This window comes from Streptomyces albireticuli, from assembly GCF_002192455.1.
Classification (GTDB): domain Bacteria; phylum Actinomycetota; class Actinomycetes; order Streptomycetales; family Streptomycetaceae; genus Streptomyces; species Streptomyces albireticuli_B.
This window is the reverse complement of record NZ_CP021744.1, coordinates 7,558,377-7,616,047: the sequence shown is the minus strand read 5'-3', so window position 1 is coordinate 7,616,047 and position 57,671 is coordinate 7,558,377. Positions and strand designations below refer to the sequence as shown.

Sequence of the window (57,671 nt, the reverse complement as noted above, 5' to 3'; positions counted from 1 at the left end):
GACGACCTTGGGCGGCCAGGTCCCCACGGTGAGCACGCCCATGGAGTAGGCGCGGGAGACCAGCGCGGCCCGGTTGGGGACCTTCAGCTTCCGCAGCAGGCAGGTCACGTGGTACTCGACGCCCTGCCGGCTGAGGTAGAGGCGCGCGGCCAGCGGGATGGTGGAGACCCCGGCCGCGATGCCTTCGAGGATGCGCGCGTCCATCTCGGAGAGGATCTTCTTCCGGTTGGTGACCACGCGCGCGCCCTCCGTACTCCGGGTGGTAGGCATCATCACCAGGATCGCCGTCGTGTCCGGCAGGCCGCCTCGTACCGCGACCGCGGTGAGGGGGACGCTGAACGCCGACTCCTCCCCCGGGCCGACGGCGATGACAGGAGCGACGAAGCGCTCGTGCCTGCCCTCGAGCAGGTGGGAGAACTGGCGCATGAGCGGCTGCCGGACGCTCGGGTGCACCACGTCGCGGATGCTGCGACCGCATATCTCTTCGGACGAGCCGTTGAACTGGCGGAAGAACTCCTGGTTCGCCTGCTGGATGGTGAGCGCTCTGTCGAGGCTCGCCATGCACAGACCCTGTTGGTCGGACTGCTGGCGCACGGCCACGCCTCCTGCCTGGCCTAACGGGGTGTCATGAGCGACGGTCCGGGCCGAATCCACGGGCGCGGGGGCTGAGTTCAGCAAGAGCTTGGACCCTTTCGTGGCACTTCACGTGGGAGGTGAAACTAATTGGAAGACTAGTTACCAACAAGCCCGGGGGGCAACGAAACCCTGGGCGTTTCGCCTAATTCTGCGGTTCCGGTGTTCGGTTCCACGGGTTCGTGACTACGGTGGTTCGGTACGGGCGTGGCCTCGAAATTGCCCTGGTTTGACGCCATAGATGCAGCAGATTTTCACCCTCTGCTCACACGGCATCACACAACCGGTGACGGCCGACGCGGCGGCAACCGAACAGTCGGAGACTCCGCTATGCCGATCACTACCGCCCCGGAACAGCCCGCGCGCAACACTCAATTCATCGCGGCAATACGCGCGGATGAGAAAATCCCGCCCCCGGTTCCAGGCCCCGATAAGAATTCGCCAAACTCTTGCGGATAGGCGGAATCTCCGGCCTGACCGCCGGTACGCACACCCCCGGAGGGGCGGTAACCGGCCACGGCGGGGCCGGGCGGGGGCAGAGTCTAAGGATTTCCCGGCGCCCGGCGTGAGATCAAAGGTAGGTGCGGCCAGCCGACCCGCACGGGGGCATGCCCGCCGAGCCCCGCCCGCCACCGTGAAAGGGAATACATGGACTCCGCCCGACGGCCGATCCTCTTCGTCAGCCTTCCGGAGAGCGGTCTGCTCAACCCCATGCTCGTACTGGCCGCCGAGCTCTCCCGTCAGGGCGTGGAAGACCTGTGGTTCGCCACCGACGAACCACGGCGCGACGAGGTCAAGAAGATCGCGGAAGGCGGCTCGCCGGTGGAGTTCGCCTCCCTGGGCGATGTCATCCCGGAGCTGTCGGCCGTGACATGGGGCGACGACATCTACCGCAAGGTCACCCAGTCCTCACGGTTCAAGGCCCACCGCGCGGTCATCCAGCACACCTACCGGCCCGACCTCCAGGCGGTGAAGTTCCGCCGGCTCGAGGCAGTGGTCGACGAGGTGCGGCCGGCGCTGATGGTCATCGAATCGATCAGCTCCTTCGCCATCGAGCTGGCCGTCGCACGGAAGATCCCGTACGTGCTGAGCGTGCCGTTCCTGCCGAGCAACGTGCTGACGGCGCACACGCCCTTCGGCAAGGGCTACACACCGTCGTCCTTCCCCGTCCCGCACTCCGGCCTGCCGGCCAGGATGACCCTCGCCCAGCGCGTCGACAACGAGCTGTTCAAGCTGCGGACCCTCGGGATGTTCCTCAACCCCAAGATGGGCAAGGTCTTCGCGGAGGACACCCGACGGCGCAAGGAGCTCGACCTCCCGCCGCTCAGCCAGATGGCGAGGATCGACAACGCCGAGATGGTCCTGTGCAACTCGATCGCCGAGCTGGACTATCCCTTCGACATCCCGGAGAAGCTGCGGCTGGTCGGCGCGATGGTGCCGCCCCTGCCCGAGGCCGCGGACGACGAGGACCTCTCCCGGTGGCTGGACGCCCAGCCGTCGGTCGTCTACGTGGGGTTCGGGACCATCACCCGGTTGACCCGGGGTCAGGTCGCGAACATGGTGGAGGTCACCCGCCGGCTGCACGGCCGGCACCAGGTGCTGTGGAAGCTGCCCAAGGAGCAGCAGCACCTCCTGCCGCCCAAGGAGAAGCTGCCGGCCAACCTGCGCATCGAGAGCTGGGTCCCCTCACAGCTCGACGTCCTGGCCCATCCGAACGTGAAGGTGTTCTTCACGCACGGCGGCGGCAACGGCTTCAACGAGGGCGTGTACTTCGGCAAGCCGCTCGTGGTGCGGCCGCTGTGGGTGGACTGCTTCGACCAGGCCGTCCGCGGCCGGGACTTCGGCATCAGCCTGACCCTCGACCGGCCCCAGGACCTCGCCGTGGGAGACGCCCTCGACAAGCTCGAAAGGGTGCTGAACACCCCCTCCTTCCGCGAGAACGCCGAGCGGCTCGGCGCCCTTCAGCGCGCGGCGGGCGGCCGGACCACCGCCGCCGACCTCATCCTCGGGCTCCCGGCCCTGGCCTAGGAGCACACGAGACACCCACGTACGAGGAGAAAGAAGCGAACGATGTCGTACAAGTACCCCGTGTCCAGGCCCGCCCTGGACGGCAGAGAGCTCGAATACCTCACCGCGACCGTCGAGGACGGCTGGATATCGTCCCAGGGGCCGATGGTCCAGCGCTTCGAGCGCGCCTTCGCGGACTACAACGGGATCGCGCACGGCGTGGCCTGTTCCTCCGGGACCGCCGCCCTCACGCTGGCCCTGCGGGCCCTGGGCGTCGGCCCGGGCGACGAGGTGATCGTCCCCGAGTTCACCATGGTCGCCTCCGCGTGGGCGGTCACCTACACCGGGGCGACCCCCGTCTTCGTCGACTGCGGTGACGACCTCAACATCGACGTCACCCGCATCGAGGAGAAGATCACGCCGCGGACGAAGGTGATCATGCCCGTCCACATCTACGGGCGGCGCTGCGACATGGACGCGATCATGGACCTCGCGTACCAGTACAACCTGCGGGTCGTGGAGGACTCGGCCGAGGCCCACGGTGTCCGCCCGGTGGGCGACATCGCCTGCTACTCGCTCTTCGCCAACAAGATCATCACGTCCGGCGAGGGCGGCATCTGCCTGACCGACGACCCCCGGCTCGCCGGGCAGCTCGCGCACCTGCGCGCGATGGCCTTCACCAAGGAACACAACTTCCTGCACAAGAAGCTGGCCTACAACTACCGGATGACGGCCATGCAGGCCTCCGTCGCCCTGGCCCAGACCGAGCGGCTGGACGAGATCCTCGAAACGCGCCGCGCGATCGAGAAGCGCTACGACGAGGGTCTCGCGGACGTCCCCGGCATCACCCTGATGCCGCCCAGGGACGTGCTGTGGATGTACGACCTGCGGGCCGAACGCCGCGAGGAGCTGCGGGCGTTCCTGGCCGAGGCGTCCATCGAGACCCGGCTGTTCTTCAAACCGATGAGCCGGCAGCCCCTGTACCTCGACCCCGAATGGCCCTCGCTCAAGGCGAACGTCTTCGCCGAGGACGGCCTGTACCTCCCCACGCACACCGGGCTGACCGCCGCCGACCAGGACTTCGTGATCGGCAGGGTCCGCGCGTTCTACGGCGTGGGCTGACCGGCCCGCCCGAACAGGAGATATCCGTACCATGACGCTCTCCGACCCCTTGGTGGTCGACTTCCCGCTGCGCAAGCCCGGCGTGCCCTTCCCGCCGCCGAGCTACACCGGTTACCGCGAACAGGAGGGACTGGTCCTTTCCCACCTGCCCAACGGCGACCGGGTCTGGCTGGTCACCCGGCACGAGGACGTACGCGCCGTCCTGACCGATCCGAGGATCAGCTCCAACCCCGAGCACAAGGGCTTCCCCAACGTCGGAGCGAGCCTGGGGGTGCCCAAGCAGGACCAGATCCCGGGCTGGTTCGTGGGGATGGACTCCCCGGAGCACGACCGGTTCCGCAAGGCCCTCATCCCCGAGTTCACCGTCCGGCGCGTCCGGGCGATGCGGCCGGCCATCGAGCAGACGGTGGACCGCATCATCGACGACCTGCTGGCCTCGGGTGACTCCGGTGACCTCATCGCCGATTTCGCGCTGCCCATCCCCTCCCTGGTGATCTCGTCGCTGCTCGGCGTGCCGCCCGGCGACCGCGAGTTCTTCGAGTCCAGGACGCGCACGCTGATCGCCATCCGCGCCTCGACCGAGGAGCAGCGGACGGCCGCCGCCAAGGACCTGCTGCGCTACATCAACCGCCTGGTGGCCATCAAGGAAAAATGGCGCGGCGACGACCTGATCAGCCGGCTGCTGGCCTCCGGTTCGATCGCCCCCCATGAGCTGCCCGGCGTGCTGATGCTGCTGCTCATCGCCGGTCACGAGACCACGGCGAACAACATCGGGCTCGGCGTGGTCACGCTCCTGACGAACCCTCAGTGGATCGGGGACGACCGGGCCGTGGAGGAGACGCTGCGCTTCCACTCGGTCGCCGACCTGGTGTCCCTGCGGGTGGCGGTCGAGGACGTGGAGATCGCCGGGCAGCTCGTCAAGGCGGGCGAGGGCATCGTGCCCCTGGTCGCCGCGGCCAACCACGACGAGTCCGCCTTCGAGTGCCCGCACATGTTCGACCCCTCCCGGTCCGCCCGCCACCACGTGGCCTTCGGCTACGGCGTGCACCAGTGCCTGGGGCAGAACCTGGTGCGGATCGAGATGGAGATCGCCTACCGGAAGCTCTTCGAGCGCATACCGACGCTCGAACTGGCCGTGCCCTTCGAAGGGCTGGCCGTCAAGACCGACGGCGTGCTGTACGGCCTGCACGAGCTGCCGGTCCGCTGGTAACCGACGCCCCCACCCATCCGCCGGGCGTGCCGTCGGCCGCCCGGCGGGCCCGAACACACCGCAGGAGAGACACCGACATGCGTATCACCGTTGACCCCGACCGCTGCGTGGGGGCGGGCCAGTGCGTGCTGTCCGCGCCGGAGGTCTTCGACCAGGACGACGACGGGCTGGTCACCCTCCTCATGGCCCCGGGCACCGAGGACGAGGCCAAGGCCCGGCTGGCGGGCGGCCTCTGCCCGTCCCGGGCGATCACCGTGCACGAGGACTGACGCACGCCACGGGCGATCCGCCGGCCGCGTCCCCCAACCGACGAAAGCCTTTGAGTTCCTGGAGTGATGGTGTCCGTCCACACAGATGACTACGCGATAGACCCGCCCGCCGACACAGCCGGTGTACTGGGAGGCTTCACGCTCCCCGAGGTGTTCGAAGCCGCCGCGGCGACCGCCCCCGACGCGGTGGCCGTCGTCGACGGGGACCGCTCCTGGACCTGGCGGCAGTGGCGGGTGGAGGTCGACGCGCTGGCGCGCGGTCTCCAGGAGTCGGGCGTCACACCGGGCGACGTGGTGGCGGTACGGCTGCCGAACTGCTGGGAGTTCGAGACCCTGCACCTGGCCGCCGCGGCCGTCGGAGCCGTGCTGCTGCCCGTCCACCAGGGCACCTCGGAGGCCGACACCCGGGGGCTGCTGACCCGCGCGGAGCCGGTCCTCCTCGTCCTGTCGGCCGCCGGGGGCACGGCGCCGGAAGCGGCCCGCGCGCTCCTCCGGGACGTGCCGTCGCTGCGGTCCGTACTGGTCACCGGGGCCTTCGAACCGGAGGCCGGAGAGCCGGGGATCGCCCCGTTCGACGGACTGCCGGCGGCCTGGGCGGGCCACACGCCCCGGCCGGTGGACGTCACCCCCGAAATGCCCCTCCTGCTCGTCCCCTCGTCCGGTACCGGCTCGGCGCGGCCCGGACTCTGCGTGCACAGCCACGACGGCCTGCTGTCGAACACCGCGGCCGTCACCGCCGAGGCCTCCGACGTCTTCCGCCGTCCGGTCCTCACGGCCTGCCCCCTGACCCACCTGTTCGGCCTACAGTCCATGCACACGGCGCTGTTCGCCGCGTGCGGCCAGGTCCTGCTCACCGGATGGGACCCGGACCGGTTCCTGGAGCTGGCCCGGCGGCACGATCCGGGTGTCGTCTTCGCGGTGCCGGCCCAGCTGCACGACCTCGTCACCCGGCTCGCCGGGCCGGACGGGCCCACGGGCTTCCGGCCCCACCAGGTGCGTACGGCGGGCGCCCCCGTCCCGTCCGCGCTCGCCGGGGACGTCGAGGCCGTACTCGGCTGCGGCCTGGCCGTGGTGTGGGGGATGTCCGAGGCCGGCACCGGCACCTGCACCCGGCCCGGCGACCCCGCCGGCAGCGTGGGCCGGCCGGTGAACGGCTCCCGGGTCCGCGTCGTCGACGAGCACGGCGCGGAGTGCCCGGCGGGCGACACCGGCGAGCTCCAGTTCCGCGGTCCCGGCCTGTTCCGCGGCTACTTCCGCGAGCCGGAACGGACGCGCTCCGCGGTCACCGAGGACGGCTGGCTGCGCACCGGCGACCTCGCGGCCGTCGGCCCCGACGGCCTGGTGGTCCTGCACGGCCGGGCGACCGAGCTGATCAACGTGGGCGGCCGGAAGTTCAGCGCCGCCGAGGTGCAGGGCCTGCTCGCGGGCCTCAAGGGCCTGGGCCCGCTGGCCGTGGTCGGCACCCCGGACCCCCGGCTCGGGGAGTGCCCCACCCTGGTCGTGACCGACCACGCGGATCCCGCCATCGGGCTGACCGAGGTGACCGCCTTCCTGCGAGGGCTGGGAGTCGCCGACCACAAGATCCCCCTGGAGCTGGCCGGTGTGCGCGCGCTCCCCCTGACCCCCGCCGGGAAACTCGACCGGCGAGCGCTGGAACGGCTCCTGGCCGGGAACGAGGCCGCGCCCGCCCCGGTCCGCCCCGGCGCGGCCCCGCCCCGCTCGACCGAAGAGGCGCTGGAGCTCGTACGCACCTGCGTCGGCAGGGTCCTCGGGCGCGGTGACTCCCCCGGCCCCTTCTCCCCCGACGCCGGCTTCCGCCGCCTCGGCCTCGACTCCCTCCTCACGGTCCGGCTGCGCAATCTGCTGCGGGAGGAGACCGGGCTGCCCCTCCCGGCCACCCTGGCCTTCGACTTCCCCACCCCGCTGGCCGTCGCCCGGGTGCTGACCGGGCAGGAGGAGACCGCCGAGGAGGCTCCCCCGGCGGCCGGGGCGGACTCCGCCGAACCCGTGGCGATCATCGGTATGGCCTGTCGCCTGCCGGGCGGCGTCGACTCCCCCCGGGCCCTGTGGGACCTGCTCGCGGACGGCACCGACACCATGTCCGGGTTCCCCACCGACCGCGGCTGGGACCTCGACCGGCTCTTCGACGACGACCCCGACCGCCCCGGCACCACCTACGCGCGCGAAGGCGGCTTCCTGCACGACGCGGGCCACTTCGACGCCGGGTTCTTCGGCCTCTCCGACCAGGAGGCGACGGCGACCGACCCGCAGCAGCGGCTGCTCCTCGAAGCGGCCTGGGAGACCTTCGAACGGGCGGGCATCGACCCGACGAGCCTGAAGGGAACCCGCACCGGTGTGTTCACCGGAGCCGCGCACCGCGACTACGCCGCCGGCCTCGCCGTCGCCCAGGGCGAGCTGGAAGGCATGCTCGGCACCGGCACCGCCGGAAGCGCGGTCTCCGGGCGCCTCGCGTACACCTACGGACTGGAGGGCCCGGCCCTGACGGTGGACACCGCCTCCTCGTCCTCCCTCGTCGCCCTGCACCTGGCCTGCCGGTCCCTGCGGTCGGGCGAGTCCACCCTCGCGCTGGCCGGCGGCGTCACCGTCATGGCCTCCCCGGCCCCCTTCACCCACTCCGCCCGGCTGCGCGCGCTGTCCCCCGGCTCCCGCGCCAGGGCCTACGCGGACGGCGCCGACGGCTCCGCCTGGTCCGAGGGCGCGGGACTGCTCCTGCTGGAACGGCTCAGCGACGCCCGCCGCAACGGACACCGCGTCCTGGCGCTCGTACGCGGCTCCGCCGTGAACCAGGACGGCGCCTCCAACGGGCTCACCGCGCCCAGCGGGCCCGCGCAGCAGCGCGTCATCCGCCAGGCCCTGGCCGACGCCCGGCTGACTCCCCAGGACATCGACGCCGTGGAGGGCCACGGCACCGGCACCCCGCTCGGCGACCCCGTCGAGGCCCAGGCCCTGCTGGCCACCTACGGCAGGGAGCGCCCCGAGGGACGGCCCCTGTGGCTGGGCTCGGTGAAGTCGAACATCGGGCACACCCAGGCGGCCGCCGGCGTCGTCGGGGTCATCAAGACGGTGCTGGCCATGCGGCACGGCGTGCTGCCCCGGACCCTGCACGTGGACGCCCCGACGTCCCGGGTGGACTGGTCGGCCGGTTCGGTGCGGCTGCTGGACGAGGCCCGGCCCTGGCCGCGGACGGACGGACGGGCGCGCCGGGCCGGGGTGTCCTCGTTCGGGCTCACCGGCACCAACGCCCACGCGATCCTGGAGGAGGCACCGGCCGAGGACGACACGGAGACCACCGCCGGGACCCCGGAGCCGGCCACCGCCGCGCCCGCGCCCTGGATCCTGTCCGCCCGCAGCCAGGCGGCGCTGCGCGCCCAGGCGCAGCGGCTGGCCGAGCGCGGCCAGGCCCGGCTCGGGCTGACCGCGCAGGACGTCGCCTACTCGCTGGCCACCACGCGCGCCCTGCACCGGCACCGGGCCGTCATCAGCGGCCCCGGGCACGAGGAGCTGCTGTCCGCCGCCGCCGGGTTCGGGGAGGGCAAGAGGGTCTCCGGAGTGACGGTCGAGCACTCCGCGCCGGGCGGTCTCGGCATCGTCTTCCCCGGGCAGGGCTGCCAGCGGCTCGGCATGGGGCGCGAGGCGGCCGAGGCGTTCCCCGTCTTCGCGGCCGCGCTGCGCGAAGTGTGCGACGTCATGGACACCCTGCTGGAGCGGCCGCTCACCTCGGTGATGTGGGCGGACCCGGACTCCGAGGAGGCGGACCTCCTCGACGAGTGCGGGTACGCGCAGCCGGCGCTGTTCGCCGTCCAGGTCGCCCTGTACCGGCTCTTCGAATCCTGGGGCGTGGTCCCGGACCTCGTGGCGGGGCACTCGGCCGGCGAGACCGTCGCCACTTATGTGTCGGGCGGCCTCGACCTCAAGGACGCGTGCGTCGTGACGGAGGCCCGGGGCAGGCTGATGGACGAGCTGCCGCCCGGCGGAGCGATGGTGGCGGTCCGCATCTCGGAGAGCGAAGTGGCGCCGCTGCTCGCCGAGTTGCCGGGCCCCGTGGCGATCGCCTCCGTGAACGCCCCGAACTCCGTCGTGCTCGCGGGCGCCGAGGGGCCGCTGGCCGCGCTCACGGACCGGCTCAACGCCGCCGGCCACAAGACCCGGCGGGTCGCGGTGAACGGTGCCGGCCACTCGCCGCTCGTGGAGCCCATGCTGGAGGAGCTCGGCGCGGTCGCCCGCGGCCTCTCCTACTCCACACCCACCATCCCGCTGGTCTCGACCGTCACCGGCCGGCGCATGAGCCCCGAGGACGCCCACGATCCCGACCACTGGGTGCGGCATCTGCGGGACGCCGTGCGGTTCACGGACGCGGTCGACCGGATCCGGGATGAACGGATCACCAGGTTCCTGGAGCTGGCCCCGCATCCGGTCCTCACACCGCTGATCGACGAGTGCCTGGAGGGCGCCGACCCCGGCCACGGGGCCGCCCTCGTGCCCACCCTGCGCGCCGGCGAAGGCGAGCGGCAGGCCCTGCTCACGGCGGTCGCCCGGCTGCACGCCCATGGCGTGCCCGTGGACTGGCACGCGGTACTGCCCGACGCCCGGCCCGTGCCCCTGCCGACCTATCCCTTCCAGCGCCGGCGGTTCTGGCTGGCGTCCGACCCCACCGGCCGGGCGGTCGCCGGGCCCGTCGGGGACGCCGCGGACGAGGTGGCCACCGCCGACGGGGCACCGGAGCTGGCGGCCCGGCTGGCGGGCCTCGAAGAGCCCGCGCAGGACGCGCTCATCCTCTCCCTGGTCCTCGACGAGATCTCCGCGGTGCTCGGCGACGAGGCGGGGATCGACGAGAGCGGCCAGACGTTCAAACTGATGGGCGTCACCTCGGTGAGCGCGGTCGAACTGCGCAACCGGATCCACACGGCCACGGGCGTGCGGCTGCCGGCCACCCTGGTGTACGACCACCCCACGCCGGAGGCCGTCGTCCGGCTCATCCGCGAGCGGCTCCGGCCGTCGGCCACCGCCCTTCCTCCGCGCGACGTGGCCTCCGTCGTCGCCGAGCTGGAGTCCCTGCTCGCCTCCGGTGCGGAAGTCTCCGGGGAGACGGTGGCGCGGCTCAAGGCGATGGCCGCCGGCCGGGACGCCGAGACGCCCTCGACCGGTGCGCTCGACCTGGCGTCGGCCAGCGACGACGACCTGTTCCGCCTGATGGACGGGGTCGGGTGACCGGTGCGGGTGAGGGGGCCCGCGGGCCCCCTCACCCGCCGGAGCGGCCGGCGTCCGCCGACCCCGCACCACAGCTGGGCGAGCCCCGGGACCCTTCGTGTACGGCCAGTGGCTCGGCACACCCCTCGCGCAGGGCTCGCAGTCGATACCACCGCCGCCGGAACCTTCCCGCGCGGCACTCGGAACACTCATCTGCGGGAGAACAGCCATGAGCGGGCTCGCCCTGCCCACCGCCGCCCGGACCGCCGGGGACATCATGATCGAGGCGGCCGACGTCAGCAAGACGTTCGGTTCGCTACGCGCACTGGACTCGGTGAGCGTCTCCGCGCGCCGGGGAACCGTGCTCGCCCTCCTCGGACACAACGGCGCGGGCAAGACCACCCTCGTCAACGTCCTCACCGCGGCTCTGCCCCCCACCTCGGGGCGGGCCGCGGTCGCCGGTTTCGACGTCGTGCGCGAGCCGCGCGAGGTACGCAAACGGGTGGGCCTGACCGGGCAGTTCGCCTCGGTCGACCCCCAGCTCACGGGACGGGAGAACCTCGTCCTGCTGGCCCGGCTGCTCGGCGCGTCCCCCCGCTCGGCCCGGACCAGGGCCGATGAGCTGCTGGAGCTGTTCGGCCTCCAGAAATTCGCCGCGCGCCGGCCGGGCACCTACTCGGGCGGGCTGCGCAGGCGCCTCGACCTGGCCGCTTCCCTGGTCGGCCACCCCGACGTCATCTTCCTCGACGAGCCGACCACCGGTCTGGACCCGTCGAGCCGGCTGAACCTCTGGGAGATCGTGGAGGGGCTCGTCGCCGAGGGGACCACGGTCCTGCTCACGACGCAGTACCTCGACGAGGCGGACCGCCTCGCGGACTCCATCACCGTCCTCTCCGCCGGCGCGGTCATCGCGAGCGGCACCTCCGGCGAACTCAAGGCCACGGTGGGACGGCCCACGGTGACGGTGACCCCGGATGCCGGGGCCGACCCGGCGGTGGCCTGCGACGCCCTGCGACGAGCGGGCCTGGAGCCGGTGACGGACCACGAGAACGGCACCATCGTCATCGTCATCGAGGCCTCGAAGGACGTCGCGGTCGTGATCAGGGCGCTGGACCAGGTGGGGATCGAGGCCGCGGAGCTGTCGTTCCGGGAGCCGACCCTCGACGACGTCTATCTCACCCTGGCGGACCGGACCGCCCGGTCCTCCTCATGAGCCTCCCCCGCCCCGCGGCCACCCCGCGGGCACACACCATTCCTGTGAATCGCTCACGCATATCGCTCATCGCGCAGATCGTGGAGACCCTATGACCACACAACTCATCGGAACACCCAACTCAGCGCCGCCGGCCCCGGATTCCACCACGGGGTCGGCGGCTGCGTGGGGCGGTGGCAGTTCGATGTTCACCCAGGTCCGGGTGCTCACCGGCCGCTCGCTGCGCGCACTGGTGACCGATCCCGGCGTGATCCTCTTCGGCCTGTTCCAACCAGTGATCATCCTGTTCATGCTGACCCAGGTCTTCAGCGGGATGGGCAAGTCCGCCCACTTCCCCGAGGGGATCAGCTACCTCGACTACGTGATGCCGGCGGTCCTGGTGGACAACGCGGTGCAGTCCGCGATCCAGTCCGGGATCGGCGTGGTGGACGACCTCAAGAACGGCATGGTCGCCCGGCTGCGCTGCCTTCCCGTCCACCCCAGCTCACTGCTGATCGCCCGCAGCCTGGCGAACCTGGTCCGCGCCACGATCCAGATCGTGATCGTCATCGTGCTGGCCGTCACCGTGCTCGGCTACTCCCCCGCGGGAGGCCCGGGGAAGCTCGTCGCCTCGGCCGGGCTGGCGCTCTTCATCACCTGGACCCTGGGATGGGCGTTCATCGCCGCGGCCACCTGGCTGCGGCGCGCGGAGCCCATGCAGAACCTCGCCGTCATCGCGATCCTCCCCTTGATGTTCGCTTCGAGCGCCTACGTCCCGATCGACGACCTGCCGGCATGGCTGGGCGCGGTCGCCCAGGCCAATCCGCTGACGTACGCGATCGACGCGACGCGCTCGCTCGCGCTCGACATGCCCGGCACCGGCTCCGGCCTGATCGCCGTGCTCATCAGCAGCGTCATCGCCGTCGTGGGTGGCGTGCTCGCCGTCGTCGGCTTCCGTCGCCCGCTCTGAGGCGGCTGATCCCCTCTCTTCCCGCCCGGCACGACGAAGCGGCCCGCACCGGATGTTCCCGGTGCGGGCCGCTTCGTCGTGCCTGCCGGATCGGTCAGGACAGTCCGAGCTCGTTGTCGAGGAGGTCGAAGACCTCGTCGTCGGAGGCCGAGTCGAAGTCGAAGTCCTCGTCGTCCGAGGCGGCTTCACGGTCGGCTCCCGCGCCGGCGTCCCGCAGGGCGCCCCACTTCGCCATGAGCACCTCCAGGCGGCCCGCTATCTGCTCGTGGGCCTCCTCAGTGACGTCAAGTCCACCGAACGCCTTCTCCAGCCTGTCGAGCTCGCTCAGGAGCGCTTCCGGGCCGGAGGCCGACTCGGGTGCGATCCGGGTGAGGAGGTGGTCGACGAGCTCCGCCGGCGTCGGGTAGTCGAAGAGGAGCGTCGCCGGCAGCCGGACCTCGGCGAGGGTGCTCAGCCGGTTGCGGAGCTCGATCGCCGTCAGGGAGTCGAACCCGAGGTCCTGGAAGGCCTGGTCCGGGTCGATCTCCGCGGCTCCGTCATGGCCCAGTACGGCCGCGACCTGGCCACGTACGGTCTCCAGCACGACCTCGCGCGCCTCGGCCGAGGACAGCCCGGTCAGACGCTGCACGAGGCCGGACGCCGCGGCCGTACCGGACGCGGTCGTGCGCCGGGTACGGGTCCGGATCAGACCGCGCAGCAGCGGCAGAGGCTCTCCTTGGGCGCGCAAGGCCGCGAGGTCCAGGCGGACGGGGAGCAGCATCGGCTCGGCGCCGGCCACGGCGGTGTCGAAGAGGGCGACGCCCTCCTCCGCCGACAGCTCGGGCATGCCCGAACGGGCGATCCGCTGGAGGTCGGCGTCCGTGAGGGTGCCGGTCATGCCGCCGTCCTGGGCCCAGGGGCCCCACGCCAGGGACACGGCGGGAAGGCCCGCCGCCCGGCGGTGGTGGGCCAGGGCGTCCAGGAAGGCGTTACCGGCCGCGTAGTTGGCCTGGCCGGCGCTGCCGAACGTACCGGCGACGGAGGAGAAGACGACGAACGCGTCGAGGTCCAGGTCCTTCGTCGCTTCGTGGAGGTTCCACGCGGCGTCGACCTTCGGCCGCAGAACGGCGGCGAGCCGGTCCGCGGTCAGCGACGCGATCACACCGTCGTCGAGGACGCCGGCGGTGTGCACGACGGCGGTGACGGAGTGGCGTGCCACCAGGTCCGCCACAGCGGCCCCGTCGGTCACGTCGCACGCCTCGACCTTCACGTCGGCGCCCTGCCCGGCGAGCTCGGCGACGAGCTCCTCGGCTCCTTGGGCGGCGAGGCCGCTGCGGCTGACCAGGAGCAGGCTCCGCACCCCGTGCACCGTCACCAGGTGACGAGCGAGGATCCGGCCCAGGCCACCCGTACCACCGGTGATCAGGACCGTGCCGGAAGCGTCCCACGTGACATCGGCGATGCCCTGTGTCTCCACTCGGGCGAGACGGGCCGCGAGGGCCTGGCCGTCACGGAGCAGCAGTCGCGGCTCGTCGGAAGCGAGGGCCTGGGGAAGCGCCTTCACCTCCACCGCGGCATCGCCGTCGCCGTCCAGGTCCACCAGGCCGAAGCGGCCGGGGTTCTCCGACTGCGCGGAGCGGATCAGCCCTTGGACCGCGGCGCCGGCGAGGTTCTCGCCGGACGTCGCGCCACGGGTCACGAACACCAGCCGCGACTCCGCGAAACGCTCGTCCGCCAGCCACGCCCGCACCAGATCCAGCGCCCGGGCGGTCGCCACGTGCACGGCCTCCACGGTGTCGCCGGCGTCGAGGCGCTGCGCGACGAGTACGGCCTCGGGGACGTCCGCCCCGGTCAAGGCGTCCAGATCCGTGTGGACCGGCAGGGAGAGTCCGTTCAGCAGGCCCTCGGCGTCCTCGCCGAGTACGGCGAGCGATCCGAGGGGCTCACCGGTGAGCTCGACACGGGCCCAGTCGAGGGTGAAGAGGGAGTCCCGGTCACCGGCCCGCAGCTGATCGGCGGAGATCGGACGCACGACGAGCGAGTCCACGGAGGCGACCGGCGCACCCGCCGGGTCGGCCATCGCGATCGACACACCGCCCTCGGCGAGGCTCAGGCGCACCCGGACCTGCGAGGCACCGGAGGCATGGAGCGACACGCCGGTCCACGAGAACGGGACGGCGCCCGCGCCGTCTCCCCCGGCGGCCATCGACGCGTGCAACGCGGCGTCGAAGAGGGCGGGGTGCAGGCCGTAGGCCGCACCGTCCGTACCCTCGGGGAGCCGGACCTCGGCGAACACGTCGTCACCGAGCTTCCAAGCCGCCTGGAGGCCCTGGAACACCGGGCCGTAGGCGAACCCGGCGTCCGCGAACCGCTCGTAGCAGCCCGCCACGTCGACGGACTCGGCACCCTTCGGAGGCCAGACCGAGGTGTCGAACGCCACCGGTTCGGCACCACTGGTCAGGGCACCGCTCGCGTGCAGGGTCCACGGTTCGTCACCCTCACGCGAGTGCACCGCCACCGAGCGGCGACCCGACTCCTCGGGCTCACCGACCCACACCTGCACCTGCACACCGCCACCGGAAACCGGCAGCACCAGCGGCGCCGCGAGCGTCAACTCCTCCAGCACGTCACAGCCGACCTCGTCGGCCGCGCGCAGGGCCAGCTCCACCAGCGCCGTACCCGGCACCAGCACCGAACCCATCACCACATGATCCGCAAGCCACGCATGCGACGACACCGACAGCCGCCCGGTGAACAGCAGCCCGCCGGAACCTGCCAGCTCGACCGCGGCACCCAGCAGCGGGTGCTCCGCCGAACCCAGACCCGCGAACCGCACATCACCCGCACGCGCCACCCCGCCCGAAGGCCAGAACCGCTCGTGCTGGAACGCGTACGTCGGCAGGTCCACCTGCCGGGCACCCGTACCGGCGAACATCGCCGCCCAGTCCACCCTTACGCCCTGGACATACAGCTCGGCCAAGGCACCGAATACGGCTGCCTCCTCGTCCCGGTTCTTGCGCAGGAGGGGAACAGGAGCAGTCGCCTCAGGCAGGGATTCCCGGGCCATGGCCGAGAGGACGCCGTCGGGGCCGAGCTCCAGGAACCGCGTCACGCCTTCCGCGCTCAGGGTCTGAACCCCGTCCGCGAAGCGCACCGCTTCGCGCACGTGACGCACCCAGTAGTCGGCGGAGGCCAACTGCTCAGGCTCGGCGAGCCGGCCCGTCAGGTTGGAAACCACCGGGATCCTCGGCTCGCCGAACGACAGCCCGGCCACGACCTCCCGGAAGCCGTCCAGCATCGGCTCCATCAACGGCGAGTGGAACGCGTGCGAGACCCGCAGCCTGCTCGACTTCCTGCCTTCGTTCTCGAAGTGCGCCACGACGGCAAGGACAGCCTCTTCCGCGCCCGAGACGACCACCGACGACGGACCGTTGACCGCCGCGATCGACACCCCCTCCGTCAGCAGCGGAAGCACCTCGGCTTCCTCCGCCTGGACGGCGACCATGGCACCACCGGTGGGCAGGGCCTGCATCAGCCGGCCACGTGCCGCTACGAGCGCGCAGGCGTCGGTCAGCGAGAAGACGCCGGCGACGTGCGCGGCGGCGATCTCACCGACGGAGTGACCGGCAACGAACTCCGGCCGCACACCCCACGATTCGACCAACCGGAACAGCGCCACCTCAACAGCGAACAGGGCCGTCTGCGCGTACGCGGTCCGGTTCAGCAGCTCCGCGTCCTCACCCCACACCACATCCCGCAGCGGGCGCTCCAGATGCTCGTCCAGGCCCGCGCACACCGCGTCGAAAGCCTCCGCGAAGACAGGGAACCGGGCGTACAGCTCCCCGCCCATCCCCAAACGCTGCGAACCCTGACCCGAGAACAGGAACGCCGACTTCCCGGCGCCCACGGCACCCGCGACCACACCCGTACCCGTCTCACCGACGGCCAGTGCGGACAGGGACCGCAGTACATCCTGTCGGCCGGCGCCCCACACCACCGCGCGGTGCCCGAAGCTCGACCGGGCCGTCACCAGCGAGTAGGCCAGATCCGCGGCCCGCAGCCCGGGGTCGGCGTCGAGACGGGAGAGCAGCCGTGCGGCCTGGGCCCGCAGCGCGGTCGGGGACTTCGCGGACACCACCAACGGCACGAGCCCGTCCGTGTCCGCGCCGGCCTGAGGCTCCTCGGCCCGAGCGGGCTGCTCAAGGATCACATGCGCGTTCGTACCGCTGATCCCGAACGAGGAGACACCGGCGCGCCGCGGTCCGGAGCCCTCCGGCCAGGCGGTCGGCTCGGTGAGGAGCTCCACAGCTCCGGCCGACCAGTCCACGTGCGACGACGGCGCGTCCACGTGCAGGGTGCGCGGGAGCTCACCGTGGCGCATCGCCATCACCATCTTGATCACACCCGCGACGCCCGCCGCGGCCTGCGCGTGACCGATGTTCGACTTCACCGAGCCCAGGAGCAGCGGACGGTCCTCGGGGCGGTCCTGACCGTAGGTGGCCAGCAGGGCCTGGGCCTCGATCGGGTCGCCCAGCGTGGTGCCCGTGCCGTGCGCCTCCACCGCGTCCACGTCCGCCGTCGACAGACCGGCGCTCGCCAGCGCCTGACGGATCACCCGCTGCTGCGACGGGCCGTTGGGCGCCGTGAGGCCGTTGGAGGCACCGTCCTGGTTCACGGCGCTGCCTCGCACCGTCGCCAGGATCCGGTGTCCGTTCCGGCGCGCGTCCGACAGACGCTCCAGGACGAGCATGCCCACGCCCTCGCCCCAGCCGACGCCGTCGGCGCCGTCGGCGAACGCCTTGCACCGGCCGTCCGGGGAGAGACCGCGCTGGCGGGAGAACTCCACGAACGTCGTCGGCGTCGACATCACCGTCACACCGCCCGCCAGGGCCAGTGAGCTCTCGCCCGACCGCAGCGACTGCGCGGCCAGGTGCAGCGCCACCAGCGACGACGAGCACGCCGTGTCGACCGTGACGGCCGGGCCCTCGAAACCGAAGGTGTACGACACCCGGCCCGACGCCACACTGCCCGCGCTGCCACTGCCCTGGTGACCCTCGAACTCGGGTCCGGAGACGAGGTTCGCGTAGTCGTTGTACATCACGCCCGCGAAGACACCGGTCTGGCTGCCACGGAGTGCGGCCGGGTCGATGCCGGCGCGTTCGAGCGCCTCCCAGGTGGTCTCCAGGAGCAGTCGCTGCTGCGAGTCCGTCGCCAGCGCCTCCCGGGGGCTCATCCCGAAGAACGAGGGGTCGAACTCCGCCGCCTCCTTGAGGAATCCGCCCGCGCGGGTGTAGCTCGTCCCCGTGTGCTCGGGGTCGGGGTTGTAGAGCGCCTCCACGTCCCAGCCGCGATCGGCCGGGAAGCCGGAGACCGCGTCCACGCCGTCCGACACCAGCCGCCACAGGTCCTCCGGGGAGGTGACTCCGCCGGGGAAGCGGCAGCTCATCCCTACGATCACCACAGGATCGTCCGTGACGACGGCCGGTACCCGGACCGGCGACGACACCACGGGCTCCGCGCCGAACAGTTCGTCCAGCAGCAGGCCCACCATGGCGTCCGCCGTCGGGTAGTCGAACACGGCCGTGGCCGGGAGACGCAGGCCGGTCACGTCGTTGAGCCGGTTGCGCAGCTCGACGGCCGTCAGGGAATCGAAGCCGAGGTCCTGGAACGCCCGGGTCGGGTCGATCTCGGCGGATCCGGCGTGTCCGAGGACCGCCGCGATCTTCCCGCGTACGACGTCCAGCAGCACCTCACGCCGGTCCGCCGTGGACAGTCCGGTCAAGCGCTGTACGAGGCCGGACGCGACAGCCGAACCGGACGCCGACGTACGCCGGGTACGGGTACGGATCAGACCGCGCAGCAGCGGCTGGGGCTCGCCCTGAGCGCGCAGGGCCGCGAGGTCCAGACGCACCGGGAGCACCATGGGCCCGGTGGCGGCGAGGGCGGCGTCGAACAGTGCCGCCCCCTCTCCGGCCGACAGCGGCGGCATCCCGGAACGGGCCATGCGCTGGATGTCGGCGTCCGACAGGGTGCCGGTCATACCGCCGTCCTGGGACCACGGGCCCCATGCCAGGGACACCGCGGTCAGCCCTCGTGCCCGGCGGTGGTGGGCCAGGGCGTCGAGGAACGCGTTGCCCGCGGCGTAGTTGGCCTGCCCCGCGCTGCCGAACGTACCGGCGACGGAGGAGAAGACGACGAACGCGTCGAGGTCCAGCTCCTCGGTCGCTTCGTGGAGGTTCCACGCGGCGTCGACCTTCGGCCGCAGAACGGCGGCGAGCCGGTCCGCGGTCAGCGACGCGACGACACCGTCGTCGAGAATGCCGGCGGTGTGCACGACGGCGGTGAGGGAGTGGCGCGCCACCAGGTCCGCCACAGCGGCCCGGTCGGTGACATCACACGCCTCGACGGTCACGTCGGCGCCCTGGCCGGCGAGCTCGGCGACGAGGGCCTCGGCGCCTTCGGCGGCCGGACCTCGACGGCTGACCAGCAGCAGGCTCCGCACTCCGTGCTCCGCCACCAGGTGACGCGCCATCACACGACCGAGACCACCTGTACCACCGGTGATCAGAACCGTGCCGGAAGCGTCCCAGACGACATCCGCCGTGCTCCGCGTCTCCGCCCGGGCGAGCCGGGCCGCGAGAACCTGACCGTCACGGATCAGCAGCTGAGGCTCATCGGTGGCCAGTGCCCGAGACAGCACCCTCACATCGGCGTCACCCTCCAGATCCACCAGAACGAACCGGCCCGGGCTCTCCGACTGCGCCGACCGCACCAGACCGCGCACAGCGGCACCCGCGAGGTCGTCACCGGAAACGGCGCCACGGGTCACGAACACCAGCCGCGACTCCGCGAACCGCTCGTCCGCCAGCCACGACCGCACCAGACCCAACGCCCGGGCAGTCGCCGCGTGCACGGACTCCACTGTGCCGGCGGAACCCGCGGACGCCGGGACGAGCACGACGTCGGGAACGCCGTTCCCGGCGAGGGCTTCCAGATCCGCGTGGGTCTGGAGCCGGAGCTCCTTCAAGAGGTGCTCGGTGTCCTCCCCCAGTACGGCGAGCGACCCGAGGGGCTCACCGGTGAGCTGGACTCCGGTCCAGTCGAGCGTGAAGAGGGAGTCCCGGTCGCCGGTCCGCAGCTGGTCCGCGGAGACCGGACGTACGACGAGCGACTCGACCGAGGCGACGGGCGCGCCCGCCGGGTCCACGATCGCGAGCGACGCTCCGCCGTCGACGTCACGGATACGGACGCGGATGTGCGAGGCACCGGAGGCGTGCAGCGACACGCCGGTCCACGAGAACGGGACGGCGCCTTCGGTCTCTCCCCCGGCGGCCATCGACGCGTGCAGTGCGGCGTCGAAGAGGGCCGGGTGCAGACCATAGGCCGCACCGTCCGTGCCCTCGGGGAGCCGGACCTCGGCGAAGACGTCGTCACCGAGCTTCCAGACCGCCTGGAGGCCCTGGAACACCGGGCCGTAGGCGAACCCGGCGTCCGCGAACCGCTCGTAGCAGCCCGCCACATCGACGGACTCGGCACCCTTCGGAGGCCAGACCGAGGTGTCGAACGCCACCGGTTCGGCACCACTGGTCAGGGCACCGCTCGCGTGCAGCGTCCACGGTTCGTCACCCTCACGCGAGTGCACCGCCACCGAGCGGCGACCCGACTCCTCGGGCTCACCGACCCACACCTGCACCTGCACACCGCCACCGGAAACCGGCAGCACCAGCGGCGCCGCGAGCGTCAACTCCTCCAGCACGTCGCAGCCCACTTCATCGGCCGCACGCAGGGCCAGCTCCACCAATGCCGTACCCGGCACCAGCACCGAACCCATCACCACATGATCCGCAAGCCACGGGTGCGACGACATCGACAGACGGCCCGTGAACAACAGCCCACCGGACCCCGCCAGCTCGACCGCGGCACCCAGCAGCGGGTGCTCCGCCGAACCCAGACCCGCCGACCGGACGTCGCCGGAGCGGGCGCCGGTCGCGGCGGGCCAGAACCGCGCCCGCTGGAAGGCGTACGTCGGCAGGTCCACCTGCCGGGCGCCGGTGCCGGCGAAGACGGCCGCCCAGTCGACCGGCACGCCCTGGACGTGCAGCCGTGCCAGGGCCGTGAGCAGCGCCGGTTCCTCGGCGCGGTCCTTGCGCAGGGCCGGGGCGAAGACGGCTCCGTCCTGCGCGGAGTCCGCGGCGAGCGCGGAGAGGGCGCCGTCGGGGCCGAGCTCCAGGAACTCGGTCACGCCCTGGGCCTCCAGTGCGCGGACGCCGTCGGCGAACCGTACGGCCTCGCGGACGTGGCGGACCCAGTACTCGGCCGAGCCCAGTTGTCCGGTGGTGGCCGGCTCGCCGGTGACGTTGGAGACGACCGGGATGCCCGGCACGCCGTATGTCACGCGCTCGGCGACCTCCCGGAACTCGTCCAGCATCGGCTCCATCAAGGGCGAGTGGAAGGCGTGCGAGACCCGCAGCCTGCTGGTCCTGTTTCCCTCACCCGCGAAGCGCGAGCGGATCGCCTCCACGGCCTCCTCGGCCCCGGAGACCACCACCGACGACGGACCGTTGACCGCAGCGATCGACACCCCCTCCGTCAACAGCGGAAGGACCTCGGCCTCCGCCGCCCCGATGGCCGCCATCGCGCCGCCCGTGGGCAGGGCCTGCATCAGCCTGCCCCGTGCCGCCACCAGCGCGCAGGCGTCCGCCAGCGAGAAGACTCCCGCGACGTGCGCGGCGGCGATCTCACCGACCGAGTGACCCATCAGGTGGTCGGGGCGCACGCCCCACGCCTCCATGAGCCGGAACAGCGCCACCTCGACGGCGAACAGGGCCGTCTGGGCGTACGCGGTCTGGTTCAGCAGCTCCGCGTCCTCACCCCACACCACATCCCGCAGGGGGCGGTCCAGGTGCTCGTCCAGCCCCGCGCACACGGCGTCGAAAGCGTCGGCGAAGACGGGGAACCGGGCGTACAGCTCCCGGCCCATCCCCAGCCGCTGCGAACCCTGACCCGAGAACAGGAAGGCACGCTTGCCCGCGCGGGTCTCGCCTTCCGCCGCGATGTCCGCCTCGCTCCGGCCCTCGGCCAGGGCGGACAGCGAGCGCAGCAGGGCGTCCCGGTCCGCGGCCAGCACCACCGCGCGGTGGTGGAAGCCCGAACGGGCGGTCGCGAGGGAGTACGCGACGTCCGTGAGCCGCTGTCCGGGCTCGTGGGCGAGGTGGGACAGCAGACGGGCGGCCTGGGCCCGCAGCGCGGGCGCGGACTTGCCGGACACCACGAACGGGACGAGGTCCTCCGTGTCCGACGGCTCCTCCCCGGGCCCGGCCGGCTCCGGCTCGGGCTGTTCGAGGATCACGTGCGCGTTCGTGCCGCTGATCCCGAACGAGGACACGCCCGCGCGCCGCGGCCGGTCCCCCTCGGGCCAGGCGGCCGGCTCGGTCAGCAGCTCCACGGCCCCCGCCGACCAGTCGACGTGGCTCGACGGGGCGTCGACGTGCAGCGTGCGCGGGAGTTCGCCGTGGCGCATCGCCATCACCATCTTGATCACACCCGCGACGCCCGCCGCGGCCTGTGTGTGACCGATGTTCGACTTCACCGTGCCGAGCAGCAGCGGACGGTCCTCCGGCCGGTGCTGCCCGTAGGTCGCCAGCAGCGCCTGGGCCTCGATGGGGTCGCCCAGGGTCGTGCCGGTGCCGTGGGCCTCGACGACGTCGACGTCCGCGGTGGACAGGCCACCGCTGGCCAGCGCCTGCCGGATCACCCGCTGCTGGGACGGGCCGTTGGGGGCGGTGAGGCCGTTGGAGGCGCCGTCCTGGTTCACGGCGCTGCCGCGCACGGTCGCCAGGATCCGGTGTCCGTTCCGGCGCGCGTCCGAGAGCCGTTCCAGCACCAGGATGCCGGCGCCCTCGGCCCAGCCCACGCCGTCGGCGCCGTCGGCGAACGCCTTGCAGCGCCCGTCCGGGGAGAGCCCGCCCTGGCGGGAGAACTCCACGAAGGTCAGCGGGGTCGACATCACCGTCACGCCGCCCGCGAGGGCGAGCGAGCACTCGCCCGAGCGCAGTGACTGCGCGGCCAGGTGCAGCGCCACCAGCGACGACGAGCACGCCGTGTCGACCGTGACGGCCGGGCCCTCGAAGCCGAAGGTGTACGACACCCGGCCCGACGCCACGCTGCCCGCGCTGCCGCTGCCCTGGTACCCCTCGAACTCGCGCCCGGCGAGGAGCTGGGAGTAGTCGTGGTACATCACGCCGGCGAAGACGCCGGTGCGGCTGCCGCGCAGCGCGGCCGGGTCCATGCCGGCGCGTTCGAGGGCCTCCCAGGTGGTCTCCAGCAGCAGGCGCTGCTGGGCGTCGGTGGTCAGGGCCTCCCGGGGGCTCATGCCGAAGAACTCGGGGTCGAACTCCGCCGCGTCGTGGAGGAATCCGCCGGAGCGGGTGGCGATGGCGCCCTCGCGCTCCGGGTCGTAGGTGTCCTCGATCTCCCAGCCGCGGTCGGCCGGGAAGCCGGAGACCGCGTCCACGCCGTCCGACACCAGCCGCCAGAGGTCCTCCGGGGAGGTGACTCCGCCGGGGTAGCGGCAGCTCATGCCGACGATGACGACCGGGTCGTCCGTCAGCGGCGGCAGGGCGGGCACGGGGAGGAGTTCCTCGGTGTCCGCGCCGAACAGTTCGTCGAGGAGGTGGTCCGCCAGGGCGTCGGCGGTCGGGTAGTCGAACACGGCCGTCGCCGACAGCCGCAGCCCGGTGGCCTTGCCCAGCTTGTTGCGGAGTTCGATCGCCGTCAGGGAGTCGAAGCCGAGCTCCTGGAAGGCCTTGGACGCGTCGACCGTCTCCGGCCGGGCGTGGCCCAGGACGGCCGCGATCCGCTCGCGCACCAGGTCCAGCAGCACGGCGCGCCGCTCGCCTTCGGACAGCCCGGCCAGGCGCTGTACGAGGCCGGAGGCCGCGGCCGAGCCGGAGGCGGTCGTGCGGCGGGTGCGGGTCCGGATCAGACCGCGCAGCAGCGGCTGGGGCTCGCCTTGGGCGCGCAGGGCCGCGAGGTCGAGGCGGACGGGGAGCAGCATCGGCTCGGCGGTGGCGAGGGCGGCGTCGAAGAGGGTGACGCCTTCCTCGGCCGACAGCGGCGGCATCCCGGAACGGGCGATCCGCTGGAGGTCGGCTTCGGTGAGCGTGCCGGTCATACCGCTGTCCTGGGACCACGGGCCCCACGCCAGCGAGGCCGCCGGAAGGCCATGGGCACGGCGGTAGCGGGCCAGCGCGTCCAGGAAGGCGTTACCGGCCGCGTAGTTGGCCTGGCCGGCGCTGCCGAACGTACCTGCCACGGAGGAGAAGACGACGAACGCGTCGAGGTCCAGGTCCTTCGTCGCCTCGTGGAGGTTCCACGCCGCGTCGACCTTCGGCCGCAGAACGGCCGACAGCCGGTCCGCGGTCAGCGAGGAAATCACACCGTCGTCCAGAACACCCGCGGTGTGCACGACGGCGGTGACGGAGTGCCGTGCCACCAGGTCCGCCACAGCGGCCCCGTCGGTCACATCGCACGCCTCGACCTTCACGTCGGCGCCCTGCTCCGCCAGCTCCGCGACGAGCTCCTCGGCACCCTCGGCGGCGAGGCCGCGGCGGCTGACCAGCAGCAGGCTCCGCACCCCGCGCTCGGCCACCAGGTGACGCGCCATCACGCGTCCGAGGCCACCCGTACCACCGGTGATCAGGACCGTCCCGGACGTGTCCCACGTGACCTCAGCGGTGACTCGCGTCTCCGCCCGGGCGAGCCGGGCCGCCAGGGCCTGACCGTCACGGAGCAGAAGCTGAGGCTCGTCCGTGGCGAGCGCCTGCGGCAGCAGCGCCGTATCGGCGTCGTCACCCAGGTCCACCAGGCCGAACCGGCCCGGGCTCTCCGACTGCGCCGACCGCACCAGGCCCCACACGGAGGCGCCGGCGAGATCGTCACCGGAGACCGCGCCACGGGTCACGAAGACCAGCCGCGACTCCGCGAACCGGTCGTCCGCCAGCCACGACCGCACCAGGCCCAGCGCCCAGGCGGCGCCGGTGTGCACGGACTCCACGGCGCCGGCGGAACCGGCGTCCTGGGCGACCAGCACGACCTCGGGAGCCTCGCCGTCGGCGAGGGACGCCAGGTCCGTGTACGTCCGGAGCGGTTCTCCGTCCGGGCCCGTCGCGAGCTCGACGCGTGCGTCCGTGAGCGGCACGGGTGCCCAGTCGAGCGTGAAGAGGGAGTCCCGGTCGCCGGTCCGCAACTGGTCGGCGGAGACCGGCCGCAGGGCCAGCGAGTCCACCGAGGCGACCGGCGCGCCGGCCGCGTCCGCCATCGCTATCGACATCCCGCTCTCGACGCGGCGGACACGGACACGGAGCTCCGAGGCGCCGGCGGCGTGCAGCGACACGCCGGCCCACGAGAACGGGACGCCGCCCGCGTCGTCTCCCCCGCCGAACGCCGACGCGTGGAGCGCGGCGTCGAAGAGGGCGGGGTGCAGGCCGTAGGCGGCACCGTCTGTCCCCTCGGGGAGCCGGACCTCGGCGAACACGTCGTCACCGAGCTTCCAAGCCGCCTGGAGCCCCTGGAACGCCGGCCCGTACAGGAATCCGGCCTCCGCGAACTGCTCGTAGCAGCCCGTCACATCGACGGGCTCGGCACCCTTCGGGGGCCATGTCGTGGTGTCGAACCGCTGGGGCTCGGCCCCGGTGGTCACCGAGCCACCGGCGTGCAGGGTCCACGGTTCGTCGCCCTGGCGGGAGTGCACCGCCACCGAGCGGCGACCCGACTCGTCGGGCTCACCGACCCATACCTGCACCTGCACAGCGCCACCCGAGGCGGGCAGCACCAGCGGCGCGGCAAGGGTCAGTTCCTCCAGCAGGTCGCAGCCGACCTCGTCGGCCGCGCGCAGGGCCAGCTCCACCAGCGCCGTACCCGGCACCAGCACCGAACCCATCACCACATGATCCGCAAGCCACGCATGCGACGACACCGACAGCCGCCCGGTGAACAGCAGCCCGCCGGAACCTGCCAGCTCGACCGCGGCACCCAGCAACGGGTGCTCCGCCGAACCCAGACCCGCGAACCGCACATCACCCGCACGCGCCACCCCGCCCGAGGGCCAGAACCGCTCGTGCTGGAACGCGTACGTCGGCAGGTCCACCTGCCGGGCACCCGTACCGGCGAACATCGCCGCCCAGTCCACCCTTACGCCCTGGACGTACAGCTGGGCCAGGGCTTCCAGAGCGGCCGTGTCCTCGGGCCGGTCCTTGCGCAGGACGGGCGTGAGCACGGCGTCCTCCGACACCGACTCGCGGGCCATGGCAGACAGGACACCGTCGGGGCCGAGCTCCAGGAACCGCGTCACCCCTTCCGCCTCCAAGGCGCTCATCCCGTCCGCGAAGCGCACCGCTTCGCGGACGTGACGCACCCAGTAGTCGGCGGAGGCCAGTTGCCCGGACTCGGCGAGCCGGCCCGTCAGGTTGGAGACCACCGGGATCCTCGGCTCGCCGAACGACAGCCCGGCCACGATCTCCCGGAAGCCGTCCAGCATCGGCTCCATCAAGGGCGAGTGGAAGGCGTGCGAGACCCGCAGCCTGCTGGTCCTGCGCCCCTCACCCGCGAAGTGCGAGCGGATCGCCTCCACGGCCTCCTCGGCCCCGGAGACCACCACCGACGACGGACCGTTGACCGCAGCGATCGACACCCCCTCCGTCAACAGCGGAAGCACCTCGGCTTCCTCCGCCTGGACGGCGACCATGGCACCACCGGTGGGCAGAGCCTGCATCAGCCGACCACGTGCCGCCACCAGCGCGCAGGCGTCCGTCAGCGAGAAGACTCCCGCCACGTGCGCGGCGGCGATCTCACCGACCGAGTGACCGGCCACGAACTCCGGCCGCACACCCCACGATTCGACCAACCGGAACAGCGCCACCTCAACAGCGAACAGGGCCGTCTGCGCGTACGCGGTCTGGTTCAGCAGCTCCGCGTCCTCACCCCACACCACATCCCGCAGGGGGCGGTCCAGGTGCTCGTCCAGGCCCGCGCACACCGCGTCGAAAGCATCGGCGAAGACGGGGAACCGGGCGTACAGCTCCCGGCCCATCCCCAAACGCTGCGAACCCTGACCCGAGAACAGGAACGCCGACTTACCGGCACTCACCGCCCCCGCGACCACACCCGGGCCGCTCTCGCCGACCGCGACGGCCGACAGGGCGCGCACCAGGTCGCACCGCTCCACGCCCCACACCACCGCGCGGTGGGCGAAGCTCGACCGGCCCACGGCCAGGGAGTAGCCGATGTCCCGGGCGGGCAGCTCGTCGTGGCCGGCCACGTAGGACAGCAGGCGTGCAGCCTGGCCGCGCAGGGCCGCCTCGTTCCTGCCCGAGAGCACCACGGGCAGGACGTCGCTGCCGGGCTCCGGTGCCGTCTCCGCCGCCTCGGCCGGCTCCGGCTGTTCCAGGATGACGTGCGCGTTCGTACCGCTGACGCCGAAGGAGGAGACGCCCGCGCGGCGACGGCCGGACTCCGGCCACTCGGCCGGTTCGGTGAGGAGCTCCACGGCCCCCGCCGACCAGTCCACGTGCGACGACGGCTCGTCGATGTGCAGGGTCCTGGGCAGGACGCCGTGGCGCATCGCCATGACCATCTTGATCACGCCGGCGACGCCGGAGGCGGCCTGCGCGTGGCCGATGTTCGACTTCACCGTGCCCAGGAGCAGCGGGCGGTCCTCGGGGCGGTCCTGGCCGTAGGTGGCCAGCAGGGCCTGGGCCTCGATGGGGTCGCCCAGCGTGGTGCCGGTGCCGTGCGCCTCCACCGCGTCCACGTCCGCCGCGGACAGCCCGGCGCTGGCCAGGGCCTGCCGGATCACGCGCTGCTGGGACGGGCCGTTGGGCGCGGTCAGGCCGTTCGACGCGCCGTCCTGGTTGACCGCGGAGCCGCGGACGACCGCCAGCACCCGGTGCCCGTTGCGGCGGGCGTCCGACAGACGCTCCAGCACCAGCATGCCGACGCCTTCGCCCCAGCCGACGCCGTCGGCCGCGTCGGAGAACGCCTTGCACCGGCCGTCCGCGGACAGCCCGCGCTGGCGCGAGAACTCCACGAACGTCGTGGGCGTCGACATCACCGTCACACCGCCCGCCAGGGCCAGTGAGCATTCGCCGGAGCGCAGCGCCTGGGCCGCCCAGTGCAGGGCGACCAGGGACGAGGAGCAGGCGGTGTCGACCGTGACGGCCGGGCCCTCGAAGCCGAAGGTGTACGACACCCGGCCGGAGGCGATGCTGGCGGCGCTGCCGTTGCCGCGGTAGCCCTCGTACTGGTCGCCGACGAGGATCTCGCTGTAGTCGGTGTACATCACACCGGCGAAGACGCCGGTCCGGCTGCCGCGCAGGGTCGCCGGGTCGATGCCCGCGCGCTCGATCGCCTCCCAGGTGGACTCCAGCAGGAGCCGCTGCTGCGAGTCCGTGGCCAGCGCCTCCCGGGGGCTCATGCCGAAGAACTCGGGGTCGAAGTCCCCGGCCTCGTGGAGGAATCCGCCGGAGCGGGTGTAGGAGGTGCCGAGGGCGTCCGGGTCGGGGTTGTAGAGCGACTCGATGTCCCAGCCGCGGTCGGCCGGGAAGCCGGAGACGGCGTCCACGCCGTCCGACACCAGGCGCCACAGGTCCTCGGGCGAGGCCACGCCGCCCGGGTAGCGGCAGCTCATACCGACGATGACGACGGGGTCGTCGGCGGTCGCCGCCGGGGCGCCGGCCAGGGACGGCACCCGCTCCTCCGGCTGCCCGCCGAACAGCTCGTCGAGCAGGAAGCCGACCAGCGCGTCCGCCGTCGGGTAGTCGAAGACGGCGGTGGCCGAAAGGCGCAGGCCCGTGGCCTTGTTGACGCGGTTGCGCAGTTCGACGGCCGTCAGGGAGTCGAAGCCGAGTTCCTGGAAGGCCCGGGCCGGGTCGACCGTCAGCGGGTTCGCGTGGCCGAGGACCACGGCGACCTGGGCGCGTACCAGGTCCAGGAGCGTCTCGCGGCGTTCGGCGGCACCCAGTCCGGACAGGCGGCCGAGCAGGCCGGAGGCCGCTGCCGAGCCGGCGACGGCCGAGCGGCGGGTACGGGTCCGGATCAGCCCGCGCAGCAGAGTGGGGACGTCGTCCTGTTCGCGCAGCTCGGCCAGGTCGAAGCGTACGGGGAGGACGAGGGCGGCGTCGGTGGCCAGTGCGGCGTCGAAGAGCGCCGTGCCCTCGGCGGGGGTGAGTTCGGGCATGCCCTGGCGGGCGATGCGCTGGAGGTCGGCTTCCGACAGGGTGCCGGTCATGCCGCCGTCCTGGGACCAGGGGCCCCACGCCAGCGACACGGCCGGGAGGCCCGCCGCGCGGCGGTGGTGGGCCAGGGCGTCGAGGAAGGTGTTGCCCGCCGCGTAGTTGCCCTGTCCCGCGCTGCCTATGGTGCCCGCCACGGAGGAGAAGACGACGAAGGCGTCGAGTTCCAGGTCCTTGGTGGCCTCGTGGAGATTCCACGCGGCGTCGACCTTCGGCCGCATGACGGCCGCCAGCCGTTCCGGGGTGAGGGATCCCACCACGCCGTCGTCGAGGACGCCGGCCGTGTGCACGACGGCGGTGATGCCGTGCCGGTCCACCAGGTCGGCGACGGCGGCGCGGTCCGTCACGTCGCACGCTTCCACGGTCGCCTCGGCGCCGTTCCGGCGCAGCTCGGCCACCAGTTCCCCGGCGCCTTCGGCGGCCGGGCCGCGGCGGCTGACCAGCACCAGGCTGCCCACCCCGCGCTCCACCAGGTGACGGGCCATCACACGGCCGAGGCCGCCCGTACCGCCGGTGATCAGGACCGTGCCGGTCGCGTCCCAGGCGGGGGCGTTCCGCGCCTGGGTCTGCGCGCGGGCCAGCCGGGCGGCCATGGCCTCGCCGCCGCGTACGAGCAGTTGGGGCTCGTCCGAGGCCAGGGCCCGGGGCAGCACCGTCACATCGGCGTCGCCCTCCAGGTCCACCAGGCCGAAGCGGCCGGGGTTCTCGGACTGTGCCGAGCGCACCAGGCCCCACACGGTGGCGGCGGCGAGGTCGTCGCCGGAGACGGCGCCGCGGGTGACGAACACCAGCCGCGACTCCGCGAGCCGGTCGTCCGCCAGCCACGACCGGATCAGGTCCAGCGCCCGGGCCGCCGTGGCGTGTGCCGACTCCACCACGTCGCCGGAGCCGGGTGTCACCGGTGCCAGCACCGTGCCCGGCACCCGGCCGGATCCCGCCAGGGACTCCACGTCGGCGTGGCTGTCGAACGGTGCGCCGGGGAGGGTGCCGATCGTGGCCACGGTCTCCGCGGTGCCGGCCGGGGGCAGGCGCAGGGGGTTCCACGTGACGTGGAACAGCGCGTCGCGCCCCACGGGGCTCGCGCCGCCGTCCAGCTGGTCGGCGGAGACGGCCCGTACGGTCAGCGTGTCGACCGTGGCGACCGGTCCGCCCTCGGTGTCGGCGACGTCGACGGACACGGCGTCCGCGCCGTGCCGGACGACGCGTACCCGTACCGCCGAGGCGCCGGAGGCGTGGAGCGAGACGCCCTCCCAGGAGAAGGGCACGACGCCCTGGTCCACGCCGTTGAAGGCGCAGACGTGCAGGGCCGCGTCGAGCAGGGCCGGGTGCAGCCCGTACGCGGGCGCGTCACCCTCGGCGACCTCGGGCAGGGCGACCTCGGCGAACACCTCGTCGCCGCGGCGCCATGCCGCCCGCAGGCCCCGGAAGTGGGGTCCGTAGTCGAATCCTCCGTCGGCGAAGCCCTGGTAGAGGCCGGTCACGTCGACGGGCTCGGCGCCGGTGGGCGGCCAGGGTCCGGCCCGGAAGTCATGGCCGGGTTCGGCGGCCCGCTCCGCCGTCGCGAGGACGCCGGTCGCGTGCCGCGTCCACGGGCGGTCGCCGTCGCCCTCGGGCCGGGAACGGGCGCTGAGGGTGCGGTTGCCGGACTCGTCGGCGGGGCCGACGCGCAGTTGCAGCTGGACGCCGCCGTGCTCGGGGAGGACGAGCGGCGCGGCCAGGGTGAGGTCGTCGATCCGGTCGCAGCCCACCTCGTCGGCGGCGCGGACGGCGAGTTCGACGAACGCCGTGCCGGGCAGCAGCACCGAGCCCATGATGACGTGGTCGGCGAGCCAGGGGTGGGACTGGAGGGACAGACGGGTGGTGAACAGCAGGCCGTCGCTGTCGGACAGTTCCACGGCGGCGCTGAGCAGCGGGTGCCCGGCGGCTTCCAGGCCGGCGGCGCCGATGTCCCCGGGGCCGGTGAGTCCGGGCGTGGGCCAGAACCGCTGGTGCTGGAAGGCGTACGTGGGCAGGTCGACGGTGTGCGCGCCGGTGCCGGTGAAGAACGCGGCCCAGTCGGCGACGGCGCCCTGGACGTGCAGGTGGGCGAGAGCGGTGAGGAGCGCCGTCTCCTCCGGGCGGTCCTTGCGCAAGGCGGGCACGGTGGCCGTCTCGTCCGGCAGCGACTCACGGGCCATGGCCGAGAGCGTGCCGTCGGGCCCCAGCTCCAGGAGGCGCGTCACGCCCTCGGTGTGGAGGGCGCGGACGCCGTCGGCGAACCGTACGGCCTCGCGGACGTGGGTCACCCAGTACTCGGCCGCGCACAGCTGCTCGGCGGTGGCCGGGGCGCCGGTGACGTTCGAGACGACGGTGAGCTCCGGCGTGCCGTAGGCGAGGCCCTCGGCGACGGCGCGGAACTCGTCCAGCATGGGGTCCATCAGGGGCGAGTGGAAGGCGTGCGAGACCCGGAGGCGGCTGGTCTTCCTGCCCTCGTCCTCGAAGCGGGAACGGACCGCCTCGACGGCCGCCTCCGTGCCGGAGACCACGACCGACGACGGGCCGTTGACGGCCGCGATGGTGACGTCGTCGTTCAGGTGGGGGCGGATCTCGTCCTCGGTGGCCCGGATCGCCGCCATGGCGCCGCCCGAGGGCAGGGCCTGCATGAGCCGGCCGCGTGCCGCTACGAGCGCGCAGGCGTCGGTCAGCGAGAAGACGCCGGCGACGTGCGCGGCGGCGATCTCACCGACGGAGTGCCCGGCCACGAACTCCGGCCGCACGTTCCACGATTCGACCAGCCGGAACAGCGCCACCTCGATGGCGAACAGGGCCGTCTGCGCGTACGCGGTCTGGTTCAGCAGCTCCGCGTCCTCACCCCACACCACATCCCGCAGGGGGCGGTCCAGGTGCTCGTCCAGCCCCGCGCACACCGCGTCGAAAGCATCGGCGAAGACGGGGAACCGGGCGTACAGCTCCCGGCCCATCCCCAAACGCTGCGAACCCTGACCGGAGAAGAGGACGGCGTCCTTGCCCGTCCGCGCGGTGCCCGTGACGAGGGAGGCGTCGGCGTCGCCCGCGGCCAGGGCGGTCAGGGCGCGTACCGCGGTGTCGTGGTCACCGGCCTGGACGGCGGCGCGGTGGGGGAAGCGGGTGCGGGCCGTCGCCAGGGTCCAGGCGACGTCCGTGAGCCGCGGTGCGGGCTCGGCGCCGAGGTGGGACAGCAGGCGCTCGGCCTGGGCGCGCAGGGCCTCCTCGGTCCTGCCGGACAGCAGCAGCGGCAGCGTGTCCCCGGACTCGGTGGCCGGTGCCTCGGGGGCGTCGGCCGGGGTCTCGGGCTCTTCGGTCCCGGGCTGTTCGAGGATCACGTGCGCGTTGGTGCCGCTGATGCCGAACGCGGAGACGGCGGCCCGCCTCGGGAGGCCCGTGCCGGGCCATTCGGTGCGCTCGGTGAGCAGCTCGACCGTGCCGTCGGTCCAGTCGACGTGCGGGGTGGGCTCGTCGAGGTGCAGGGTGCGGGGCAGCACCCCGTGGCGCATCGCCAGCACCATCTTCATCACGCCCGCCGCGCCCGCGGCGGCCTGGGTGTGTCCGAGGTTGGACTTCACGGCACCCAGCAGGAGGGGGCGGCCCTCGGGCCGGTCCTGTCCGTAGGTGGCGAGGAGGGCCTGGGCCTCGATGGGGTCACCGAGGGCGGTGCCGGTGCCGTGGGCCTCGACGGCGTCGATGTCGGCCGCGGTGAGGTCGGCGTTGGCCAGGGCCTGGCGGATCACGCGCTGCTGGGACGGGCCGCTGGGGGCGCTGAGGCCGTTCGACGCGCCGTCCTGGTTGACGGCCGTGCCGCGCACCACCGCGAGCACGCGGTGTCCGTTGCGGCGGGCGTCGGAGAGCCGCTCCACGAGCAGCAGGCCGGCGCCTTCGCTCCAGCCGGTGCCGTCGGCGCCCGCCGCGAAGGGCTTGCAGCGGCCGTCGGGGGCCAGTCCGCGCTGCCGGGAGAACTCCACGAAGGCGGACGGCGACGACATCACCGTCACACCGCCGGCGAGGGCGAGCGAGCACTCGCCCGACCGCAGGGACTGGACCGCCATGTGCAGGGCGACCAGCGCCGACGAGCAGGCCGTGTCGACCGTGACGGCCGGGCCCTCGAAGCCGAAGGTGTAGGAGACCCGGCCGGAGATCACACTCATGGCGTTGCCGGTGAGGGCGTGGCCGGCGACCTCGTCGCGTGCCGCGTCCAGAACCGTGCGGTAGTCCTGGGCGTTGGTGCCGGCGAAGACGCCGGTGCTGCTTCCCCGCAGGGTCTCCGGGTCGATGCCCGCGTGTTCGAGGGCCTCCCAGGTGGTCTCCAGGAGCAGGCGCTGCTGGGGGTCCATGGCGAGCGCCTCGCGCGGCGAGATGCCGAAGAAGTCCGCGTCGAAGCCTGCCGCGTCGTCGAGGAAGCCGCCGTGGCGCGCGTAGCTCGTGCCCTGGTGGTCGGGGTCGGGGTGGTAGAGCCGGTCGAGGTCCCAGCCCCGGTCGCCGGGGAGCGGGGAGATCGCGTCCTCGCCCTCGGACAGCAGGCGCCAGAGGTCGTCCGGGGTGTTCACGCCGCCGGGGAAGCGGCAGGCCATGCCGACGATGACGACGGGTTCGTCGAGGGCGGCGGCCGAGGGCGCCACGAGCGCGGCGGGCCCCGTGGTGCCCAGGATCTCCTCGCGCAGGTACTCGGCGATCGCGGTGCAGCTGGGGTGGTCGTAGAGCAGGGTGGCGGGCAGCCGGAGGCCCACCGCCGCGGAGACCCGGTTGCGCAGCTCGACCGCCATCAGTGAGTCGAAGCCCATCTCGCGGAAGGCCCGCTGGGTGTCGACGGTGTCCGGGGTGGGGTGACCGAGGACCTTGGCGGCTTCCTCCCGCACCGTCTGGAGGAGGGCCCGTTCCTGTTCGGCGGGCGGCAGGGCGCCGATGCGGTCGCGCAGCGGGGAGCGCCGCTCGCGCGGGCGGCCGCCGGAATCAAGGGCGCGGCGGACCTCGGGCAGGTCGCCGATGAGGGGGTTGGGGCGGACGGCCGTGAGGGCGGCGGCGTAGGCGGCCCAGTCGATGTCGGCGACGGTCACGGTCGTCAGGTCCTGGGCGAGGGCCTGGCGCAGGGCGGCGAGTGCGGGGCCCGCGGCCATGGGGAGCAGTCCGTCGCGGCTCAGCCGGTCGGCGAGGTCGCCGTCCGTGGCCATGCCGTGCTCGGCCCAGGGGCCCCAGGCGACGGAGGTGGCGGGCAGCCCCGCGCCGCGCCGCTGTTCGGCGAGGGCGTCGAGGAAGGCGTTCGCCGCGGCGTAGTTCGCCTGTCCGGCGTTGCCGAGGACGCCGGCGACCGAGGAGTACAGCACGAACATCTCCAGGCCGAGGTCCTGGGTGAGCTCGTGCAGGTTGCGGGCGGCGGTGGCCTTGGGGCGCAGGACGGTCTCGAAGTGCCCGGGGGTGAGCGCGTCGAGCACGCCGTCGTCGAGGACGCCCGCGGCGTGGACGACACCGGTCAGCGGCAGGTCCTCGGGGATGCCGGCGAGGACGGCGGCCAGGGCGTCGCGGTCCGCGGCGTCGCAGGCGGTGACGGTGACCTTGGTGCCGCGGTCGGCGAGCGCGGCCGCGAGTTCGCGGGCGCCGGGGGCTTCCAGGCCCCGGCGGCCGAGCAGGAGGAGGTGTTCCGCTCCGGCGTCCGCCAGCCAGTGCGCGAGCTCCGCGCCCAGCGCGCCGGTGCCGCCGGTGACGAGGACCGTGCCGTGGGCGGTCCACCCGGCGCCGGTGTCGCCGCCGGGCGCGATGCGTGCCAGGCGGCGGGCGAAGGTGCCGGCGGGCCGGACGGCGACCTGGTCCTCGCCCCGGGCGAGGGTGTCGAGGAGACCGGAGACGATCCGGGCGTCCACGTTCTCGGGGAGGTCGACGAGGCCGCCCCAGCTCTGCGGGGACTCCAGGGCGACCACCCGGCCGAGGCCCCACACCTGGGCCTGCACAGGGGCGGTGAGCGGGTCCCGCCGGTCGACGGCGACGGCGCCGCGGGTCACGCACCACAGCGGTGCCCGGGTGTCCGCGGTCTCCAGGGCGCGCAGGAGGGCGGTGGTGGCGGTCAGGCCGCGCGGTACGGAGGGGAGGTCCGGGTGGGTGGCCTCGTCGAGGGCGAGGAGGGAGAGGACGCCGTCGAAGGGCCCGTCCGGCAGCTCGAAGCCGCCGGCCTCGGGCAGGACGAACGACTCGGTGCGCAGGCCCTGTTCGCGGAGGGTGTCGAGGAGCCGGGCGGCCCAGGGGTCGTCGGTGGCCGCGGCGGGCAGGACGACGAGCCAGTTCCCGGTGGCCGTGGGGCCGGTGGAGGTGGTGAGGGGCGTCCAGTGCGCGCGGTAGCTCCAGCCGTCCGCCGTCGCCTGGGTCCTGCGCAGCCTGCGCCAGGCCGAGAGGGTGGGGAGGAGGCTGCCCAGCTGGTCGGCCTCGTTCCCGTCGAGGGCGAGGACGGCCGACAGGCCTTCCAGGTCCTCCCCCTCGACGGCTTCCCAGAATCCGGCTTCGCCCGCTTCGGTGGCCGGGCCCTCGCCGGTCGTGCCGGCCGGGTCCAGCCAGTACCACTGGCGCTGGAAGGGGTAGGTCGGCAGCTCGACGGGGGTGGCGCCGGGCGTGCCGAGGCAGGCGGACCAGTCGACGCGGGCGCCGTGCGCGGAGGCGGTGGCGACGGCCTCGGCGAGGGCCTGCGTCTCGGGGCGGCCGGTGCGCAGGAGGGGGACGGCGACGGGCTCTTCGAGGCCGGCCAGGGAGTCCTGGACCATGGGGGTGAGCACGCCGCGGGGGCCGACCTCCACGAAGGTGGTGACGCCCGCGGCCGCCAGGGTGCGTACGGCGGTGTGGAAGCGGACGGCTTCGCGGACCTGCCGGACCCAGTACTCGGGCGAGCGCAGCTGCTCGGCGGTGGCGAGCTCGCCGGTCACCGTGGACACGACGGGGATGCGGGGGGCGTGGAAGGTGAGGCTCTCGGCGACGGCCCGGAAGTCCTCCAGCATGCCGTCCATGCGCGGGGAGTGGAAGGCGTGGCTCACCCGCAGCCGCTTGGTGCGGCGGCCCCGCTCCTCCCACCGGGCGGCGATCAGGGCGACGGTCTCCTCGTCGCCCGAAATGACCGTGGAGTCGGGCCCGTTGACCGCGGCGAGGGCGGCGTGGTCCTCGTGTCCGGCGAGGGAGGCGAGGATCTCCTCCTCGGTGGCCTGGACCGCGACCATGGCGCCGCCCTCGGGCAGCGCCTGCATGAGGGTGCCGCGCGCGGCGACCAGCCGGGCGGCGTCCTCCAGGGAGAGGACGCCCGCCACGTGGGCGGCGGTGAGCTCGCCGATGGAGTGGCCGGCGAGGAACTGCGGTGCCATGCCCCAGGACTCGACGAGCCGGAACAGGGCGGTCTCCAGGGCGAAGAGCGCGGCCTGGGTGTACGCGGTCCGGTCGAGGAGGGCGGCGTCGGCCGTGCCCTCCTCTGCGAGGACGACGTCGCGGACGGGCCTCTCCAGGTGCGGGTCGAGCTCGGCGCATACCGCGTCGAACGCCTTGGCGAACTCGGGGTGGGCCTCGTACAGCTCGCGTCCCGTGCCGGGGCGCTGGGAGCCCTGGCCGGAGAAGAGGAAGGCGAGGGGCGCCTTGGCGGCGACGCCGGTCACCAGGCCGGCGGCGGTGCGGTCCTCGGCGAGGGCGTCCAGGCCGGCGAGGAACGCGTCCCGGTCCTCGGCGACGACGGCGGCGCGGTGCTCCATGAGGGACCGGGCGGACACGAGGGAGTGGGCGACGGCGGCCGGTTCGAGGTGGGGCAGGGTACGGACATGGCGGGCGAGCCGCGCGGCTTGGGCCCGTAGGGCGTCGCCGGTCCGCGCGGACAGGATCCAGGGCAGGGCGCCGGGCCTCGTGGCCGGGGCGGGTGCCGGTTCGGTCTCGCGCGGGGGCGCCTGTTCCAGGACGACGTGGGCGTTGGTGCCGCTGATGCCGAAGGAGGAGACGGCGGCGCGGCGCGGCCGGTCGGTCTCGGGCCAGGGCTCGGCCGCCGTCAGGAGCCTGGCGTTGCCCTCGGCCCAGTCGACGTGGGGGCTGGGCTCGTCCAGGTGCAGGGTGCCGGGCAGCTCTCCGTGCCGCATCGCCATGACCATCTTCATGACGCCGGCGATGCCCGCCGCGGACTGGGTGTGGCCGATGTTGGACTTGAGGGCGCCGATGAGGACGGGCCGGTCGTCGGGGCGCTGCTGCCCGTAGGTGGCGAGGAGGGCATGTGCCTCGATGGGGTCGCCGAGCGTGGTGCCGGTGCCGTGGGCCTCCACCGCGTCGACGTCGGCGGCGGTGAGCCCGGCGTTCGCCAGGGCCTGGCGGATGACGCGCTGCTGGGACGGGCCGTTCGGAGCGGTGAGACCGTTGGAGGCGCCGTCCTGGTTGACGGCGGAGCCCTTCAGCACGGCGAGGACGGGGTGGCCGTTGCGCAGCGCGTCGGAGAGCCGCTCGGCCACCACCAGGCCGACGCCCTCGCTCCAGCCGGTGCCGTCGGCAGCCGCCGAGAACGGCTTGCAGCGGCCGTCGGCGGCGAGGCCCCGCTGGCGGGAGAAGTCCACGAACAGCTTCGGGGTGGCCATCACGGTCGCGCCGCCCACGAGGGCGAGGGAGCACTCGCCCCGGCGCAGCGAGTGCGCCGCCAGGTGCAGTGCCACCAGCGAGGAGGAGCAGGCCGTGTCGACGGTCAGGGCGGGGCCCTCAAGACCGAGGGCGTAGGAGATCCGGCCGGAGGCGACGCTGATGAGGTTGCCGGTCAGCAGGTGCCCGCCGACCTCGTCCGTGCGGCGGGCACTGTCGTCGTAGCCGTCGTGGCCGGTGCCGACGAACACTCCGGTGCTGCTGCCGGCGAGGGACTCCGGGTCGATGCCGGCCCGTTCGACGGCCTCCCAGGCGGTCTCCAGGAGGAGCCGCTGCTGGGGGTCCATGGCGAGCGCCTCGCGCGGCGAGATGCCGAAGAACCCGGGGTCGAACTCGCCCACGTCGTGGAGGAATCCGCCCTCACGGGAGTAGGAGGTGCCCGGGTGGTCCGGGTCGGGGTGGTAGAGCCCTTCGAGGTCCCAGCCACGGTTGCCGGGGAAGGAGGAGACCACGTCGACGCCGTCCCGGACCAGCTGCCACAGCTCTTCCGGTGAGCGCACGCCCCCGGGGAAGCGGCAGGCCATGGAGACGATCGCGATGGGCTCGCGCTGCTTCTGCTCGGTCTCGCCCAATTGCTGGCGAGTCTCGTGCAGATCTGCGATCGCGCGCTTGAGGTACTCGCGCAGCTTCTCCTCGTTGGACATCAGGAAGCCAACCCCTCGGTGGAATGCCGGATCTGGGGCACAGAGCGTCGACACTCACGTCTGACCCATTTTCACAGCCATCCTCGTCCAAGGTGGACTGCGGGTTTCCCTAAAACACGTCGCCCGTACGCACGGCCCCGGCGACATGGCCGGAGCGAAGCGGTGCGTACGGGCGAGGGTGCCGGGAACCGGCGGGCGACCTGGCTACCAGGTCACGGGCAGCTCCGTGAGACCGCCGGACAACTGGCCGTCGAGCACCCGCAGGTCGTCCGACCGGCGTGCCAGGCGCAGGCCGGGCAGCCGGGTGAACAGCCGGGTGTAGAGCGTCCTCAGCTCGATGCGCGCCAGCGGCGCCCCGATGCAGTGCCACATCCCGTGGGCGAAGGTCAGGTGCGGGTTGGGGGACCTGGTCGTGTCGAACCGCTCCGGCTCACCGAAGACCCGCTCGTCGAAGTTGGGGAGGCTGAAGTCGAAGAGGACCAGGTCTCCGGCCCGCATCGTCACGCCGGCCATCTCGACGTCCTCGGAGGCGTAGCGCGGCAGGATCGACCCGCCGGCCTTGGCGGACCGCAGGATCTCCTCCACGGCGTACGTCATCCGGTCCGGGTCCGCCAGGGCGGCCTCGCGCTCCTCGGGGTGGTCGGCCAGGAGCACCACACCGTGGTCCAGGAACGTCACGACACTGTCCAGGCCGGCGAACAGCAGGCCGACTCCCAGCAGCGCCACGCGCTCGTCGGGAAGCCCGCCCTCGGACAGCCGGGTGAGGATGTCGTCACCGGGCTCGGTCCGCTTGAGCGCGACGATGCCTTCGACGAACGCGAAGAGCTCGCGCTGTCCGTGCTGCACGCTCTCCCGGTCGACCAGCAGGGCCATCTTGGACAGCAACGTGGTCAGCTGCTCGCGGCTGTGCGGCGGGATGCCGATGATGTCGCAGAGCACCGTCAGGGCGATCGGCACGGAGAGGCCGCTGTGCAGGTCGGCGGGCGGACCCTGGGCGATGAAGCGGTCCAGGGCGGCGTCGACGACCGCCACCACCTTCGGCTCCATCTCGCGGACCCGCCGGGCGGAGAACATCGGCGTGAGCAGGCGGCGCATCTCGGCGTGGCTCCGGCGGCCCGCCTCCGCGTCGGTGTCGGTGATCATCAGGTCCAGGAACGGATTCCTGACGTAGCGGGGCGCGTTCGCCGGGTCGGGGTGCGTATGACCGACGCGCTCGTCGTGCAGCAGTTCCTTGAGCTCGGCGTGGCGGGTCACCAGCCACCCCTCGTCCCCGGCGGGGGTGCGCACCCGGTGGATCGGCCCCTGCTCCTGGAGTTCGCGCAGCAGGGGGCTCACCTGGAGCAGCTCGGGCTGCTCCAGGGTGAGGGCGGGTAATTCTCGGGAGGAGGCGGTCATGGTACGTCCGTCCTTTCTGCTTGGGTGATCGGAATGCGTCGCGCGCACGGCCGGCGCCGTCACGCTCCGCCGAGGGAGCCGAGCCAGCTCTCCACGACCTCCGCGGTCGCCGCGGCGTCCGCCTTGACCATGGAGAAGTGGTCCGCGTCGACCCCGCGGCTCTGGGCGGAGGGGAAGGCGCTGTCCTCCTCACCGCCGTTGCCCTGGTACCCGGCCACGGCGGAATCGACTCCGGCGGACTGCCTCGCCGCCACGACGTTCAGCACGGGGGCGGTGGTGTGCTGGACGTCGAGCCGGCTCAGCAGACCCATCCACCGGCCCATCGCGGACAGCCGCGAGTTGGTCATCCGCACCGGGGAGACCTCGTCGACGAGGAAGTTCCGCCGCATCAGGCCGGCGTAGTCGACCTGCTCGTTGTTCTCGTGCCGGAGGCTGAGGGTGTCCAGGAGCACCACGGCGGCGGGCCTGATGCCCCACGTGTTCTCCAGCAGGCCGGCCGCCGCGTAGGCGAACGCGCCGCCGGAGGAGTGCCCGGCCAGGACGAACGGGTTGCCGTCGCTCGCGCGCAGGGCGCTCTCCGCGATGACCCGGACCGCGCTCTCGGGCGTGGCCGGCAGCCGCTCCCCCGCGGAGAAGCCGATCAGCGGCACCGCGGAGACGTGTCGCCGGCCCCGGAAGGGGGCGGCGAGCCTGACGTACTCGTGGACACCACCGTTGGCGGTGGGCGTGCTGACGCAGATCAGCCTGGGCTCGCCGGGGCCCTCGGCGAGGGTGGTGGGCAGCGGCAGGTCCTCCAGCTCGGCCGTGTTCTCGAAGGTCGCGCGGACGGCGCCCAGGGCCCGCACCATGTGCTGGGCCTCGGCGACCCTGCCGCTCTCCAGGGCGTCGAGGAACAGCCGTTCCAGCGAGTCGACCTCCTGCCCGGCGGCCGGGCCCCTGAGGCCCGCACCGGCCGGGGCCCCGTCCGGGCCCGGCTGGGCGGCGAGTTCGCCGAGCAGCCAGGCGGCGAGGCTCTCGGGGTTCCGGTTGTCGAAGACCACGGTGGCGGGCAGGTGCAGGCCGGTGGCCGTAGCGATCCGGTTGCGGAGCTCGACGGAGGTCAGCGAGTCGAAGCCGAGCTCGAAGAACTCCCGGTGGGCCTCGATGCCCTGGACCGACGCGTGGCCGAGGACGGCCGCGGCCTCGGTGCGGACGAGGTCGACGACGTGACGCGTACGGTCCGCCTCCGCCAGGCCCAGCAGCTGCCGGGCGAAGGAGACCGTCGAGCCGGCGGTGTTGTCGGCGGCTCGCCGGCCCCGGCGGATCAGCCCGCGGAAGACCGGGGGCACGTCGGCCTGCGGATCCGCGGCTCCGGAGACCTTGCCCAGCGCCGCCACCACGGGCTCGTCCGAGCCGAGAGCGGTCTCGAGCAGGGCCATGCCCTGCTCGACGGTCACCGGCGACAGACCGCTGGTCCGCATGCGGGCCATGGCCGTGTCGCTCAGGTCGCCGGCCATGCCGTCACCGTGGGCCCAGTGGCCCCATACGACCGACTGGCCGGGCAGCCCCAGGGAGGCCCGGTGCCGTGCCAGGGCGTCCAGGAAGGCGTTGGCGGCGGCGTAGTTGGCCACGCCCGGCGCGCCGAGCACGCCGGAGAGGGAGGAGTACATGACGAACGCCGCCAGATCGAGGTCCTTGGTGGCCTCGTGCAGGTGCCAGGCCGCGTCCACCTTGGGCCGCAGCACGAACGACAGCTGCTCGGGCGTCAGCGAGGTCACCATGCCGTCGTCGAGCACACCGGCCAGGTGGACGACCGCCGTCAGGGGATGCTCCGCGGGGATCCCGGCCAGGAGTCCGCCGAGCGCGTCCCGGTCCGTCGTGTCGCAGGACACGATCGTGGGAAGTGCCCCCAGCTCCCTGAGCTCATCGGCGAGTTCTGCCGCACCAGGAGCCTGCGGGCCCCGGCGGCCGGCCAGCAGCAGGTGCCGGTTGCCGGACGCGGCCAGCCACCGGGCGAGGTGGCCGCCCAGCGCACCCGTGCCGCCGGTGATGAGAACGGTCCCTTCGGGGTCCCACTCCCGCCGCTGCCCGCCCGTACCGGCCGGCAGCATGGCCAGCCGTGCGACGCGCGTCTCTCCGTCGCGTACGGCGAACTGGGCGTCGCCGGAGGCCAGCAGGCCCGGCAGCTCCGCCAGGAAGGCCTCCAGGCCGGCGCTGTCGTCGAGGTCGGCCAGGAGGAAGCAGCCGGGGTCCTCCGCCTGTGCCGAGCGCACCAGGCCCCAGAGGGCGGCAGCGGCGGGATCGTCGCCGGAGACCGCGCCGCGCGTCACGAACATCAGCCGTGACGTGGCGAACCGTTCACCGGCGAGCCAGTCCTGCGCCAGCCGCAGGGCCTGTGCCGTCAGCTCGTGCGCGGCCGCCGGGACGTCGCCCTCCGTGGTGGGCACGGGAACCACGACCAGGTCCGGGACGTCGGCCACGCCGGCCAGGTCCGCGGCCCCGAGGGGGGCGAGCACCACGCTTCGTACGGCTTCCGCGGCCGCCTCGGGCTCCGGAGCCGGCACCCAGTCCAGCCGCAGCAGGGGTTCGCGCCGGCCGCCGGTGGCGGGCAGGGAGTCCGGAAGGGCGCTCAGGACGAGGGTCTCCGCCGACAGCACCGGGGCGCCGGAGGCGTCGACCGCCGCGACGGAGACGGAGTCCTCGCCCGTCCGGGCGATGCGTGCCCGCAGCGACGAGGCGCCGGAGGCGTGCAGGGACACTCCGCTCCAGGAGGCGGCGTACGCGGCGCCGTCCTCGTCGCCCACGCCGCAGAGGGCGGCGGCGTGCGCGACCGCTTCGAGCAGCGCGGGGTGCAGGCCGAAGTCCTGGGCGTCGGAGGCGATGCCGTCCGGCAGCCCGGCCTCGACGAACACCTCGTCGCCACGGCTCCAGGCGGCCCGCAGGCCGGTCCCGGCGTGGAAGCCGTCCAGGTCGACGACCGTGGCGTCCCGGGGCGGCCAGACGGACGCGTCGAAGTCCGTGGGGCGCGCACCCGTGGTGAGCGTGCCGGTGGCGTGCTCCGTCCATGCCTCGTCCGGCCGGTCCGCCGGCCGCGAGAAGAACCGGATGTCCCGGGTGTCCTCGTCGCCCGGGGCACCGAGCCACACCTGCATCACGCGTGCCGTGCCGTCGGTGAGCACCAGGGGCGCGCCGAGGGTCAGCGCGGCGACGTGGTCGCAGCCGACCTGGTCACCGGCCCGGACGGCGAGTTCGACGAACCCGGCGGCCGGGAAGACCGTGGCCCCGCCCGCCGTGTGGTCCTTGAGCCAGGGATGCGCCTCGGTCGACAGCCGGCTCGTGAACAGCATGCCGTCCGAGTCGGCCAGCGGCACCGCCGCGCCCAGCAGCGGGTGCCCGGCCGGCACCAGCCCCGCGGACGTCACGTCGCCGACGGTCGCGCCGGGCTCGGGCCAGAAGTGCAGGCGCTGGAAGGCATAGGTGGGCAGATCGACGCGGTGGCCTCCGGCACCGTCGAAGAACCGGGCCCAGTCCACGTCCACGCCCGCGACGTGGAGCCGGGCGAGGGCGGTCAGCAGGGCCGTCTCCTCCGGGCGGTCCTTGCGCAGGGCGGGGACGACGACCGGAGTGTCGTCCAGGTTGTGCTGGGCCATCGCCGTCAGCACACCGTCGGGACCCAGCTCCAGGAAGGCCGAGGCGCCCTCGGCCGCCATGACGCGCACGGCGTCGGCGAAGCGGACGGGCTCGCGGACGTTGCGCACCCAGTAGTCGGCGGAGCACATCAGCTCCGCGGACGCGGGCTCACCGGTCACGGTCGAGACGACCGGGATCCGCGGCGCCCGGTACGAGAGGCCCTCGGCGATCCGCTGGAAGTCGTCCAGCATCGGCTCCATCAGCGGCGAGTGGGACGCGTGGCTGATCGGCAGCCGGTGCGTCTTGCGGCCCTCGGCGGCGAATCCCGCGGCGATCCGCAGGACATGGGTCTCGTCCCCGGCGAGGACGACCGACTCGGGGCCGTTGACCGCGGCGATGGACACCCCGTCGACCAGGCGCGCGGCCACCTCGTCCTCGGCCGCCTGGACGGCGACCATCGCACCGCCCACCGGCAGCGCCTGCATCAGCCGCGCCCGGGCGGCCGCCAGGGTGCAGGCGTCCTCGAGGGAGAGCACCCCGGCCACATGGGCCGCGGCGATCTCGCCGAACGAGTGCCCGGCGACGAAGTCCGGGCGGACACCCCAGGATTCGACGAGCCGGAACAGCGCCACCTCGACGGCGAACATCGCGGGCTGGGTGAAGCCGGTCTCGTTGAGGCGCTCCGCGTCGGTGAACATCACCTCCCGCAGCTCGTCGTCGAAGTGCGCCAGCACCGCGTCCAGGGCCTCGGCGAACACCGGGAACCGCGCGGACAGCTCACGGCCCATCCCCACGCGCTGTCCGCCCTGGCCGGGGAAGAGCAGCGCGAGCGAACGATCCACCGCCCTGCCCCGGGCGGCCTCGGCGTTCCCGTCCTCCCCCGTCAGCAGCACCGCGCGGTGCTCGAAGGCGGACCGGCCCGTGGCCAGCGAGAAGCCCACGTCCGCCGGCGAGAGCTCCTGATGCCCGTCGGACCACTCCCGCAGCAGGTCGAGCTGGGCGTCCAGGGCCTCGGCGGACTTGCCCGAGACGAGCCACGGCATGGTTCCCGCGCTCGTGGGCAGGGCGTCCCGGGCCGGGCCGGTGGCGGGCTCCGGTGCCTGTTCCAGGATGGCGTGCGCGTTCGTGCCGCTGATGCCGAAGGCGGATACTGCCGCCCGGCGGGGACGGCCGGTGTCCGGCCAGTCGGTCGTGTCCGTCAGCAGTTCGACGTCGCCGGCCGTCCAGTCGACGTGCGTCGTGGGCGTCTCGGCATGGAGGGTGCGGGGCAGCACGCCGTGCCGCATCGCCATCACCGTCTTGATGACGCCGGCGGCGCCGGCCGCCGACATGGTGTGGCCGATGTTCGACTTGAGCGAGCCCAGCAGCAGCGGCCGTTCCTCGGGCCGGTCCTGCCCGTACGTGGCGAGCAGGGCCTGGGCCTCGATGGGGTCGCCGAGGGGCGTACCGGTGCCGTGGGCCTCCACGGCGTCCACGTCGTCGGCCGACAGCCCGGCGTTCGCCAGGGCCTGGCGGATGACGCGCTGCTGGGACGGGCCGTTCGGAGCGGTGAGACCGTTGGAGGCGCCGTCCTGGTTGATGGCCGAGCCGCGCAGCACGGCGAGGACCTCGTGCCCGTTGCGCTGCGCGTCCGAAAGGCGTTCCAGTACGAGGACGCCGACGCCCTCGGACCAGCCGGTGCCGTCGGCCGCGTCCGAGAACGCCTTGCACCGGCCGTCCGTGGACAGGCCGCCCTGGCGGGTGAAGCTGGGGAAGCTCATCGGCGTCGACAGGACCGTCACACCGCCGGCCAGGGCGAGCGAGGACTCGCCGGAGCGCAGGGACTGCGCGGCCAGGTGCATGGCGACGAGGGACGACGAGCACGCGGTGTCCAGCGTGACGGCCGGGCCTTCGAGGCCGAAGGTGTAGGAGATGCGGCCGGAGACGACGCTGCCGACGAGGCCCGTGCTGGTGTGGCCCTCCAGATCCTCGCGGGAGTTCATCACGAGCATCGTGTAGTCCTGGCCGCTGGTGCCGACGAAGACGCCGGTCCGGCTGCCGCGCAGGGACACCGGGTCGATGCCCGCCCGCTCGATCGCCTCCCAGGAGGTCTCCAGCAGCAACCGCTGCTGGGGGTCCATGGTGACGGCCTCGCGCGGCGAGATCCCGAAGAACCCGGCGTCGAAGTCCGCGATGCCGTCGAGGAATCCGCCCTTGGACGTGGCGCTGCGACCGCGGTCGCCCTCCGCCCCGCCCAGCAGGGCGTCCAGGTCCCAGCCGCGGTCCGTCGGGAAGTCCGTGATGCCTTCACGGCCTTCGAGGACGAGCCGCCACAGGTCCTCCGGGGACCGGACGCCGCCGGGGAGCCGGCAGGCCATGCCCACGATGGCGACCGGGTCCTCGGCGACCGCCTCGGTGGCGGCGGCCGGGACCGGCATGTCCCCGTGCTCGTCGAGCAGCAGGGCGACGAGGTGCCCCGCGAGCAGGGCGGGGTTGGGGTAGTCGAAGACCAGGGTCGCGGACAGCCGCAGACCGGTCGCGGCGGAGAGCCTGTTGCGGAGCTCCACGGAGGTCAGGGAGTCGAAGCCCAGGTCCTGGAACTCCCGCCGCGCGTCGACGGCCTCGGCCGACGCGTGCCCCAGCACCGCCGCGGCCTCGGTCCGTACCAGATCCGTCATGAGGCGGGCGCGCTCGTCCTCGCCCAGTCCCGCGAGCCGGCCGACGAGTTGCACGGCCGTGCCCGCGCCGGTGGCGGTGGTCGCGGCGGCGCGACGGGACCTGACCAGGCCGCGGAGTACGGGCGGTACGGGGCCGGTGACGCGCACGGGCCCGGAGGTCCGGCCGAGCACGACGAGGTGAGCCGCGTCGCACTCCCCCGCCGCGTCGAGGAGGGCGAGCCCCTGGCCGACGGAGAGGGGCGCCGCTCCGTAGGAGGCGATGCGCCGCATGTCCGCCTCGGACAGCGCGGCCGTCATGCCGCCGGCCTGTTCCCACGCGCCCCAGGCCAGGGACTGCGCGGGCAGCCCGTGCGCCGCGCGGTGGCGGGCCAGCGCGTCGAGGAAGACGTTGCCCGCGGCGTAGTTGCCCTGACCGGGGGTGCCGGTCACGCCCGAGATGGACGAGAACAGCACGAACGCGGCCAGGTCGAGGTCCTTGGTGGCCTCGTGCAGGTGCCAGGCGGCGTCCGCCTTCGGGCGCAGCACGGCCGACAGCCGGTCGGCGGTCAGCGACGTCAGCACGCCGTCGTCCAGCACACCGGCCGTGTGGATCACGGCTGTCAGCGGATGTCCGGCCGGGACCGAGGCCACGAGCGAGGCCACCGCCTCCCGGTCCGCCACATCGCACGCGACGACGGCCACCTCGGCGCCGAGACCGGCCAGCTCCGTACGGAGCTCCGCCGCCCCCGGCGCGTCCGGCCCGCTCCGGCTGGCCAGGATCAGGTGCTTCACGCCTCGCTCGGCCACCAGGTGGCGGGCGAGTTCGCGGCCCAGGCCACCGGTGCCGCCGGTGATCAGTACGGTGCCGTCCGGGTTCCGGACGGGCGGCATGGTCAGCACGATCTTGCCTATGTGGCGGGCCCGGCTCATGTGCCGGAACGCCTCGCGGGCACGCCGTACGTCCCAGGTCGCGACCGGCAGCGGACGCAGCGCGCCGACGGCGAACAGCTCCACCAGCTCGGTCAGCATCTCCTGGGTCCGCTCGGGGCCGGCTTCCGCGAGGTCGAAGGCGCGGTAGCGGACCCCGGCGAGCGCCTCGGGCTCGCGGACGTCGGTCTTGCCCATCTCCAGGAACCGGCCGCCGGGGGCGGTCAGCCGCAGCGAGGCGTCCACGAACTCGCCGGCGAGGGCGTTGAGCACCACGTCCACGCCGTGGCCGTCCGTGGCCTCCAGGAAGCGCTGTTCGAAGTCGGTGGTGCGGGACGAGGCGATGTGGTCGTCGGGGACTCCCAGTTCGCGCAGGGTGTCCCACTTGCCCTCACTGGCCGTGGCGAACACCTCGGCGCCGAGGTGCCGGGCCAGCTGGATCGCCGCCATGCCGACGCCACCGGCGCCGGCGTGCACGAGGATCTTCTCGCCGGGCTTCAGGTCCGCGAGGTCCTTCAGGGCGTAGAGGGCGGTCAGGAAGACCAGCGGCACCGAAGCGGCCCGGGCGGGCGACCAGCCTTCGGGGATCCTGACGAGGAGCCGCTCGTCGGTCACGGCCACCGGGCCGAAGCCGCCGAACAGCATGCCCATCACACGGTCGCCAGGACGCAGTCCGGTCACTCCGGGCCCGGTCCCGGTCACCACGCCGGCGCCCTCGGCGCCGAGCAGCCCGGCCTCACCGGGGTACATGCCCAGCGCGTTCAGCACGTCGCGGAAGTTCACGCCGGCGGCCTGGACCGCCAGCCGCACCTGCCCCGGCGCGAGCGGCTCCAGGGTCTCCGGGCAGGGCGCGAGCAGCAGGTTGTCGAGGCTGCCCTTGGCTCCCGTGTCCAGCCGCCACGGCACGCCGGCCGGAGGCAGCAGCCCCGCGCCGCCGCCCAGGTGGGCCAGCCGGGCGACCCGGACGGCGCCGTCGCGCACCACGAACCCGTCGTCGCCGGTGGCCAGCAGGCCCGGCAGGGCCGGGAGCAGGGCGAGGACGTCCGCGTCGGCGGCGTCCAGCAGCACGAACCGGCCCGGGTTCTCCGACTGCGCCGACCGCACCAGGCCCCACACCGCGGCGGCGGGCAGGTCCCGTACGGTCTCGCCCTCGTCGGCGGAGACGGCACCGCGGGTGACGAACACCAGGCGCGATCCGGCGGGCCGCTCCCCGGCGGTCCACTCCTGGAGCAGGCCCAGGACGCGGGCCGTCAGCTCGTGCACGGAAGCGGGCACGTCGTCGCCCGCACCCGACACCGGTACCAGCACCAGGTCCTCGTCGCCGGCGAGCTCCGCCAGGGACGCGGCCGACGCGCCCACGCCGAGCGGGTCGGCGCCCAGGGACACGCAACGGGCCTCGGTGGACGGCACCTCGGGGGCGGGCACCCAGTCCAGCGACAGCAGCGCGTCGTACTCCGCGCCGCGCGCGGCGACCGCCGGGGCCGCCGCCGACGTACCGCGCAGGACCAGCGCCTCCGCCGACAGCACGGGCGCGCCTTCGACGTCGACGGCCGCGATGGACACGCTGTCGTCGCCCGTCCTGGTGACGCGGGCCCGGACGACCGGGGCCCCGCCGGCGTGCAGGGACACTCCCCGCCAGGCGAACGGCATGAGGAGCTGGTCGTCCTCGCCGACACCGGCCATCCGGTGGGACTGGATCACCGCGTCCAGCAGCGCCGGGTGGATTCCGAAGGCCCCGGCCTCGCCGGCGGCGTCGCCGGGGAGCGCGGCTTCGAGGTAGACCTCGTCCTCCAGCCGCCAGACCGAGCGCAGGCCCTGGAAGGCGGGGCCGTACCCGGTGCCCTCGTAGAAGTCCTCCAGGTCGACGACCACGGCGTCACGGGGCGGCCAGGCCTCCGAGCCGAAGGCTCCGACGCGCTCGCCGTGGGCGAGCGTGCCGTTGGCGTGCTGGGTCCACTGCCCGTCGGGGGCGCCGTCGTGGCGCGAGTGCACGGAGACCGTCCGGGCGCCCGCCTCGTCGGGGGCTCCGACCAGTACCTGGACCAGTGCGGCGCCCTCCTCGGGCAGGACGAGCGGGGTGAGGAGGACGAACTCCTCGACACGGTCGCAGCCGACCTGGTCGCCGGCGCGCAGGGCCAGTTCGAGGAAGCCGGTGGCCGGGAAGAGGACGTTCTCGCCGATGGCGTGGTCGGTGAGCCAGGGGTGGGTCTGGAGGGACAGCCTGCCCGTGAACACCACTTCGCCGGAGTCCGCGAGCGCGAGCATCGCGCCCAGCAGCGGGTGTTCCGCCGGCGCGAGGCCCGCGCCGGTCACGTTTCCGGTGAGCGCGGCGGGCCTGGGCCAGTAGCGCTCGTGCTGGAAGGGGTAGGTGGGCAGGTCGACGCGGCGGGCGCCGGTGCCGTCGAACAGGCCGGCCCACTCGACCTCGACACCGGCCACGTGGAGGCGCGCGACGGCGGTCAGCAGGGCCGTCTCCTCCGGGCGGTCCTTGCGCAGGGCCGGGACGGTGACCGGAGCGCCGTCGAGGCTGTGCTGGGCCATGGCCGTCAGCACGCCGTCGGGGCCCAGTTCCAGGAAGACGGAGGCGCCCTCGGCGGCCAGGGTGCGGATGCCGTCGGCGAAGCGCACGGTCTCGCGGACGTGGCGGACCCAGTAGTCCGCCGTGCACACCAGCTCCTCGGAGACGCGCCGGCCGGTCACGTTCGACACGAGGGGGATCTGCGGGGTCCGGAAGGCGATGCCCTCGGCGACCGTCCGGAAATCGTCCAGCATCGGCTCCATCAGCGGCGAATGGAACGCGTGACTGACCGGCAGCCGCTGCGTCTTACGGCCTTCCGCCGCGAACTCCTCGGCGATGCGCAGCGCCTCGGTCTCGTCCCCGGCGATGACGACCGCCTCGGGGCCGTTGACCGCCGCGAGGGACACCCCGTCCACCAGGCGCGCGGCCACCTCCTCCTCGGCCGCCTGGACGGCGACCATCGCACCGCCCGCGGGCAGCGCCTGCATCAGCCGTGCCCGCGCCGACACCAGAGCACAGGCGTCCTCCAGCGAGAACACCCCCGCCACGTGCGCCGCCGCGACCTCACCGATCGAATGCCCCGCCACGAAGTCCGGGCGGATCCCCCATGACTCGACCAGCCGGAAGAGCGCCACCTCGACCGCGAACAGCGCCGGCTGGGTGAAGCCGGTCTCGTCGAGGCGCTCCGCGTCGGTGAACATCACCTCCCGCAGGTCCTCGTCGAAGTGTGCCAGCACCGCGTCCAGGGCCTCGGCGAACACCGGGAACCGCGCGGACAGCTCCCGGCCCATGCCGACGCGCTGCGCGCCCTGTCCCGAGAACAGCACGGCGAGCTTCCCGGCCATGTCCTCGGCGAGCCCGCGCGCGACCTCGACCGTCCCGTCCTCCCCCGCCAGCAGCACCGCGCGGTGCTCCAGGTGCGCGCGGGAGGTGGCCAGCGAGAAGCCCGTGTCGAGCGGTGACGCGCCGGCCTGCGCGGAGATCCGCTCCAGCTGTGCCGTCAGGGCGCTCTCGGACCTCGCGGAGAGCGGCCAGGGCACGACCGCCGGCTCGATCTTCGGTTCGTCCCCGGCGTCGGGCAGCTCGGCGGCCGGCGCCTGCTCGATGATGACGTGGGCGTTCGTCCCGCTGATGCCGAAGGACGACACGCCCGCGCGCCACGGCCGGTCCACCTCCGGCCACGCCCCGGCGTCCGTCAGCAGCTCCACCGCACCGGACGACCAGTCCACGTGCGACGACGGCGCGTCCACGTGCAGCGTCCTCGGCAGCACACCGTGCCGCATCGCCAGCACCATCTTGATGATGCCCGCCACACCCGCGGCGGCCTGTGTGTGCCCGATGTTCGACTTGATCGATCCCAGCAGCAGCGGGCGGCCGGCTTCCCGGTCCTGGCCGTAGGTGGCCAGCAGCGCCTGCGCCTCGATGGGGTCGCCGAGCGTCGTGCCCGTACCGTGCGCCTCGACCACGTCCACCTCGGACACCGACAGTCCGGCGCTCGCCAGCGCCTGGCGGATCACCCGCTGCTGCGCCGGCCCGTTGGGCGCCGTCAGGCCGTTGGACGCGCCGTCCTGGTTCACCGCGGAGCCGCGGACGACGGCCAGGATCTCGTGCCCGTTGCGCTGCGCGTCCGAAAGGCGTTCCAGTACGAGGACACCGACGCCCTCGGACCAGCTCGTGCCGTCGGCGGCGTCCGCGAACGCCTTGCACCGGCCGTCCGCCGCCAGCCCGCCCTGCCGGCCGAACCCGGCGAAGCTCATCGCGCTCGACAGCACCGTCACACCGCCGGCGAGCGCCAGCGAGCACTCGCCGGAGCGCAGTGCGTGGGCCGCCAGGTGCAGCGAGACGAGGGAGGACGAGCACGCGGTGTCGACGGTGACCGCCGGGCCCTCCAGGCCGAGGCTGTACGAGACCCGTCCGGAGAGGACGCTGCCCGCGAGCCCGGTGCTGGCGTGGCCTTCGACGTCTTCGCGGGAGTTCATCACGACGCCGACGTAGTCGACGCCGTTCGTGCCGGTGAACACGCCGGTCTCGCTGCCCCGCAGCGATCCGGGGTCGATACCGGCGCGCTCCAGGGCCTCCCAGGAGGTCTCCAGCAGCAGCCGCTGCTGCGGGTCCATCGCCACGGCCTCGCGGGGCGATATGCCGAAGAAGCCGGCGTCGAAGGCCGCGGCGTCGACGAAGCCGCCCTCGGCCGCCGGGCCGCTGCCGTCGCCCGTCAGAAGGCCGATGTCCCAGCCGCGGTCCGTGGGGAACGCCGAGATGCCGTCCCGTCCCTCGTGCAGCATCCGCCAGAGTTCCTCCGGGGATCCCACCCCGCCCGGGAACCGGCAGGACATTCCGACGATGGCGATGGGCTCTTGCTTGCCGGACTCGGCCTCCAGCAGCCGTTGGCGGGTCTGGTGCAGATCGGCGGTGACCCACTTGAGGTATTCAACGAGCTTGCTGTCTTCGGGCATAACGAGAAACCTTCCCTGTGAAATATGGAGGCCGGGCTCAGCGAGCGCTGTGACGGCCGAGCTCGTTGTCGATAAAGGCGAAGATCTCGTCCGTGCTGGCGGCTTCGATCCGTTCGGCGACCTGGGCGCCGGCGGCCTCCGCCTCGGCCCCTCGCCACTTCTCCAGCATCTGGAACAACCGGCTGGAGACGGCCGACCTGGTGCGGGCGTCCAGCTCGCCGGCGGCGAGCGCGGAGTCGAGGCGTGCGAGTTCCTCGAGGAGGGCGGAGCCCGCGTCGGCCACGGCCTCGTCCACGAGCCGCGGGACGAGGTGGCCGGCGAGCGCCGTGGGGTTGGGGTAGTCGAACACGAGCGTCGCGGACAGCCGCATGCCGGTGGCGGCGGTGAGCCGGTTGCGGAGCTCGACCGCGGTCAGCGAGTCGAAGCCCAGGTCGCGGAACTCCCGTCGCGCGTCGACGGCGCCGGGCGACGCATGGCCCAGCACGGCCGCCGCCTCGGCCCGTACGAGGTCGGTCATGAGGCGCGTGCGCTCCTCCGGCCGGGCCTCCCGCAGCCGGTGGCCGAGCGTCGCGGCCTCTTCGGTGCCGCCCGCGGAGCTCGCCGCCGTGCGCCGGCCCCCCTTCAGGAGGCCGCTCAGCAGCGGCGGCACCTCACCGCCCGCCCGGGTGCCCACCGCGACCGGGCCGACGGGGACGAGGTACGCCTCGCCCGACGCGGTGGCGGCGTCGAACAGCGCCAGCCCCTGCCCGGCCGACAGCGGCGGTACCCCGGACGAGGCGATGCGCCGCATGTCCGCCTCGGACAGGGTGCCGGTCATCCCGCTGCCCTGCGCCCACGCGCCCCAGGCCAAGGACTGCGCGGGCAGGCCGCGTGTGGCGCGGTGGCGGGCCAGCGCGTCGAGGAAGACGTTGCCCGCGGCGTAGTTGCCCTGCCCGGCGCTGCCCATGACACCCGAGATCGAGGAGTACATGACGAAGGCGGCGAGCTCGATCTCCTTGGTGAGCTCGTGCAGGTGCCAGGCCGCGTCCGCCTTCGGCCGCAGCACGCCCGACAGGCGCTCCGCGGACAGCGAGGTGACCACGCCGTCGTCCAGCACACCCGCCGTGTGGACGACCGCGGTCAGCGGACGGTCCAGGGACCCGAGCAGCCGTCCGACCGCGTCCCGGTCGGCCACGTCGCACGCCGCGACGGACACACCGGCGCCGAGGGCGGTCAGTTCCTCGCGCAGTGCGGCCGCGCCCGGGGCGGCCTCGCCCCGGCGGCTCACCAGCGTCAGGTGCCTCACGCCGCGCTCGGCCACGAGGTGGCGGGCCAGCACGGCGCCCAGGCCACCGGTACCGCCGGTGACGAGTACCGTGCCGTTCGCGTCCCACGCGGGCGCGGCGGCCACCGCGTCGTCCTCCTCGGCCGCGTACCGGGCGAGCCGGCCCACGCGCACGGCGCCGTCGCGGACGACGAACCGGTCGTCACCGGAGACCAGCAGGCCGGGCAGGCTGCGGAGCGCGGCCGGGACGTCCCCGTCCGCGGCGTCCAGCAGCACGAACCGGCCCGGGTTCTCCGACTGCGCCGATCCCACCAGACCCCATACCGCGGCACCGGCGAGGTCGTCACCGGACACCGCGCCACAGGTCACGAAGACCAGCCGCGACGAGGCGAACCGCTCATCCGCCAGCCACTCCTGCGCCAGCCCCAGGGACCATGCCGTGAGTTCGTGCACGGAGGCGGGCACATCGTCGCCGGTGGCCGGCACAGGGACCACGACCAGGTCCGGGACGTCCTCCGGCAACCCGGGCGAGGCCAGGCCCGCGGCGCCGAGCGTGACGCTCCGCACCTCGCCGGAGGCCCGTGCCTCCGGGACCACCACCCATTCCAGCCGCAGCAGCGAACCCTGCCGCGCGGCTCGCCGTACGGTCTTCCGGGCGCTCAGCACCAGTGCGTCGGCGGACAGGACGGGCGCGCCCTCGGCGTCCGCGACGGCGACGGAGAACGTGTTCTCGCCGGCCTTGACGACGCGTACGCGTACCGCCGGCGCGCCGCTCGCGTGCAGCGAGACGCCCGTCCATGACGACGGCGCGAGTCCCTCGTCGCACCCGGTCGCCGCGGTCACCGCTGCCAGCAGGGCCGGGTGCAGCCCGAAGGCCCCGGCGTCGTCCACCCGGTCCGGGAGCACGGCCTCGGCGAAGGTCTCGTCGCCCCGGACCCAGAGCGCGCGCAGCGTCCCCCCGGCCCCCGCGAAGTCCTGCGGATCCACGGCCACGGCGCCGCTGGGCGGCCACACCGAAGCGTCGAAGTCCGCCGTAGGCGCCGTGGAGTCCAGCAGCACACCGGCGGCGTGCTCCGTCCACGTCCCGTCCGGTGAGCCGGCGGCCCGCGCGTGGACGCGCACCGGGCGTGCGCCCTCCGCGTCGGGTGCGCCGACCCGTACCTGGAGGAACAGGTCGTCGTCCGGGGCCAGGACGAGGGGCTCGGCGAAGGAGAGCGTGCCGACCAGGTCGCAGCCGACCAGGTCACCGGCGCGGATGGCCAGTTCGAGGAGTGCGGCGGCGGGGAAATCGGACACGCCGTCCGTCATGTGGTCCAGCAGCCAGGGGTGCGTCCGCGCCGACAGCCGGCTCGTGAACAGCATTTCCCCGGAGTCCGCCAACGGCACCGCCGCGCCCAGCAGGGGATGCCCGGCGGGCATCAGGCCCGCGGCGGACACGTCGCCCGCCGGGGCGGCGGGCTCGGGCCAGTACCGCTCGTGCTGGAACGGGTAGGTGGGCAGGTCGACGCGGTGGGCGCCGGTGCCCTCGTAGAAGGCGGTCCAGTCCACGTCCACACCCGCGACATGGAGGCGCGCGAGGGCGGTCAGCAGGGCGGTCTCTTCCGGACGGTCCTTGCGCAGGGCGGGGACCGCGACCGGAACGCCGTCCAGGACGTGCTGGGTCATCGCCGTGAGTACGCCGTCAGGACCCAGCTCCAGGAAGACCGAGGCGCCTTCGCCCTCCAGGGCGCGGACGCCGTCCGCGAAGCGCACCGTCTCCCGGACGTGCCGCACCCAGTACTCGGCCGAACACACCAGTTCCGCGGCGGCGAGCTCACCGGTCACATTCGAGACGACCGGGATCTCCGGTGCCTTGAACGACAGCCCCTCCACCACCCGGCGGAAGTCCTCCAGCATCGGGTCCATCAACGCCGAGTGGAAGGCGTGACTCACCGTCAAACGCTGTGTCTTGCGGCCCTCGGCGGCGAACCCCTCCGCGATCCGCAGCACCTCGGCCTCGTCCCCGGCGAGGACGACCGACTCCGGGCCGTTGACCGCCGCGACGGACACACCGTCCGTCAGCCGCGGCCCGATCTCGCTCTCCGCGGCCTGGACGGCCACCATCGCGCCACCGGTGGGCAGCGCCTGCATCAGCCGGGCCCGTGCCGCCACCAGCGTGCACGCGTCCTCCAGCGAGAACACCCCGGCCACGTGCGCCGCCGCGACCTCACCGATGGAATGGCCCGCGACGAAGTCCGGACGGACACCCCACGACTCCACGAGGCGGAACAGCGCGACCTCGACGGCGAAGAGCGCCGGCTGCGTGAACCCGGTCGTGTGCAGACCGTCGGCGTCACCGGACATCACCGCGCGCAGGTCGCTGAGTTCGCCGTCGAACCGCGCCAGCACCGCGTCCAGCGCCTCGGCGAACACCGGGAACCGGGCGTACAGCTCCCGGCCCGTCCCCACCCGCTGCGCACCCTGACCCGAGAACAGCACCGCGAGCGAGCGGCCCGTCTCCGCGCGGCCCCGGGCCACTTCGGACAGTTCGCCCTCGGGGCCCTGTGCGAGCAGCACGGCCCGGTGCTCGAACGCCGAGCGGCCGGAGACGAGCGAGAAGCCCACGTCCGCCGGGGACGAGGTGCCCTTCAGCGACGAGATCCGCTCGATCTGCGCCGTGAGCGCCTCCTCGGACCTGGCAGACAGCGGCCACGGCACCACGCCGGGCGCCTGCTCCGGAGCGGTCACCGGCTCCTCGGCCGGGTCCGCCTGTTCCAGGATGACGTGCGCGTTGGTGCCGCTGATACCGAAGGACGACACGCCCGCGCGCCACGGCCGGTCGGCCTCGGGCCACTCCTGGGACTCCGTCAGCAGCCGCACGGCGCCGGCCGACCAGTCCACGTGGGACGACGGCGCGTCGACGTGCAGGGTGCGGGGCAGCACCCCGTGCCGCATCGCCATGACGGACTTGATGATCCCCGCCACGCCGGCCGCCGCCTGCGTGTGGCCGAGGTTGGACTTCACGGAGCCCAGCAGCAGCGGCCGCTCGGGGTCGCGCCCCTGACCGTAGGTGGCCAGCAGCGCCTGGGCCTCGATCGGGTCGCCGAGCGGCGTGCCCGTGCCGTGGGCCTCGACCACGTCGACGTCCGTGGTCGTCAGCCCGGCGCTCGCGAGCGCCTGCCGGATCACCCGCTGCTGCGACGGACCGCTGGGCGCGGTGAAGCCGTTGGAGGCGCCGTCCTGGTTGACGGCCGAGCCCCGGACGACGGCGAGGACGGGGTGCCCGTTGCGGCGGGCGTCGGACAGGCGCTCCACGAGGAGGACGCCCACGCCCTCGGACCAGCCGGTGCCGTCGGCCGCCTCGGCGAACGCCTTGCACCGGCCGTCCGCCGCCAGTCCGCCCTGCCGGCTGAACTCCATCAGGGAGCCGGGGGACGACATGACGTTCACGCCGCCGACCAGGGCCAGCGAGCACTCGCCGGCCCGCAGGGCCTGGGCCGCCGTGTGCAGGGCCACGAGCGAGGAGGAGCAGGCCGTGTCGACCGTCACCGCCGGGCCCTCCAGGCCCAGCGTGTAGGACAGCCGCCCGGAGGTGGCGCTGGCGGCGATCCCGGTGCCGATGTCGCCGGTGGCGTCGGCCAGGGAGCGTACGAGCAGGTAGGCGTAGTCCTGCCCGTTCGTGCCGACGTACACGCCGGTGCGGCTGCCGCGGAGCGACACCGGGTCGATGCCGGCCCGCTCGACGGCCTCCCAGGAGGTCTCCAGGAGCAGCCGCTGCTGCGGGTCCATGGTCACGGATTCGCGCGGGGAGATCCCGAAGAAGCCCGCGTCGAAGCCGGCCACGCAGTCGAGGAAGCCGCCTTCCTGGCTGACGGCGTTGCCGCGCCGGTCGACTCCGGCGTCCCGCAGGGCGTCCAGGTCCCAGCCGCGGTCCGTGGGGAAGGCTCCGATCGCGTCCTCGCCCGCGGCCAGGAGCTGCCACAGGTCCTCGGGCGAGTTCACCCCGCCGGGGTACCGGCAGCTCATGGCCACGATCGCGATCGGTTCGGTGGCGGCGGCGACGAGCTTGTGGTTCTGCCGGCGGAGGTGTTCGGCTTCCTTCAACGAGGCGCGGAGGGCCGCGACGACGGTTTCGTTGGATGTGGTCATGGTCCGCTCTTTCAGCGCTCGTTGTGGGAATTGCCGTCGAGGGCCGCCTGGACCAGGTCGGCGACGTCCATCGCGTCGATCGACTCGTCGTAGGCGTCCGCCTCCGTGGCGGCGGTGGTCCCGTCGCCGGACGCGGCGGTCCGCGCTGCGGCGAGCTTCAGCAGGGGTTCGAGCACGCCGATCTCACGGAGCTGGGCCATGGAGACGGAGGCGAGCAGGGCCCTGATGCCCGACTGGTCGAGGTCGCCGTCGGCCGCGCTCTCCTCCGGTCCGTCCGCCGGGACGAGCAGGCCGAGGACGTGACCGGCCAGGTCCGCGGGGTTCGGGTGGTCGAAGACGAGCGTGGCGGTGAGGCTCAGCCCCGTCGCGGCGTTGAGCTGGTTGCGCAGCTCGACCGCGCTGAGGGAGTCGAAGCCGAGGTCCCGGAACGCCCGGTCGGCGCCGACGGCGTCGGCGGTCGGGTGTCCCAGTACGGCGGCGGCCCGGGCGCGCACCAGGTCCAGTACGGCCGCGGAGCGCTTGGCCGGCGGCAGGTCCGCCAGCCGCTCGCGCAGGGCGGTGCCGGGGGCCTCCTC

Annotated in this window: 12 protein-coding genes and 1 pseudogene (2 of these 13 cut by a window edge); 7 read left to right on the top strand and 6 right to left on the bottom strand. The window is 73.6% G+C overall.

Annotated elements, in window-relative coordinates:
- Positions 1-594, bottom strand: partial view of a helix-turn-helix transcriptional regulator gene (locus SMD11_RS32375; protein ID WP_267896878.1) — the 5' portion only. The gene continues 18 nt to the left of window position 1, outside the view; only the first 594 of its 612 coding nucleotides appear in the window; it begins with the start codon at positions 592-594; its stop codon lies off the left edge, out of view.
- Positions 595-1,281: 687 nt separating this feature from the next.
- Between SMD11_RS32375 and SMD11_RS32370 the strand changes: the two genes are divergently transcribed.
- The 7 genes from SMD11_RS32370 to SMD11_RS32340 all read left to right on the top strand — a co-directional run bounded on the left by SMD11_RS32370 (position 1,282) and on the right by SMD11_RS32340 (position 12,611).
- On the top strand, positions 1,282-2,661 hold the full coding sequence (locus SMD11_RS32370) for a glycosyltransferase (RefSeq protein WP_087929821.1): 1,380 nt from the start codon (positions 1,282-1,284) through the stop codon (positions 2,659-2,661).
- A gap of 42 nt (positions 2,662-2,703) precedes the next feature.
- Positions 2,704-3,762: a DegT/DnrJ/EryC1/StrS family aminotransferase gene (locus SMD11_RS32365; protein WP_087929820.1), complete on the top strand. Its 1,059-nt coding sequence runs from the start codon at positions 2,704-2,706 to the stop codon at positions 3,760-3,762.
- A gap of 31 nt (positions 3,763-3,793) precedes the next feature.
- Positions 3,794-4,972 carry a cytochrome P450 gene (locus SMD11_RS32360; RefSeq protein ID WP_087929819.1) on the top strand — a complete coding sequence of 393 codons (1,179 nt, stop codon included), beginning with the start codon at positions 3,794-3,796 and terminating at the stop codon, positions 4,970-4,972.
- A gap of 77 nt (positions 4,973-5,049) precedes the next feature.
- The gene (locus SMD11_RS32355; RefSeq protein WP_087929818.1) at positions 5,050-5,241 is read left to right on the top strand and encodes a ferredoxin; all 192 of its coding nucleotides are present in this window, start codon (positions 5,050-5,052) and stop codon (positions 5,239-5,241) included.
- A 66-nt stretch (positions 5,242-5,307) separates the two neighbouring features.
- Positions 5,308-10,470, top strand: a complete 5,163-nt coding sequence (locus tag SMD11_RS32350) for a type I polyketide synthase (protein ID WP_087929817.1) — start codon at positions 5,308-5,310, stop codon at positions 10,468-10,470.
- A gap of 208 nt (positions 10,471-10,678) precedes the next feature.
- Entirely contained in the window at positions 10,679-11,662 is a 984-nt protein-coding gene (locus SMD11_RS32345) for an ATP-binding cassette domain-containing protein (protein ID WP_234366274.1), read from the top strand.
- 184 nt (positions 11,663-11,846) lie between these two features.
- Positions 11,847-12,611: an ABC transporter permease gene (locus SMD11_RS32340; RefSeq protein ID WP_234366273.1), complete on the top strand. Its 765-nt coding sequence runs from the start codon at positions 11,847-11,849 to the stop codon at positions 12,609-12,611.
- A gap of 94 nt (positions 12,612-12,705) precedes the next feature.
- On the opposite strand, the gene SMD11_RS32335 is transcribed toward SMD11_RS32340, so the two are convergent.
- The 5 genes and pseudogenes from SMD11_RS32335 to SMD11_RS32315 all read right to left on the bottom strand — a co-directional run.
- A complete protein-coding gene (locus tag SMD11_RS32335; protein ID WP_087929815.1) occupies positions 12,706-38,163 on the bottom strand; it encodes a type I polyketide synthase in 25,458 nt (8,485 codons plus the stop codon).
- A 204-nt stretch (positions 38,164-38,367) separates the two neighbouring features.
- Positions 38,368-39,558, bottom strand: coding sequence for a cytochrome P450 (locus SMD11_RS32330; protein ID WP_087929814.1), 1,191 nt, complete (start codon positions 39,556-39,558; stop codon positions 38,368-38,370).
- A 59-nt stretch (positions 39,559-39,617) separates the two neighbouring features.
- Positions 39,618-51,728, bottom strand: a complete 12,111-nt coding sequence (locus SMD11_RS32325; RefSeq protein ID WP_418952543.1) for an SDR family NAD(P)-dependent oxidoreductase — start codon at positions 51,726-51,728, stop codon at positions 39,618-39,620.
- A gap of 13 nt (positions 51,729-51,741) precedes the next feature.
- Positions 51,742-57,063: pseudogene (locus SMD11_RS32320) on the bottom strand (SDR family NAD(P)-dependent oxidoreductase); the annotation flags it as partial.
- 44 nt (positions 57,064-57,107) lie between these two features.
- Positions 57,108-57,671 carry the 3' portion of a type I polyketide synthase gene (locus SMD11_RS32315; RefSeq protein ID WP_087930866.1) on the bottom strand. Its footprint extends 27,960 nt past the window's final position, so only the last 564 of its 28,524 coding nucleotides appear in the window; its start codon lies off the right edge, out of view; its stop codon occupies positions 57,108-57,110.

Excerpts from the sequence above, each read along its gene's own strand:
- SMD11_RS32370 (WP_087929821.1), top strand. The coding sequence starts at position 1,282 with ATGGACTCCGCCCGACGGCCGATCCTCTTCGTCAGCCTTCCGGAGAGC.
- SMD11_RS32365 (WP_087929820.1), top strand. The coding sequence starts at position 2,704 with ATGTCGTACAAGTACCCCGTGTCCAGGCCCGCCCTGGACGGCAGAGAG.
- SMD11_RS32360 (WP_087929819.1), top strand. The coding sequence starts at position 3,794 with ATGACGCTCTCCGACCCCTTGGTGGTCGACTTCCCGCTGCGCAAGCCC.
- SMD11_RS32355 (WP_087929818.1), top strand. The coding sequence starts at position 5,050 with ATGCGTATCACCGTTGACCCCGACCGCTGCGTGGGGGCGGGCCAGTGC.
- SMD11_RS32350 (WP_087929817.1), top strand. The coding sequence starts at position 5,308 with ATGGTGTCCGTCCACACAGATGACTACGCGATAGACCCGCCCGCCGAC.
- SMD11_RS32345 (WP_234366274.1), top strand. The coding sequence starts at position 10,679 with ATGAGCGGGCTCGCCCTGCCCACCGCCGCCCGGACCGCCGGGGACATC.
- SMD11_RS32340 (WP_234366273.1), top strand. The coding sequence starts at position 11,847 with ATGTTCACCCAGGTCCGGGTGCTCACCGGCCGCTCGCTGCGCGCACTG.
- SMD11_RS32335 (WP_087929815.1), bottom strand. The coding sequence starts at position 38,163 with ATGTCCAACGAGGAGAAGCTGCGCGAGTACCTCAAGCGCGCGATCGCA.
- SMD11_RS32330 (WP_087929814.1), bottom strand. The coding sequence starts at position 39,558 with ATGACCGCCTCCTCCCGAGAATTACCCGCCCTCACCCTGGAGCAGCCC.